The organism is Pseudomonas sp. LPB4.O (genome assembly GCF_038383825.1).
In the GTDB taxonomy this organism is placed as follows: domain Bacteria; phylum Pseudomonadota; class Gammaproteobacteria; order Pseudomonadales; family Pseudomonadaceae; genus Aquipseudomonas; species Aquipseudomonas putida.
On the sequence record NZ_CP151298.1, the window covers coordinates 3,762,909 to 3,820,057 of the forward strand.

At 61.3% G+C, this 57,149-nt stretch carries 50 protein-coding genes (2 of these 50 cut by a window edge); 32 read left to right on the forward strand and 18 right to left on the reverse strand.

Features of this window, described 5'->3' with window-relative positions:
- The 3 genes in view from MRBLPB4O_RS16935 to MRBLPB4O_RS16945 are tightly spaced (at most 42 nt apart) and all read left to right on the forward strand, a layout consistent with a single transcriptional unit that may run on beyond the window.
- A protein-coding gene (locus MRBLPB4O_RS16935) for an FAD-dependent oxidoreductase (protein WP_341795996.1) crosses the window boundary here: on the forward strand, positions 1-511 show its 3' end. It extends 1,223 nt beyond the left edge of the window; the window shows 511 of its 1,734 coding nt (coding positions 1,224-1,734); its start codon lies off the left edge, out of view; the stop codon is at positions 509-511.
- On the forward strand, positions 496-816 hold the full coding sequence (locus tag MRBLPB4O_RS16940) for an NIPSNAP family protein (RefSeq protein ID WP_016500295.1): 321 nt from the start codon (positions 496-498) through the stop codon (positions 814-816). Before MRBLPB4O_RS16935 ends, MRBLPB4O_RS16940 begins: the two co-directional genes overlap by 16 nt.
- Before the next feature lie 42 nt (positions 817-858).
- The gene (locus MRBLPB4O_RS16945; protein WP_341795997.1) at positions 859-2,541 is read left to right on the forward strand and encodes an FAD-dependent oxidoreductase; all 1,683 of its coding nucleotides are present in this window, start codon (positions 859-861) and stop codon (positions 2,539-2,541) included.
- A gap of 19 nt (positions 2,542-2,560) precedes the next feature.
- Here MRBLPB4O_RS16945 and tssM read toward each other — a convergent pair whose 3' ends face one another.
- The 3 genes from tssM to vasI are packed head-to-tail and all read right to left on the reverse strand — an operon-like array spanning position 2,561 to position 8,270.
- Positions 2,561-6,178, reverse strand: coding sequence for a type VI secretion system membrane subunit TssM (tssM, locus tag MRBLPB4O_RS16950; protein ID WP_341795998.1), 3,618 nt, complete (start codon positions 6,176-6,178; stop codon positions 2,561-2,563).
- A complete protein-coding gene (gene tssA, locus MRBLPB4O_RS16955) occupies positions 6,175-7,650 on the reverse strand; it encodes a type VI secretion system protein TssA (RefSeq protein ID WP_341795999.1) in 1,476 nt (491 codons plus the stop codon). Before tssA ends, tssM begins: the two co-directional genes overlap by 4 nt.
- Positions 7,638-8,270 carry a type VI secretion system-associated protein VasI gene (vasI, locus tag MRBLPB4O_RS16960; RefSeq protein WP_341796000.1) on the reverse strand — a complete coding sequence of 211 codons (633 nt, stop codon included), beginning with the start codon at positions 8,268-8,270 and terminating at the stop codon, positions 7,638-7,640. Before vasI ends, tssA begins: the two co-directional genes overlap by 13 nt.
- A 336-nt stretch (positions 8,271-8,606) precedes the next feature.
- Between vasI and tssB the strand changes: the two genes are divergently transcribed.
- The 15 genes from tssB to MRBLPB4O_RS17035 all read left to right on the forward strand — a co-directional run bounded on the left by tssB (position 8,607) and on the right by MRBLPB4O_RS17035 (position 26,300).
- Positions 8,607-9,110 (forward strand): type VI secretion system contractile sheath small subunit, encoded by a 504-nt coding sequence (tssB, locus tag MRBLPB4O_RS16965; protein WP_341796001.1) that lies wholly within the window; start codon positions 8,607-8,609, stop codon positions 9,108-9,110.
- Positions 9,111-9,126: 16 nt separating this feature from the next.
- On the forward strand, positions 9,127-10,617 hold the full coding sequence (tssC, locus tag MRBLPB4O_RS16970) for a type VI secretion system contractile sheath large subunit (RefSeq protein ID WP_341796002.1): 1,491 nt from the start codon (positions 9,127-9,129) through the stop codon (positions 10,615-10,617).
- The gene (gene tssE, locus MRBLPB4O_RS16975; RefSeq protein ID WP_341796003.1) at positions 10,614-11,024 is read left to right on the forward strand and encodes a type VI secretion system baseplate subunit TssE; all 411 of its coding nucleotides are present in this window, start codon (positions 10,614-10,616) and stop codon (positions 11,022-11,024) included. Before tssC ends, tssE begins: the two co-directional genes overlap by 4 nt.
- Before the next feature lie 3 nt (positions 11,025-11,027).
- Entirely contained in the window at positions 11,028-12,794 is a 1,767-nt protein-coding gene (gene tssF, locus MRBLPB4O_RS16980; RefSeq protein ID WP_341796004.1) for a type VI secretion system baseplate subunit TssF, read from the forward strand.
- On the forward strand, positions 12,758-13,774 hold the full coding sequence (gene tssG, locus MRBLPB4O_RS16985) for a type VI secretion system baseplate subunit TssG (protein WP_341796005.1): 1,017 nt from the start codon (positions 12,758-12,760) through the stop codon (positions 13,772-13,774). Before tssF ends, tssG begins: the two co-directional genes overlap by 37 nt.
- The gene (locus tag MRBLPB4O_RS16990) at positions 13,771-14,328 is read left to right on the forward strand and encodes an FHA domain-containing protein (protein ID WP_341796006.1); all 558 of its coding nucleotides are present in this window, start codon (positions 13,771-13,773) and stop codon (positions 14,326-14,328) included. Before tssG ends, MRBLPB4O_RS16990 begins: the two co-directional genes overlap by 4 nt.
- On the forward strand, positions 14,325-15,119 hold the full coding sequence (tssJ, locus tag MRBLPB4O_RS16995; protein ID WP_341796007.1) for a type VI secretion system lipoprotein TssJ: 795 nt from the start codon (positions 14,325-14,327) through the stop codon (positions 15,117-15,119). The genes MRBLPB4O_RS16990 and tssJ overlap by 4 nt, the downstream gene beginning before the upstream one ends.
- A 52-nt stretch (positions 15,120-15,171) precedes the next feature.
- Entirely contained in the window at positions 15,172-16,509 is a 1,338-nt protein-coding gene (tssK, locus tag MRBLPB4O_RS17000; RefSeq protein ID WP_341796008.1) for a type VI secretion system baseplate subunit TssK, read from the forward strand.
- Between the two features lies 1 nt (position 16,510).
- Positions 16,511-17,380 carry a type IVB secretion system protein IcmH/DotU gene (gene icmH, locus MRBLPB4O_RS17005; protein WP_341796009.1) on the forward strand — a complete coding sequence of 290 codons (870 nt, stop codon included), beginning with the start codon at positions 16,511-16,513 and terminating at the stop codon, positions 17,378-17,380.
- A 133-nt stretch (positions 17,381-17,513) separates the two neighbouring features.
- On the forward strand, positions 17,514-18,029 hold the full coding sequence (locus tag MRBLPB4O_RS17010; protein WP_341796010.1) for an Hcp family type VI secretion system effector: 516 nt from the start codon (positions 17,514-17,516) through the stop codon (positions 18,027-18,029).
- A 75-nt stretch (positions 18,030-18,104) separates the two neighbouring features.
- Positions 18,105-20,090 (forward strand): type VI secretion system tip protein TssI/VgrG, encoded by a 1,986-nt coding sequence (gene tssI / locus MRBLPB4O_RS17015; RefSeq protein WP_341796011.1) that lies wholly within the window; start codon positions 18,105-18,107, stop codon positions 20,088-20,090.
- Between the two features lie 48 nt (positions 20,091-20,138).
- Entirely contained in the window at positions 20,139-20,570 is a 432-nt protein-coding gene (locus tag MRBLPB4O_RS17020) for a DcrB-related protein (RefSeq protein WP_341796012.1), read from the forward strand.
- A gap of 53 nt (positions 20,571-20,623) precedes the next feature.
- Positions 20,624-25,240 carry an RHS repeat-associated core domain-containing protein gene (locus MRBLPB4O_RS17025; RefSeq protein WP_341796013.1) on the forward strand — a complete coding sequence of 1,539 codons (4,617 nt, stop codon included), beginning with the start codon at positions 20,624-20,626 and terminating at the stop codon, positions 25,238-25,240.
- Entirely contained in the window at positions 25,240-25,665 is a 426-nt protein-coding gene (locus MRBLPB4O_RS17030; protein ID WP_341796014.1) for an SMI1/KNR4 family protein, read from the forward strand. The genes MRBLPB4O_RS17025 and MRBLPB4O_RS17030 overlap by 1 nt, the downstream gene beginning before the upstream one ends.
- An 83-nt stretch (positions 25,666-25,748) precedes the next feature.
- Entirely contained in the window at positions 25,749-26,300 is a 552-nt protein-coding gene (locus MRBLPB4O_RS17035; RefSeq protein ID WP_341796015.1) for a hypothetical protein, read from the forward strand.
- 74 nt (positions 26,301-26,374) lie between these two features.
- On the opposite strand, the gene MRBLPB4O_RS17040 is transcribed toward MRBLPB4O_RS17035, so the two are convergent.
- On the reverse strand, positions 26,375-27,607 hold the full coding sequence (locus MRBLPB4O_RS17040) for an acyl-CoA dehydrogenase (protein ID WP_341796016.1): 1,233 nt from the start codon (positions 27,605-27,607) through the stop codon (positions 26,375-26,377).
- Positions 27,608-27,746: 139 nt separating this feature from the next.
- On the opposite strand from MRBLPB4O_RS17040, the gene MRBLPB4O_RS17045 reads away from it, so the two are divergent.
- A complete protein-coding gene (locus MRBLPB4O_RS17045) occupies positions 27,747-28,673 on the forward strand; it encodes a LysR family transcriptional regulator (protein ID WP_049274693.1) in 927 nt (308 codons plus the stop codon).
- Between the two features lie 194 nt (positions 28,674-28,867).
- A complete protein-coding gene (locus MRBLPB4O_RS17050) occupies positions 28,868-30,022 on the forward strand; it encodes an aminotransferase class V-fold PLP-dependent enzyme (RefSeq protein WP_341796017.1) in 1,155 nt (384 codons plus the stop codon).
- Between the two features lie 7 nt (positions 30,023-30,029).
- Here MRBLPB4O_RS17050 and MRBLPB4O_RS17055 read toward each other — a convergent pair whose 3' ends face one another.
- The 4 genes from MRBLPB4O_RS17055 to MRBLPB4O_RS17070 form a co-directional block, all read right to left on the reverse strand.
- Positions 30,030-30,467, reverse strand: coding sequence for an RES family NAD+ phosphorylase (locus MRBLPB4O_RS17055; protein WP_341796018.1), 438 nt, complete (start codon positions 30,465-30,467; stop codon positions 30,030-30,032).
- Entirely contained in the window at positions 30,464-30,913 is a 450-nt protein-coding gene (locus MRBLPB4O_RS17060; RefSeq protein ID WP_016487684.1) for an MbcA/ParS/Xre antitoxin family protein, read from the reverse strand. Before MRBLPB4O_RS17060 ends, MRBLPB4O_RS17055 begins: the two co-directional genes overlap by 4 nt.
- 105 nt (positions 30,914-31,018) lie before the next feature.
- Positions 31,019-31,795 carry an SDR family oxidoreductase gene (locus MRBLPB4O_RS17065; RefSeq protein ID WP_341796019.1) on the reverse strand — a complete coding sequence of 259 codons (777 nt, stop codon included), beginning with the start codon at positions 31,793-31,795 and terminating at the stop codon, positions 31,019-31,021.
- Positions 31,796-31,965: 170 nt separating this feature from the next.
- Positions 31,966-32,886: a LysR family transcriptional regulator gene (locus tag MRBLPB4O_RS17070; RefSeq protein ID WP_341796020.1), complete on the reverse strand. Its 921-nt coding sequence runs from the start codon at positions 32,884-32,886 to the stop codon at positions 31,966-31,968.
- Between the two features lie 313 nt (positions 32,887-33,199).
- Between MRBLPB4O_RS17070 and MRBLPB4O_RS17075 the strand changes: the two genes are divergently transcribed.
- Entirely contained in the window at positions 33,200-33,685 is a 486-nt protein-coding gene (locus MRBLPB4O_RS17075; protein ID WP_341796021.1) for a transposase, read from the forward strand.
- Between the two features lie 546 nt (positions 33,686-34,231).
- Here MRBLPB4O_RS17075 and MRBLPB4O_RS17080 read toward each other — a convergent pair.
- Both MRBLPB4O_RS17080 and MRBLPB4O_RS17085 read right to left on the reverse strand, forming a co-directional pair.
- Positions 34,232-34,954, reverse strand: a complete 723-nt coding sequence (locus MRBLPB4O_RS17080; RefSeq protein ID WP_341796022.1) for a hypothetical protein — start codon at positions 34,952-34,954, stop codon at positions 34,232-34,234.
- A 79-nt stretch (positions 34,955-35,033) separates the two neighbouring features.
- Complete coding sequence (locus MRBLPB4O_RS17085) at positions 35,034-35,333, reverse strand: DUF3077 domain-containing protein (RefSeq protein WP_341796023.1); 300 nt, start codon at positions 35,331-35,333, stop codon at positions 35,034-35,036.
- 198 nt (positions 35,334-35,531) lie between these two features.
- Between MRBLPB4O_RS17085 and MRBLPB4O_RS17090 the strand changes: the two genes are divergently transcribed.
- The 4 genes from MRBLPB4O_RS17090 (at position 35,532) to MRBLPB4O_RS17105 (ending at position 40,287) form a co-directional block, all read left to right on the forward strand.
- Positions 35,532-36,155 carry a glutathione S-transferase gene (locus MRBLPB4O_RS17090; RefSeq protein WP_341796024.1) on the forward strand — a complete coding sequence of 208 codons (624 nt, stop codon included), beginning with the start codon at positions 35,532-35,534 and terminating at the stop codon, positions 36,153-36,155.
- An 80-nt stretch (positions 36,156-36,235) separates the two neighbouring features.
- Positions 36,236-36,742 (forward strand): sigma-70 family RNA polymerase sigma factor, encoded by a 507-nt coding sequence (locus tag MRBLPB4O_RS17095; RefSeq protein ID WP_341796025.1) that lies wholly within the window; start codon positions 36,236-36,238, stop codon positions 36,740-36,742.
- Positions 36,739-37,707, forward strand: a complete 969-nt coding sequence (locus MRBLPB4O_RS17100) for a FecR family protein (RefSeq protein WP_341796026.1) — start codon at positions 36,739-36,741, stop codon at positions 37,705-37,707. The genes MRBLPB4O_RS17095 and MRBLPB4O_RS17100 overlap by 4 nt, the downstream gene beginning before the upstream one ends.
- Positions 37,708-37,803: 96 nt before the next feature.
- On the forward strand, positions 37,804-40,287 hold the full coding sequence (locus MRBLPB4O_RS17105; RefSeq protein WP_341796027.1) for a TonB-dependent siderophore receptor: 2,484 nt from the start codon (positions 37,804-37,806) through the stop codon (positions 40,285-40,287).
- Between the two features lie 151 nt (positions 40,288-40,438).
- Here the strand turns inward: MRBLPB4O_RS17105 and MRBLPB4O_RS17110 are convergent, their stop codons facing one another.
- The gene (locus tag MRBLPB4O_RS17110) at positions 40,439-41,614 is read right to left on the reverse strand and encodes an MFS transporter (RefSeq protein WP_341796028.1); all 1,176 of its coding nucleotides are present in this window, start codon (positions 41,612-41,614) and stop codon (positions 40,439-40,441) included.
- 94 nt (positions 41,615-41,708) lie between these two features.
- On the opposite strand from MRBLPB4O_RS17110, the gene MRBLPB4O_RS17115 reads away from it, so the two are divergent.
- The 3 genes from MRBLPB4O_RS17115 to MRBLPB4O_RS17125 all read left to right on the forward strand — a co-directional run bounded on the left by MRBLPB4O_RS17115 (position 41,709) and on the right by MRBLPB4O_RS17125 (position 44,367).
- Positions 41,709-42,620 (forward strand): LysR family transcriptional regulator, encoded by a 912-nt coding sequence (locus tag MRBLPB4O_RS17115; protein WP_341796029.1) that lies wholly within the window; start codon positions 41,709-41,711, stop codon positions 42,618-42,620.
- Between the two features lie 216 nt (positions 42,621-42,836).
- On the forward strand, positions 42,837-43,328 hold the full coding sequence (locus tag MRBLPB4O_RS17120; RefSeq protein WP_063426858.1) for a DUF1543 domain-containing protein: 492 nt from the start codon (positions 42,837-42,839) through the stop codon (positions 43,326-43,328).
- A gap of 61 nt (positions 43,329-43,389) precedes the next feature.
- The gene (locus MRBLPB4O_RS17125; RefSeq protein ID WP_341796030.1) at positions 43,390-44,367 is read left to right on the forward strand and encodes a D-2-hydroxyacid dehydrogenase family protein; all 978 of its coding nucleotides are present in this window, start codon (positions 43,390-43,392) and stop codon (positions 44,365-44,367) included.
- A gap of 174 nt (positions 44,368-44,541) precedes the next feature.
- Here the strand turns inward: MRBLPB4O_RS17125 and MRBLPB4O_RS17130 are convergent, their stop codons facing one another.
- Entirely contained in the window at positions 44,542-44,928 is a 387-nt protein-coding gene (locus MRBLPB4O_RS17130; RefSeq protein ID WP_341798902.1) for a hypothetical protein, read from the reverse strand.
- A gap of 498 nt (positions 44,929-45,426) precedes the next feature.
- The gene (locus MRBLPB4O_RS17135; protein WP_341796031.1) at positions 45,427-46,305 is read right to left on the reverse strand and encodes a WYL domain-containing protein; all 879 of its coding nucleotides are present in this window, start codon (positions 46,303-46,305) and stop codon (positions 45,427-45,429) included.
- Between the two features lie 357 nt (positions 46,306-46,662).
- Here MRBLPB4O_RS17135 and MRBLPB4O_RS17140 point away from each other — a divergent pair, with 357 nt between their 5' ends.
- Both MRBLPB4O_RS17140 and MRBLPB4O_RS17145 read left to right on the forward strand, forming a co-directional pair.
- Positions 46,663-46,908: a hypothetical protein gene (locus tag MRBLPB4O_RS17140; protein WP_016499054.1), complete on the forward strand. Its 246-nt coding sequence runs from the start codon at positions 46,663-46,665 to the stop codon at positions 46,906-46,908.
- A gap of 59 nt (positions 46,909-46,967) precedes the next feature.
- A complete protein-coding gene (locus MRBLPB4O_RS17145; protein WP_341796032.1) occupies positions 46,968-47,978 on the forward strand; it encodes a 5'-nucleotidase in 1,011 nt (336 codons plus the stop codon).
- On the opposite strand, the gene mhpT is transcribed toward MRBLPB4O_RS17145, so the two are convergent.
- Together mhpT and MRBLPB4O_RS17155 are read right to left on the reverse strand one after the other, a co-directional pair.
- On the reverse strand, positions 47,975-49,207 hold the full coding sequence (gene mhpT, locus MRBLPB4O_RS17150) for a 3-(3-hydroxy-phenyl)propionate transporter MhpT (protein WP_341796033.1): 1,233 nt from the start codon (positions 49,205-49,207) through the stop codon (positions 47,975-47,977). The two genes, MRBLPB4O_RS17145 and mhpT, sit on opposite strands and share 4 nt — an antisense overlap.
- A 33-nt stretch (positions 49,208-49,240) precedes the next feature.
- The gene (locus tag MRBLPB4O_RS17155; RefSeq protein ID WP_156859853.1) at positions 49,241-50,632 is read right to left on the reverse strand and encodes an alginate export family protein; all 1,392 of its coding nucleotides are present in this window, start codon (positions 50,630-50,632) and stop codon (positions 49,241-49,243) included.
- Between the two features lie 249 nt (positions 50,633-50,881).
- Between MRBLPB4O_RS17155 and MRBLPB4O_RS17160 the strand changes: the two genes are divergently transcribed.
- Together MRBLPB4O_RS17160 and MRBLPB4O_RS17165 are read left to right on the forward strand one after the other, a co-directional pair.
- The gene (locus MRBLPB4O_RS17160) at positions 50,882-52,564 is read left to right on the forward strand and encodes an arylsulfatase (protein WP_341796034.1); all 1,683 of its coding nucleotides are present in this window, start codon (positions 50,882-50,884) and stop codon (positions 52,562-52,564) included.
- A complete protein-coding gene (locus MRBLPB4O_RS17165; protein WP_341796035.1) occupies positions 52,561-53,586 on the forward strand; it encodes a formylglycine-generating enzyme family protein in 1,026 nt (341 codons plus the stop codon). The genes MRBLPB4O_RS17160 and MRBLPB4O_RS17165 overlap by 4 nt, the downstream gene beginning before the upstream one ends.
- Here the strand turns inward: MRBLPB4O_RS17165 and MRBLPB4O_RS17170 are convergent.
- The 3 genes in view from MRBLPB4O_RS17170 to MRBLPB4O_RS17180 are tightly spaced (at most 14 nt apart) and all read right to left on the reverse strand, a layout consistent with a single transcriptional unit that may run on beyond the window.
- Positions 53,567-55,297, reverse strand: a complete 1,731-nt coding sequence (locus MRBLPB4O_RS17170; protein WP_341796036.1) for an acyl-CoA dehydrogenase — start codon at positions 55,295-55,297, stop codon at positions 53,567-53,569. The genes MRBLPB4O_RS17165 and MRBLPB4O_RS17170 overlap by 20 nt on opposite strands.
- Positions 55,298-55,311: 14 nt before the next feature.
- Positions 55,312-56,553, reverse strand: coding sequence for a thiolase family protein (locus MRBLPB4O_RS17175; protein ID WP_341796037.1), 1,242 nt, complete (start codon positions 56,551-56,553; stop codon positions 55,312-55,314).
- On the reverse strand, positions 56,550-57,149 hold the 3' end of the coding sequence (locus tag MRBLPB4O_RS17180) for a feruloyl-CoA synthase (RefSeq protein WP_341796038.1). 1,284 nt of this gene lie beyond the right edge of the window; 600 of the gene's 1,884 nt are visible here — the last part of the coding sequence; the start codon falls outside the window, past its right edge; the stop codon is at positions 56,550-56,552. Before MRBLPB4O_RS17180 ends, MRBLPB4O_RS17175 begins: the two co-directional genes overlap by 4 nt.

A 57,149-nucleotide genomic window follows, 5' to 3' on the forward strand; every position in this document is an offset into this window, starting at 1 on the left:
CAACCAGGCGCTGATCGACGCCGGTTACCTGTATCAGGCGGCAACACCGCAAGCCTTGGCCAAGGCCATCGGAGTCGACCCGCAGGTATTCGTGCACACCCTGGAGCAATTCAACGCCGACGCCTGCAACGGCATCGACCGCGCGTTCGGCAAAGGCGGCAACAGCTACAACCGCTACATGGGCGACCCGCAGCACACCCCCAACCCATGCCTGGCGCCGCTTGCCAGCGGGCCGTACTACGCCATCCGTATCCACACCGGCGACCTCGGTTCGGCCTGCGGCCTGGTGACCGACGCCCAGGCCAACGTGCTGAACCGCGACGGCCAGCCAATTGCCGGCCTTTATGCGGTCGGCAACGACATGAACTCACTGATGAAAGGCACCTACCCCGGCCCCGGCATCACCCTGGGCCCCGCCCTAACCTTCGGCTGGCTCGCTGCCAACCACATCACCGCGCGCCTGCAGGCGCCGGCCACCCAAACGGAGACCCCGGCATGTACTACGAACTGAGAACCTACACCCTCGACCCTCTGAAAATGGCCGACTGGCTGGCCCTGTACCAAAGCCATGCGCTGGAAGTGCAAAGCGAGCACCTGGGTAACCTGGTGGGCTTTTTCACCAGCGAGTTCGGCGACGTCAACCAGGTGGTGCACATCTGGGGCTATGCCAGCCTCGACGAGCGCATCGCCCGCCGCGCCGCGATGGCAGCCGACCCGCGCTGGGCGGAATTCTCCCGACGCAACCGCGAACTGGCGGCAGTAGTACGCCTGCAATCGCGGCTGATGCGGCCCACCGGCTTTTCGCCGCTGCAGTAAACCGTAAGCCATCTCCTACCAACGCCTGAGCGGAACCCTTGCATGCAACCCCTCGAATGCGACGTACTCGTCATCGGTTCCGGTGCCTCTGGCCTGGCGGCCGCCGTTACCGCCGCGCATCACGGCCTGCACGTGATCGTTGCGGAAAAAGCCAGCCAGCTGGGCGGCACCAGCGCCTGGTCGGGGGGCTGGCTGTGGGTTCCGCGCAACCCGCTGGCCGTTGCCGAAGGCATCGTCGAAAACGACGATGCCCCAGAACGCTACCTGCGTGCGCAAACCCATACGCACGAGCTGGACCCACGCCAGCGTGCATTCCTGCGCCACGGCCCCGAAATGGTGGCGTTTTTCCAACAGCACACCGCTGTACAGTTTCAATCCGGTAGCCGCATGCCTGACATGCGCGAAGGTGACGGCAGCGCAAACGGCGGCCGTTCGCTGTGCGCACTGCCCTACGACGGCCGCCTGCTCGGGCCTTGGCTGCACAAGCTGCGCCCGCCGCTGGACATCGTCAGCCTGGCCGGCATGGGCATTGCCGGCGGCGCCGACATGGCCGCCTTTTTCAATGCCACACAATCGCCCAAGGCAGCGTTGCATGTAGGTAAACGCCTGCTGCGCCACGGGCGCGACCTGCTGCTGCACCGACGCGGCCAGCAACTGGTCAACGGCAACGCACTGGTGGCACGCCTGCTGCGCAGCGCCCTGGACCTGGGTGTGACGCTGCTGACCGACAAGCCGGCCAGCCGCCTGTTGGGGGAAGGCCGGGTCAGCGGCGCGCTGTTTGCCGATGGCCAGGCGATTCACGCACGCCGGGGTGTGGTGCTGGCCTGTGGCGGCTTCCCGCACGACCGCAAGCGCATCGCTCAATTGATGGCTCATGCGCCGGATGGCACCCGGCATTACTCTGCAGCGCCCAAAGAAAACAGCGGCGACGGCCTGCGCCTGGGTGAACAGGCCGGTGGCCTGGTAAGTACCAAGCTGGCGCAATCCGGTGCCTGGGCACCGGTTTCGCGGGTACCACGCAAAGATGGTACCTTCGGCCATTTCCCGCACCTGATCGACCGCGCCAAACCCGGCTTCATCGCCGTGCGCCGCGATGGCCGGCGCTTCGTCAACGAAGCCGATTGCTACCATGACTTCATGAACGCACTGTTCGCTGCCACGCCGCAAGGCGAGCCACCTGAAGCCTGGCTGATCTGCGACCACGCCGCGCAACGCCGCTACGGCATCGGCTGGGCCAAGCCGTTTCCCTTCTCCACCCGCTTTTACCAACGCTGTGGCTACCTGCACAGCGGCGCTACGCTGGCACAGTTGGCGAAGCGCTGCGGGATCGATGCCGCGCAGTTGCAGCGCACTGTGGACGGTTTCAACCACTCTGCGGCACAGGGTGAAGACCCGACCTTCCAGCGCGGCGCATCGGCCTACAACAGGGCCCAGGGTGAACCGCAGCAGGCACCCAACCCGTCGCTTCGGCCGTTGCTGGAGGGGCCGTTTTATGCGGTTAAACTGCTGCCAGGCAGCCTTGGCACCTTCGCTGGCCTGGGCACCGACGCCTCGGCCCGGGTGCTGGACCACGCGGGGCAGCCGGTACCCGGGCTGTTTGCAGTGGGTAACGACATGCACAGCGTGATGGGCGGGTATTACCCGAGTGGTGGTATTACCCTTGGGCCGGGGATGACCTTTGGGTATCTGGCCGGTAGAGCGTTAAGTGGCCTGCGTTCACAGTGAACACCGCAAGGGCTGATTTTCATAAAGGCTGCCCATGCGCCTGCTCTACCTGAACCACCTTGGGCGGCTGTTGCAACAACCCTCGCGGCAACCGGAAGCTTTTGAACGGTTGCTGGGTGATGGGATTGAAGGCTTTTTCAGCATTTAGTCGATAGCGCATCACGCCATCACCGGTCCGGAAGCTCAGGTCTACGCTGGTTGGCGTCCGCCCATTGAGTGAGCCGCGGCTGAGCAAGCGGAACATCGACCATGGCCCGCGGTACTCCAGGCTGCTGCTGTTACCGTTCTGCCTCAGCAAGGTCAGGTTGCTGCGCACCTGCTGCCCCAAAGTATTGGGCCAGACGATCCCGGTGATCTGGCTCGGCCCATGAGTGTAGGCGATCAATTGGCCATCCAGGTCCAGCAGGCTGGTACGCTGGTTCGCACTGAGCCCCAACGGCTCGATGCTGAACTGCACGCTCAGGTTGCCGCGCTGATCGAAGAAGGTTTCGCGGATGCGATCTGCCTGCTCCAGTTGTTCGATCACGTCGCTGCGAATCAACGAGCGCCCTTGCTGGCCGGCCTGCAGGGCTTCAAGGTTGTCCTTCAGGAAGACCTTCAGGTACTGGTCGTTGAACTGCTGCAGCCGCCCCTTGGGCCCGAAGAACGCCTCAAAGTCGTCCAGGGAGGCGTCAGGTGCTCTCACTACGAAGGGATACCGCCCTGCCAGGCGCTGCTGGAAGAAGCTGTACACCTCGGCATCCCAACGCCGCTCCAGCTCGCGCAGGGCTTCGACGTTGAGCACTTGTGCCGTTTGATCGGCCAATTTCCTGACCTGGTGGTTGATCGGCTCTGGCAAGCCGGTAGAGACTCGCTGCAAGGTACCAATTGGATCCTGACCCGTCATCGAGAAGCGTTGATGCACAGCCTGGAGTGCAGCTTTGCCTCTATCGGGGCTGTCCTGCACCGCCTTGGCGTAATCATGAACGGCGGTAATGGCTCCAAGGGTTTCGTCGTAGTAGCTGGGCTTCTCACCGGTTGCTCGCAGCATGGCGCTCAGCCCAACAAATGCGCGCTGGATGGCCCAGGCCTGTTGTTGCTCGGGCGTGCTGGCTGGCGGTGCTAGCGCTTCAGCATCTTCAAGTGTCTCAACGCCCACGGCTGGTGACAGCAAAGTGTTGTCCTTTACGGTATCCAGCAACCGATGCAGGGGTGCCGCTGGCCCGGTGAATTGCTGCAGAATTGCCACCCCATGGTCCAGATCGCGGAAGTCAGTCACCGAAATTGCGTTCAAGGCGCGCCGCCAACTGTCGATGAAATCCGCGCTGTACAAATTGCGCAGCCGCTCGCTCAACGCCTCACGATCAGCGTCAGAGTAATCGAGCTGGCCGCGCTCACCCAGCGCCCACTGGTCGATCATCGCCATGTCAGCAAACCGCTGGCTGCGCGGTTCGAAGTACTCCTTGAAACCTTTAGCGGTGAGCATCGGTGCCAGCACGACATCATCGCCTTTCCTGGAACTGCCAGCTGACTGATACACCACATCAAAGGCCGGCCCCACCTGATTACGCAGGTCCAGGCCGGTGTGCAACTGTTCCTCAGCCTGCTGTTTGAGGCCCGCATAGACCCGCTCGGCAAGCGGGACCCTGCGCAAACTCTGCTGCACCTCGGCGATGCGCTGACGATACTGGGGCAGATCGGCATCGGCATAGGCCAGTGCATACTTCAAGTGCCGCATCAGGTCGCGTTGCAATTGCCCTTGGCCTGGGAATTTTTGCTGCCACTGGCGAGCCATCCAGTCCTCGACCCAGTCGGGCCGTCGGTTCTGGCGGTCCTCCAGCATCCGGTAAACCCTGAGGGCAGCCATTTGTTGCTCACTGCCAGGCTGTGCCGCGGCCATGGCATCGATTACCCCACTGGCCAAGGCTGGCAGGAAACGCTTGGATAGCAGGCTAAGGTAAGCCTCATCCACGCGTGGACCGATGGCACGTCCTTGATACAGACCTAAATCAGCTACACCCGGCCACGCTGCACGATAGTCGCCAAACACAGCCACCGCGTCGCGGATCTGGTCCAGTGGCTCCAATAGGTTGCGCCCGGTCGGGTCCAGTCGCTGGTCGATCTCGTGATGACTGTATTCCCTGCTCTTGGCGAGCACGTTGGCGGCCTTGGCGCCATTGATATCGAAGTAGCGTTGCCAACTGGCGATGCCAACCCACAAAGCCAGGACGCCTACACCAGAGCCTATCCAGAGCAGCTGGCGCTTGTTGCGCGCCACTTTGACGTTGTCCCCAGCGAGTCCAGATTCCGGATAGATGACGCGCCTAAACGCGTGCTGGATGAAATAGACCAGAGCCTTGCCCTGCGCCTTGCCTTCAAGCAGTGGGAGCTTCGTCTTGTAGGGCTGTGCCGCCTCCCGAACAAAGGCGTTGAGCATGTCGCCCTGCTGCACCACCGAAGACCAATACACGCCACGCACCAAAGCAGGCGTTGTGTAGCGGTCGCTGGCAAGTGTTTCTTTGAGGAAGCCCAATAGTATTGGGCGCAAACCGATCAACTGGGCATGCAATGAGAACAAGCGGGCTCGCAGCAGCGCACCGTCCAGTGCATCCAGTCGTTCTACCATCTGTTCGAACAACTCGCTGATCATCTGACCGTACTGTTCACCATATTCGTCTAGCCAAGCGTCAAACGTACCGATCGCATCCAGTTTGAACGTGAAGCCCAGCATCTTTTCCCGCGAAGCGGCGGGAAGTCCGGCGTAAAGCTGGTCAAAACCATCCAGCAGATCGAACTTGCTCAGAACCACATAAAGCGGCAATCGCGAGCCCAACTGACTGCTCACCTCGTACAGCCGCGTGCGCAACACATGCGCCAATGCAACGCGTTGTTCGGACGTGCCGTGCACTAACGCAGGCAAGTCGATCACCAATACCAAGCCGTTAAGGGCTCGCCGACTGCGGTTGCGCACCAGCCAACCCAGTAAGTGCTGCCACAACCTGGCCGGTGTAGCGGGTGGTACCTCCGGTGCGTCTGCTTCCTCGGCTGGCGGCATTGAGCACGAATCTTGGCGGATGAAGGCGCCTGGTGGATCGATGATCACCGCGTCGTTGCTGACCCACCAACCAATCGGGTACGCCAGCGCTTGCGCCTGTCGGCCGCGCTTCTGTGCCTTGTCGATGCGAGTCAGCGAGAAATCTTGTTCGGTACGGTCAATGAAGCTGGTCTTACCAGCACGCTGATCACCCACCACCAGATACCAGGGCAATCGGTACAATGCGCGTCGGCCGCCAGCGTTATGCAAAAACAGCGAAAGCCCCTGGTCCAACGCCTGCTCTTGCGCTTGAACGTACGGCAATACCCGGTCCAGCTCGACGGCTGCGGCCTGATTGCGCTCTGCCTGCAGACGGCGATTGCGCTTGCGCAACACCACGAGCCAACACAGTAGCGACACCACCACGAGTACCAGACTGGCCAGCCCTCGATGGGCCATGCTTGCCAACGGCTGCTGTTCACGCCACGTCCATTGCGGGCCGAGCCACCAGATGGCCACCAGTATCAATGCAGCACCCAGCCCGAGCAGCAGCGGCATGGCCAGACCAATACGAGTCACCAGGGGCAAGCCCCAACGTTTGAGGTGCTTCCATAGTTGATTCATCGTGACTTCCGTTCCTTGTTCCGATCAGCCTCTATCTGCGGTACCGCATACTGCTGAAGACGTTGAAATACCTCTGGCTCCCAGGCACTGGCGGTGGTTTCCTGCATCGTTCTAGCTACACCTGCGCACAAGTCCCGCGCCAGCCAAGACACGCCCCGAGCGGCCAACAGGTCTGCGGCGATGACAGTGGTATGGCAACGCTCACGGGGCGCGTGGAGATCCGCCTGCATCCCCTGTAGCCTGAGCAAGACGGGTTCCACGCCGCCTGCTTCCAGCTGGCTTACCAATTCTTCACGCAGGCTGGCAAACTCATAGTCGGCCGCTTGTTGGCCAGATGCGCCATGTGCCCCCTTGAGCCATGCCAGGCATTGATCATCGACAAACACCTTGCCGTCGCTGAAGCACAGTTGCTGCAATGCCGGCATGCGTTGCACGAACCGCGCGGTCGCGGCGCGAATGGCCTCTGCCACTTCGCCCATTGCCAGCCGGCTGGCAGCGGTTGCCGCCAGGAAGCTGCCGCGTATCCAGTAAGGGCAAGCGGTTACACTCTTTTCGATACGCAGGAGCAATGCCGCGTCAATCCCGGTGCCTGCAATGGCCTCTTCATAATCCCCGGCGATATCCTGTGGCACGGCCATCAGCTCTGTGCGGTTGCCTTGCTTGGTTTGAGGTGCTGCCTGGATGTGGGCCCACAAGCCGAATCGACGTAGCTGGTAGCCCGTCGGGTCGTAAGGGTCCTGCTGATTGATCAGTTCGGCCATGGTCAGCACGGCCTGGCGTGATTCGCGCTCGTTGCCCAGCGATACGCGGGGCATTGGTGTAGCGATGACCTCAGCCAGCGGCGCAGGCTTGCTCGCCGAAGAGGCCGTGGCTAAGGATGAGGTTGTAGTCGGCTCGCCCACACCGTTGGCAAGCCCTGTGTATTTAGCAAGCAGGCGCTCAAGTTCACCCAAAAACGCTTCATCCAATTGCGCTGCAGCTTGCTGCCGTTGCAACCGTTGCAAGGCCTCCTGCGCCGACACCGCATGAGCGGGGGTGTACGTGAATCGGTCCAGCCGTGGCAGCGCTTCGGTCAAACGATTGAGTATCAGCGCAACCAACTTGCGTTTACCCAGAAAGCCTTTAGGACCAGGTTTCGGATACGAGCTTTCCCAATACTGTTCGATTAGGCCAGCGAGCATCTCCAGGGTAAAAACCCAACGCTCCCAGCATCGGCTGCGCAGCCAGGCGGCACTCAGATGCGCGGCGATGCGCAAATGCTTGCACTGCTGGCCCAGATACTGCTGGGACGCTTCCTCGATGTAGGCCCAGTCGATTGAGGGCTCCTGCAGCCCGCCCAGCTTGACCATTTCCTGATCAATGGCCTGGTAGGTTTCGTTCTCTACATCGAACAACCCGGCAGGACTCTGAGCGTCGATGGGAGCAAGCAACCGGGCAGTTTCCTGCGGGTTGACTTCTGCTACCAGCGACATGCTTTGCGCGCCTCATCGATGAGTGGGTCCAGCCCCTGAGCGTCAAAGACCAGACCGTGAACGGCCGGGTTGTCACTCTCGACGTGAATACGATGGGCCTTTATCAGTTTTTTGATCTGCTCGATGCCCGGCAAGCCCCTGCCGGCGTCAAGCACCTGACCGTTCTCCATCACCTGCCAAGGGGTAGGAGCAGTTGAGCCACGTTCCCCCTTCAATTGCACGATCACGCGACCGGTATCGATGGGTTGTGCGGCAACCAATTGCAGCCTGGAAATGTTTTGCAAACAGCTGATCACCAGATAGGAATGCTGTGCGGCCGAAGCAATCGCAGGCGCCGATATCATCAGCCCATCATCTTCAGCCCTGAGGCGAAACATCAGGTCCTCTGGCGACCGCCCCGCCTCATTGGTCAACACACGACGCAACGTAGTCGAGTCCTGCTCCGGTGCGGACCATTGCACAGGCACAAGATGAGCAGGAGTTCCGGCTGATCTATCGAAACATGCCAAACGCTCCAGATTAGAAACGATGTGCCGACAATCCTGATAGGAATACGCAGGCATCGATAGAAAGTTCAATACCAGCACTAGACTTAGCCCATAAGCTTTTTTACCAGTCATCGCAAGAAAATTCTCTCTCAATAACACGCACGCCCCATTTATCCGACGAGCGCAAGAACTCCGATTACTTTGAGCGCCCAAAACTGACAAGAGCCTAGCCCATAAAAAACAGGTGATACAAACAAATATTTTTTAACATTTTCGTGCTCGACCAAGCGCTACCACCGAGCGCATGGTTTTTAAAGGACTCATGAAGTCCGACCCAGCTTGTTTATAAAAACCAGTCAGATTTGTTTAAACGAAACGTCAATATCAGTGAAATTTCCTACAAGTCACTTAAGACACACTTAAAGAACTTCCACGGAAAATTCCTACATACCAAGGAGAGTTTCTGCGATGGCGAAAACCATGGGATCGGTTGCACCTAAAGAACGTATCAACATCAAGTACGTACCCGCCACGGGCGATGAACAGGCCGAAGTAGAGCTACCGCATAAGATGCTGGTGCTTGGTGATTTCGGGCTGGAAGACACCCGTGCCCTGGAAGACCGTTCGGTGATGCGCATCGATAAACACACCTTCAACAATGTGTTGAACGATGCCGGTGTCAGCCTGGCTATGTCCGTACCCTCTGCGCTCAACACAGCCCCGGACGCGGAGCTGGCGGTCAACCTGCAGTTCAAGGCCATCAACGATTTCGGGCCAGACAGCATCGCCCGCCAAGTACCGGAGCTGAACAAGCTGCTGGAGCTTCGCGAAGCATTGGTCGCCCTTAAAGGCCCCTTGGGCAACGTGCCCACGTTCCGCAAGCAACTGCAGCATCTGCTGAATGACGAGCAAGCGCGCAAACAACTGGCCCAAGAACTGAACCTCGTGCTCGAAGCGCCGAAAGAAGACTGAGACAACGGAGCGTCCCATGCCAAAGCAAAACAATACGACCGTCACGGTTGAATCGACAACGGAGATACTGAGCAACGCCACCCTGCTCGATCAGATCATGGCAGAAACCAGGTTGGTGCCCACTCAAGAGGGCTATCAAGTCGCTCGCCAAGGTGTATCTGCCTTTATTGCCGAAATCCTTAAAAGCCATGACCCAGATCAACTGATCAACAAACATCGCGTCGATCAAATGATTGCTGAGCTGGATCGAGTCCTCAGCAAACAGATGGATGCCATTCTGCATCAGCCTGAGTTTCAGCAACTTGAGTCAGCCTGGCGCAGCCTCAAACTTCTGGTCGACCGTACGGACTTTCGCGAGAACATCAAGCTTGAAGTGCTGCATGTCAGCAAGGAAGACTTGCTTGATGACTTCGAGAACGCGGCCGATATCACGTGCAGCGGAATGTATAAACACGTTTACACCGCAGGTTACGGCCAGTTTGGTGGCGAGCCAGTTGCGGCCATGGTCGGCAATTACAGCTTCGGCCCCTCTTCCCCCGATATCAAACTATTGAGCTACATGGCCTCTGTCGGTGCCATGTCGCATGCCCCATTCCTCGCCGCACCCTCCCCTGAGTTCTTCAACCTCAGCAGCTTTGAAGAGCTGCCCAACCTGAAGGAGATCAAGGACATCTTCGCCGGCCCACGGCATGCCAAGTGGCGCGCGTTTCGTGAAAGTGAGGATGCCCGCCATGTTGGGCTGACCGGACCGCGCTTCATGCTCCGCTCTGCCTATCATCCGCAAGACAATCCTGCCAAGAGCTATCACTACCGCGAGGAGATCGACGGGCGGCACGATAATTACCTGTGGGGCAGCTCAGCCTTCCTGCTGGCCAGCTGCATCAACGACAGCTTTGCCCGCTACCGCTGGTGCCCCAACATCATCGGCCCGCAATCGGGTGGTGCCGTCGAAGGCCTGCCGGTGCACCTGTACGAATCGCTGGGTCAGCTGCAGGCCAAGATTCCTACCGAAGTACTGATTTCCGACCGCAAGGAATTCGAGCTGGCCGAAGAGGGCTTTATCGCCCTGACCATGCGCAAGGACAGCGACAACGCCGCGTTCTTCTCAGCCAACTCGGTGCAGAAGCCGAAAAATTTCCCCAAGACACCCGAAGGCCTGCAAGCACAGACCAACTACAAGCTCGGCACCCAACTGCCCTACCTGTTCATCGTCAATCGCCTGGCCCACTACATCAAGGTGTTGCAGCGCGAGCAGATCGGCAGCTGGAAGGAGCGACGGGACCTTGAATCCGAACTCAACAAATGGATCAAGCAATACGTCGCCGACCAGGAGAACCCGACTGCAGATGTGCGCAGCCGTCGCCCGCTGCGTGCTGCAAATGTCGAGGTTTCGGACGTCGCAGGTGATCCGGGCTGGTACCAGGTGTCGCTCGCCGTGCGCCCGCACTTCAAGTACATGGGAGCGAATTTCGAAATCTCCCTGGTTGGTCGGCTTGATACCCAATGAGTGGCTTTTTCGATGGTTTGGTGACGAACCAGTTCGCAAGCCGGGTGCCGTCCGGGCAAGAGAACGCTACCCAGAAGTTCGCCGCCATCAAGCGCCACCTCGAAACGCTGCTCAACGCTCGCCAGGGTTGCTCACAGAGCAGCCCTGAGCTGGGCCTGCGCGACTTCAACGGGCACGACGTAAGCAGTGGCGACCTCCTGAAGCAAGTGAGCGCAGACATCCGCCGCACCATTCAGCGCTTTGAGCCACGTGTCCACGTGCGAACGCTCAAGGCAGTGCCCGATTGTCATGCCCCGTTGGAGCTGCATTTCAGGCTGGACTGCCACGTGCAGGTCAACAACCACACGGAGCAGCTGCAACTGGAGCTGCTGGTCAACGGCCATAACCGCCACACCCGCGTGAGGTGACCCATGTCACTAAAGGATCGATTCAGCGAAGAGTTGCGTTATCTCCATGAACTGGGGAACGACTTCGCTCAGGACAACCCACAACTTGCCCGGCTGCTCGGCAAGGGTGGTAGCGACCCGGATGTCCAACGCCTGATGGAAGCCTTTGCCTTCCTAACGGCTAAGCTGCGGTTGAAGCTGGAGGACGACCTGCCGGAGCTGACGCACCCGATGCTGCAGCTGCTGTGGCCCAATTACCTGCGGCCTCTGCCGAGCGCCACGATCATCCAGTTCACCCCGCGCAAGCAAGCGCTCAGCCAGTCGCAGCGCATTCCCAAGGGCTCGCGGTTGTTCTCCAACCCTGTGGATGGTGTGCCCTGCGAGTTTCGGACCTGCACGGCGGTGGACATCCATCCGTTCGAGATCGACGCAGTGAGTGCTACCCAGACACTCGACAGTTCAGTGGTTCGGCTCGACCTGAGAACCTTGGTCGAGCGGCCATTGAACACCTTGGGCTGTGCCAGTCTCGATTTTCATTTGAGCGGTGATACTCAAACTGCCCGCACCCTTTATCTGTGGATTGCGCAATACCTCAAACATGTCGAAGTGACGGTGAATGGCGAGGTCCGCCGGCTGACGGCCAGCAGCATCGTCCTCCCAGGCTTCAGCCCGGTTGAAGCCTTGCTGCCTTACCCACAGAATGTCTTCGACGGCTACCGGATTCTGCAGGAATACTTCATATTTCCCGAGCGTTTCCACTTCTTCAGCGTAGCCGGGCTGAAGAAAGTCTGGCCCGATCAGACGACTCAGCAGGTCAGCCTCGAATTTCACTTCACCCGACAGTTACCTGATTCGCTACGTGTCGGCAGAGCAGACTTCAGCCTGTTCTGCACCCCTGCGGTGAACCTGTTCAGTCACAGCGCCGAGCCTATCGACCTGTCCAACCAGTCCGGCCAGGCTGAGCTCACTCCCCGAGGTGAGGCGCGACACGCCTATGAAATCTTCAGTGTCGATCAGGTCATCAGCACCCGCACGACAACAGATGGCAGTACCGGTGAACACCTGCGAACCTTCCGACCCTTCGAGTCGTTCGCCCATGAGATCGAGCATGTGCAAGGGCGCACAGCGCTGTACTACCGCTACACGCTTGAAGAATCCCTGCGCGACGATAGCGTCACCCACCGCATCGCATTTGTCCGCGCAGACGCCAACGCCTACATCGGCGAGCTGGAAACTGCCTCCATCGACCTGACCTGCACCAACCGCGACCTGCCGCGGGCGTTGGCTATCGATGACATCAATGTGATTTCCGAGGTCACGCCGCCCCTGGCTACCTACACCAACATCTGTGCTCCAACCCGCCCCTATCGGCCGGTACTGGACGGCCAGTTGCAGTGGGCCCTGATCTCCAACATGTCGTTGAACTACCTGTCGCTGCTCTCTGCCGAGCCGCTTAAAGCGGTCATCAATGCCTATGACTTCGCCGCCCTGCATGACATCCAGCAAACCCGTATCACCCGCAAGCGCCTCGACGGCATCCGGCATGTTCAAACAGAACCCCTCGATTGGCTGATCAAGGGGCAGCCCATTCGCGGCCTGCGCACGCGGCTGAAGCTGGACCAAAGCGCATTCCTCTGCGAAGGCGACCTGTATCTGTTCGGTTGCGTGCTGGCCCACTTCTTCGCCCTGTACGCCAGCATCAATTCCTTCCACCAACTGGAAGTGATCAACACCACCAACAACGAGCACTACACATGGCCAATCCAGACCGGCAAACAACCGCTGATCTAGCCGACAAGCTGCTCGCCGAGGCGCACCAGTACAACTTCTATCAATTGCTGGAGCGCCTGCACGGCTTGCACGGGGATGACCTGGAACCGCGTTGGCCCGACCCCGCCATCCGACGGCGCGTGCGGCTTGCCAGCGACCCGCGGCTGACCTTTCCTGTGTCCGACGTGTACAAGGCCGAACGCATGCGTGAAGCGGAGGACCGCTATCACGTGTGCACCACCTTCATGGGCCTGCACGGCACTGACTCGCCCTTGCCAACCTATTACCTGGAAGAAGTGTCGTACGAGCATGCCCACGGCATTGGTATACGACCGGCGTTCTTCGACTTCTTCAATCACTACTTGCTCAGCCTGTTGCACCGCATCTGGCGCAAGTACCGCTATTACATCCGCTTTCAGCCAGGCGCGACCGATGGCTTCTCGCAGTACATTTTCGCCCTGCTCGGATTGAATGACAAACAACTGCGCGGCGACACGCCGCTGCCTTGGAGCCGGTTGCTCAGTTTCGCCGGGGTCATCGCCAGCCGCAGCCGTGCGCCGGGCACTGTCGCCGGCATCATCGCCCACTGTTTCGACTTGAAACAGGTGCACATCCGAGAGTTCGAAACCCGCTCGGTTCTCACCACGGCCAAGCAGCTGGTAAGCCTTGGCCGCAGCAACGGCGAGCTTGGCAGCTCGTTCATGGTCGGCAGCCGCACGCGAACCCGCAGCAGCAAGTTCACCATCGTGATCAGCGAACTCGATCAGGAACAGTTGCGTGACTTGTTGCCCAGTGGCCTCAATTTCAATCGCTTGCGTGCACTGATCGATTTCCTGTTGCGAGACGGACTGGCCTATGACCTGGAGCTGCGTCTGAAGCAGAACGCGCTATCGCCCTTCTGCCTGCACCGTAGCCAGGGCGCCTACCTGGGCTGGACCAGCTTTGTCGATGACCGCCACGGCCAGATCAGCCCCGTCGTGCGGTTCCGGGGGCGCTCATGAGCACATTGATCTTGAGCATCACCAACCTTGATCAGTTGCAACACAACGTCACTGCCCGACATCGATTCGATTGCACAGGCGGCACCCTCGGCAGCGCCGGGGCCACCTGGCGGATCAACGATCGTGAGCAGACCGTTGCGCCGGTTCACTGCGAGATTCGCTGGATGGAGGGCAGCTTCTGCGTCATTGACCGCAGTCAGCGTACCTACCTGAACGACAGCCACGACAGCTTGGGATCGCTCGCCCCCAGGCGACTGCAGGACGGTGACCAACTGCGCATTGGCGCCTATCGACTACAGGTTCAACTTTCGCAGGCCGATGCACGTTCTCTGGAGGACTTGTTCAGTCCTGAACAGCGAACCCTTGATCACTGGCTACTGGAAGCGCCAGCCAACGCTTGGCGCCCCATTTCAGGCGCCAAGCACGTTGTCACAGACATCTGCTCGGCCTTCGCGCCAGGTATCGGCAACGATCCCTTGGCGGCACTGGACACAGTGACAGGGGCAGCCCAAAAGAGCCCGTTGGAACACCTGATTGCAGGAGAACGTCCATGACGCGACATTCATTAGTGGCCGGTCTGCTGATTGCACTGTTCGGGATTTCGGGTTGCAACTCCCTGAACAAAATCGGCCAAGTGGTCATGGATCCCTCGATACCCGTCGGAGCGCCCAAGGATCACCCTACCCAAGTGGCGTTCAGCATCAATGCCAGCCCAACACTCAATGGCAATCCGAACAGCGTTGTGATGGCGCCCGAGTTGGAGCCCGTCATCGAGCCCAACCCCTATGCCGTTAGCCTGAGCGCAGGTGATCCCTACGTGCTGACTGAAAAAGTCGGGGCTTTGTTCGAATACCTTCAGGAACACTTTCCAGCGATGTCGCCCGTAGATATGCCAGTGGAAGACGGCGAGGAGCCTGCGCGCTCCCCCCTGGAGGAAAATGCCCCCGGCAGCTACGACGATCCGACCGTTGCCCTGACCTTGCCGCGCACCACCACCCTGGCTGCCGAGCCCGTCGCCACGCCCATGGCCATCAAGATTCTGCAACTGCGCGACGATTCACTGCTGCGCAACAGTGTTTATGAGCTGCTGGACAAGGACCCTGCCGAGGCGCTGCGAAGCACCTACATCCGCGATGATGACTACTTGCTGCGCCCCGGCCAGTTCAAGTTCATCCCTTTTGTGCCCATCGAACCCGAAACGCGCTTCGTCGCGGTGATCGCCGACTACCGCAACCAGGAAAACGCTACCTGGAGCCAGGTGCTGCGCATTCCGCCCCGCGGCCACCAGATCATTCTATCGGTGTTGCTCAACGACACGCAGGTTCTGCTCAAGGAGGAGGACTGATGGCGCCTCTAACCCTGCCCTTATCGCTTACTCACGCTGACATGGAGCGCTCATGAGTTCACGTAATCCCGTCTTGTGGCCTGAAGGCCTATTCGTCAAACCGCAGCATTTTCAGCAGGCTGCCCGTGCCGCCGAAGCAGCGTTGCATCAGCGCCTTTGCACCCTGAACGCTGCCTTCTATGGCTTCAGCGAACTACAGTTGAACGACGAGTACCTGAGCCTGGGCAAGATCGCCATCACCCGCGCGCGCGGCATCATGCCGGACGGCACGGTGTTCGATATCCCTGCTGACCTGCCGCCACCTCCACCGTTGGAAGTCGAGGACGACGGCGCCAAAGACAGCGAGATCTTTCTGTGCCTGCCACTGCGTACCGAAGGTGGCCGCGAGGTGAGCTGGCCCGACAATGCCGCCAACTTCCGCTACCGCGCACAGGCAGAGGAAATCAAGGACACGCACAGCGCCGACGGCGACCTGGTGCAGGTTGACCTGGCAGTGCCAAACCTGCAGCTCAAACGCAAGACTGACGATAGTAGCGCTTACACACGGCTGGCTCTGGCACGCATATTGGAACGCCGCCCGGATGGGAGTCTACAACTGGATGAGGGCTTCTATCCCACCAGCGTTTCAGTACGTGCCGTACCCGCGCTGCAACGCTTCCTGGAGGAAATCACCAACTCCCTGCGCGAGCGGGCGCGCAACCTCGCCGCCCGTATTGGTGCCTCAGGGCAATCCGGCATCGCGGACATCCGCGACTTCAACCTGCTGCAAGCCATGAACCGCTGGTGGCCATGCTTCCAGCATCTGGCCAGGCAGGGTCAGACCCACCCTGAGCAACTGTACCTGTGCATGAGCCAGGCCTGTGGCGAGTTCGTCACCTTCACCGACGAGACCCGCCTGCCGCAGGAATATCCCGCCTATCACCACACCGCGCTACGCACGTCGTTCAAGCCCTTGGAAGACACCCTTCGCCGGGCACTGAGCACGGTACTGCAACCTCGGGCGGTTTCGCTGCCATTGGAGACGCTGGAGTTTGGGGTGATGACCACCACACTGGAAGATCGTCGCCTGATCGACCAAGCCGATTTCATCCTGGCCGTGCGCGCCAATTTGCCACCGCAAACGTTGCGCCAGATGTTTGTGCAAAAGGCCAAAGTCGTTTCGCTGGAATCGTTGAACGAGGTCGTGCCGCTGCAACTGCCCGGTATTCCACTGGTGCCGCTGCCCGTGGCGCCGCGGGATCTGCCTTTCCATGCGGGCTTCACCTACTTCGAACTAGACCGCCGCGACCCGACCTGGGCGGCCATGAAGGCCTCCAATGGCTTCGGTATTCATGTCGCAGGCGAGTTCCCTGGACTTGAACTGCAGTTCTGGGCGATCAGGAGTGAATGACATGGTAGATAACAAAACCTTCCCCACTGATGCTGCACAGATTGAAAGCAAAAAACTGCAGACGATGATTGAGGAGTCCTTGTCCGGCGACTCACCCGCACCCGCAGAAGCTGGAGATTCCGATCAGAAAACCAAGTCAGAGCCTGTTTATGCAGGCTACGCAGCTGACCCGGACTTCCAACTGCGCGGCGGTTACGAAAACCTGATGCTGGATGCCGCTGCCCCGCTGTTCGGCCTGGTGATACGTCTGCGCACCCTGGATGCGTTGCCCAATATCAAGGACGTACACCAGCAAGTACGCAACCAGATCGACAATATTCGCGAGGAGATACGCCAGCACGGCTACGAACCCACTCAGTTGCTGGCGTACTCCTACGGCCTGTGCCTCTTCATCGATGAAGCAGTCATGGACAGGCCCTGGGGCAAGGCCAGTTGCTGGAGTCAGGAACCCCTGCTCAGCATCTTCCACGACGAAACCTGGGGTGGGGAGAAAATCTTCACTGTGCTCTCGCGCCTGATGCAGGAGCCCGAGCGCTACCAGGACGTGATCGAGTTCATGTACTTCGCGCTGTGCCTGGGCCTGAAGGGCAAGTACGCCATCGCGCCGAAAGGCGAAGAGTCACTGAATGGGCTTATTCACCAACTTCACGGGATCATCCGCGAATTGCGCGGCCCCGTGCCGGAGTCGGTCGGCGATCCCTATACCAACGTGGCCCCCCGCAATTTCCGCATGAACCGGCAATGGCCGTGGTGGAGCCCGCTGGCTATCTCCGCACTGGTCATGGCGGTGGCCTACGGGATCTACAGCTATCGCTTGCACCTGATCACAACCGAAGTGCTGGAGTCGCTGAACGGCATTTTGCAGCAGTAGCCAACCGTGACAAAGCACCACTGAATTCAACGAATTAGCGAGGTTTTTGCCTCGCTGACAAGCCCATCGCTTCCGATGGCCACGCCACCCGTGGTGCGCGTGCTTTACCCACATGGACGCAGGAGTAACTGCCATGCCAACACCCGCTTACATCAAGATCGAAGGCCAGACCCAAGGCAACATCACCGCAGGCGCCTTCACCCCAGAATCCGTCGGCAACGTTTACCAGGAAGGCCATGAAGATGAAATTCTGGTGCAGGAAATCAAGCACCAGGTCACCGTCCCCGCCGACCCGCAAAGCGGTCAACCGACCGGGCAACGGCAACACAAGCCCTTCATTTTCACCAGCTCGCTGAACAAGGCCACGCCACTGATGTACCAAGCGCTGGTCAATGGCGAAAAGCTGCCAACGGTTGAAGTCAGCTGGTACCGCACCTCGCAAGAGGGCAAGCAGCAGCACTTCTTCACCACCAAGCTGGAAGACGCCATCATCGTCGATATCAACACCGTGCTACCCCACGCTCAGAATGCGGAGAACGCGAACTACACCCAGCTGGTGGAGGTGGCGATGACGTATCGCAAGATCACCTGGAAACACGTAGAGGCGGGTACCGAAGGCTCTGACGACTGGCGCAAACCGATCGCCTGATCTCACTCAAATGCCCCAGGCAGGCGTGCTCTGCCTGGGCTTTTCAAATATTCAGACGGCGGACAAGGATCTTGTATGCCTAGCCAATCTGACTTGCGTTACAGCTTCCAGCCGCTGGTTGGCGAAGCTGAATTCGAAGTGGTGTCGTTCGAACTCCGAGAAGGGATCAGCACACCTTTCGAACTGGAGCTGAAGTTGATCAGCTTCGAAAACGATATCGATTTCGGCCACCTGCTCGACAAACCCGTGCTCTTCACCATCTGGGAAGCGGAACGCCCGGTGCGTTACGTGCACGGTCTGGTCAGTCGTTTCAGCCAGGCGGAAAGTGGCTTCTACCGCACCTACTATGACGCGCTGATCGAGCCACAGCTGGCCCGCGCCAACCTGCGTTCGAACTGGCGCATCTTCCAGCACAAGACCGTGCCGCAAATTCTTGAGCTGATGCTCCAGCGCCAAGGTATCAACCAGTACGAACTGCGCGCCAGCATGGACCATCAGGTCCGCGAGTTCTGCGTTCAGGCCGGCGAGACGGACCTGGCGTTCATCGCCCGCCTGGCGGCTGAAGAAGGCTTCGTCTACCGCTTCGCGCACAGTGAAAAGCTGCATAAGCTGATCATCACCGATCGGCTGCAGTCCTTCGGCCTGATCAGCCATGGTGCCATCAAGGCCGAAGATGAAGACGAAGGCTTCTACGATGACAACGAGCCTGTAGGCCCTGACAGCGTGCTGTACCACGCCGACAGCGGCGGCGATCAAGCCACGCCTTGCCTTCGCCGCTTGCGCTACAGCGAGCAGGTGCGTACTGCCCGCCAAGTGCAGCGCGACTACACCTTTACCAACCCTGCCTACCGCCAGGAGCACAGAGCCGCCGGCCCCTTCCTGGACCATCAGTCCAAAGAGTACGAATACTTCGATTACCCAGGCCGCTATAAACGCGATGCCGTGGGCAAGCCGTTCACTGAAAACCGCATCACAGCGCTGCGCCATGATGTACGTATTGCCGAGGTCCAGGGCGATGACGTGCGCCTACAGCCGGGTCTTAGCTTCACCCTGACCGGCCATCCGCGTAAAGACCTCAATGCGCACTGGCGGGTGAACACGGTCATCCATAAAGGCACCCAGTTCACCAGCCTGCAGGAAGAAGCCGCCGACGTCGATGCAAGCACGCACTACGAGCAGACCGCCGTGCTGGTCCCCGGTCGGACCGAATGGCGCCCTGCGCCATTGGAAAAACCGCGAATCGACGGCCCACACATGGCCACCGTCGTCGGCCCACCGGGCGAAGAGATCTATTGCGATGAATGGGGCCGGGTAAAAGTCAGTTTCCCCTGGGACCGCGAAAGCCAGAACAACGAGTTCAGTTCCTGCTGGCTGCGCGTATCTCAAAGCTGGGCCGGTGGCAGCTGGGGCTCGATGGCCATCCCGCGCATCGGCCAGGACGTGATCATCCAGTACGTCAATGGTGACCCCGACCAGCCGATGATCACCGGGCGCACCTACTGCGGTGACCAACTGCCGCCCTACGACCTGCCCGATCACAAAACGCGCATGACCATCAAGAGCCAGACCCACAAGGGCGATGGATTTAACGAGCTGCGGTTCGAGGATGAGTTGGGCAAGGAGGAGGTGTTCGTTCACGCCCAGAAAGATCAGAACACCTTGGTCAATAACAACCAGTCCCTCTCCGTGGGCGTCGATCGTACACACCAGATTGGCCAGGACGAATCGGTCGCCATCGGCCGCAACCGACTGCGCGCCGTAAAAGCCAACGACACCTTGAAAGTAGGTGGCGGCAAGAACGACCTCATCGCGGGCGACTACGAAGTCGAAGCAGGCAACACCCTGCGCCTCAAGTGCGGCAAGACCCTGATCGAGATGCAGGCCAATGGCACGCTCAACATCACCTGCGAGACCTTCAACCTTACTGGCCAGCAGAGCGGCCAGATCAACACACCTGCTGCGAAGCTCGACCTCAATCCTGAAGGCGGAGCCGCGGCTATCACCGCGAATGGCCGCGACAGCGGTGCACTCAAGGCCGATGTAGATGGGCACTTTGAGTAGCGAATCACACGTACTGGCACCTGATTAGTTCCTGAAAGGACTCCCACAATGACTGAATACCTGACTCACGACCTGATCCTTGACCTAGGTGAGGAACTACCCGAAGACCTGACGCTGAACATGCTGCGCTTTCGTGCCCGAGACACCACATTGGTGATGGCTCGTAGCCCCGTCGCCAATGACAAGACGTTGGACGACGCCGTCGAAGACCAACTGCGAATACTGCGTGAAAAGTCCAAGGCAATAATCATCACGCCTGCAAAGATCGCGCATTTGGGTGCTGATGATCATCCGGTTGAAGCCCGCGAGATGGCCATTGAATTCCTGGTGGGCGCCAGGACTCACTTCCAGCTCCAAGTAGCCTGCCTGATTCCAAGTCAGCATCGCCTACTGGTACTCAATTACAGCAAGCCAGGCCCACTGAGCACCGATGACATCAAGCACTGGCGCGCAATTAAGCAAAAGCTTCGATTCAACTAAGGCCCTAGCCTGGGCAAAACAACACCTTCCCCATCGCTTGGAGTTACCCACCCATGGCGCAGATCGTTCACGCCGCCCGCATGGGCGACGAAATACTGCATCCCTCCCTCTGGGCTGAAATAATCAGCGCGGTCGCCGAGGCCGCTATTTATGCCGCAGCCACTGCAGCCGCAGCGACCGCCATAAGTTTTGCCGTTTTCGGCACTGTCGCCACTGCCGGCACAGGAGGTATCGTCATCGGTATTGTCGTGGGGGCGGCGATCGGTGCGTTGAGCACTCTCTCCGTTGATGACAACCAATCTATCGGCGATGCCATCTCCAGTTTTTGCGACAATCTAGGTAACAGCGTGCAAGGACCCACGCCCTTCGGAAAGATCGAAAGCGGATCAGATAAGGTATTCATCAACAGTAAGCCTGCTGCACGGGCCGCTGGAATAACTGGGCCACCTGGCGGAGGAGCAGCCGATGGCGGGCAGGTAGAACCCTCAATTCTGGAGAACGTGGGTTCCATGGCCATGGCAGCGGTGCCCTACCTAGTCCCGTTTGTGGGACTAGGCATGGCGATCCGCGATATCTTCCAGCCACCCGTCACCACACCAAAGGACGCTGGCGCGCAAGACAAAAGCAAGGATCAGATCTCATGCAGCCGCCATCCGCCCATGCCCGAAACCTATATCGCGCAAGGGTCAGACAAAGTATTCATCCAAGGTCAACCTGCTGCGCGCTCAGGTGACAAGACCACCTGTGATGCCACGATTGATGTGAATGAAAACGTCTCACCGAATGTGCGCATTGGTGGAGGCACAGCGACAGTACGGGATATTCGCAATGGCAAGAGCAAGATTGCGATGTTCACGGGAATCATTGCGGGGATACTCATCTCCCGAAGGTTTGGGCGCACCAAAGGATGCACAGTAGGGAATCCGGTTGCCGTTGCGACGGGGAGCAAGCTGCAGGAGGGCCCGGAGGACATCGATTTCAGCCTCCCAGGTTTGCTGGGCATCCAATGGGCGCGGCGCTACGACAGCAAAGACATGCGTGCTGAAGGCCTATTCGGGATGGGCTGGAGTATTCCCTATGAGGTGGAGTTAGCTCGCGTTCCACATCCACAAGGCGGAGAGCTATGGATCTACATCGACAACGCCGGTAACCGACTGGAACTGGGACGCATCAGTGCCGGTGACGCTTTCGTCAGTGTAGTGGACGGCTTGGCCTTCTTTCAGCTGGAGGACGGTCAGACCGTTGTCGAAGATATCAATGAAGGGCTTTATCGGGTCTTCGATACCGACCCGCTGAACCCGAAACGCTCACGGCTGATCAGGCTCGGCGACCGCAACCTCAATTGCATAGACCTGCTGTACGACGAACAAGGGCGCCTGAAAGCCCTCTATGACAACTACGGCCAAACGGTCGTGCAGCTTCATTATGACGCCAGGCATTCCCGACGGGTCAGAGACATATCGCGGGTGTTCCTGAAGGGCGGCGGAACACCGACTGTAGAACACAGCGAACTGCTGGTTAGCTATCGCTACACCGACAGCGGGCAACTGCACGAGGTACTGGATGCGACGGAGCAACGGGTCCGCCGCTTCACTTACACCCCCGAGGGCTATCTCAATAGCCATCAACTGGCTAGCGGTGCTGTCCGTGAATACGAATGGGCTCGCTTCGACACTCCCTCAAAGCGCCCTACTCCCAAGCGCTTAGACGGTACGCCCTACCGCTTGCCACCGCTGCTGGAACCCCAACCCGATCACGAGTGGCGGGTGATTCGCCACTGGGGCAGCGATGGAGAAGAGTACCGGTTCGAGTACAACCTGGAAGACGGCGAAACCCTCGTCACGGACAACCTCAACCGTCGTGATCACTACTACTGGGGCCCACTGTACGAGGTCTACAAACACATCGACCCTGTGGGCAACTGCTGGCAGGCGGAAGTTATCGCGGGGCAGCTAATCAAGCGCATCGACCCACAAGGAGGCGAATGGCGCTACAGCTATGATGATATCGGTCGCCTGATCGAAACCCGCGACCCCCTCGGCCGCAGCGAACACATCAAATACTTGCGACATTGGGCATTGCCGGTCCAGGTCACCGATACAGGCGGGCGGACTCGGCAATACGGCTATGACAACCACGGCAACCTGCTTTGGCAGCAGGACCCGCTGGGCCGCAAAACACACTATCAGTACAACCCGGAAGGCCGCGTTACCCAGGTCACCGATGCCCTCGAAAAGAACAAGTACCTGAGCTGGAACACCTGCGGTCAGTTGCTCAGCTACCGCGACTGCAGCAATGCCCAGACGCTATATCACTACGACGCCCATGGCCGCTTGCGCGAAAGCATCAACGCCCGGGGCGAACATACCCACTTTCGCTATGACGCACGTGGTTATCTGGTAGAAAGCGAACGCCCGGACGGTCGCATCGATCGCTATGAAATTGACGTCGCTGGTCAACTGACGCGCTACATCGACCCTGCGCAAAAAAGCCTGCAGTTCCGCTACAACCGCAGCGGCCGGTTAGTCGAGCGTACGGACGCCATGGGTTACAGCGTCAAGTTCCGCTACGACGCCTATGGTCGGTTACTGCAACTCACCAACGAGAATGGCGAGTCATACCGCTTCGGTTGGGATGAACTGGACCGGCTGGTCGCGCAACAGGACCTGGATGGCAGTGGCCGCCTCTATGCCTACAACGTGCTGGATGAGGTCACTGGCCTTACCCATGTGCCCTCGCCTGACGAACAGCCGCCATTGTCCGACAACGCTCCGCCGACACGCACGACCGCCATCCGCCATGACTTCGAGCGCGACGCAATCGGCCGTCTTCTCAGCAAGCGCACTGAAGATGGCACCACCGACTACCGCTACGACGCTGCCGACAATCTGCTGTCCATCACCTTCACGGACAACAAAGGAGAACAACAGCAACTCGACTACACCTACGACGCCAACGGGCAATTGCTCAGCGAAACCAACAGCGCGGGCTTGCTGCAGTATCGCTATGACGAGCTGGGCAACCTGCAGACGCTGGTCCTGCCCGACCAGCGTGAGCTCAACCACCTTTACTACGGCAGCGGACACCTGCACCAGATCAACCTCAACGGCCGGGTCATCAGTGATTTCGAGCGCGATGCGGTGCATGACGAAGTCCTGCGCACTCAAGGCAAGCTGGTCACGCGCACGCACTACGACAACAGCGGTCGCCTGGCCGGCAAGGCCATCCATTACCGCGACGCCCCTGTTGAAGTGCTGCCGCTGCTGGACAAGGCCTATCGCTACGATGCCAGCGACAACCTGGTTGCCGAGGTACTGACCCAGACCCAGCGCCGTGGCATGACCAACGCTGCCAACGATGAGAGCGCGCATCTCGAACGGATCATCGGGTGCTTCAATGACCTGCCACACACCGGCAAGAGCTACTCGGGACGCAACCGTTACGGCTACGACCTCAACGAGCAACTGCAAACCGTCCAACAGTCGCGCCCCCACTGGCAAGCCACGCAGGTCGAGGATTTCAAGTATGACAAGGCCGGTAACCTGTTCGACGGGCCCAAGCTCAATGGCCTGATCAAGCACAACCGGGTGTTGGTGTATCAGGACAAGCGCTACCGCTATGACCGCTTTGGGCGGTTGTGCGAGAAGCGTATCGGCAGCAACTGGGTGCAGTATTTCGAGTATGACGCCGAGCAGCGGCTGGTTTGCGTGGAGCAGTACCGCAGTGGGGAGCGCGAGCGTGTGGTGTTTGCCTATGACCCGTTGGGGAGGCGGATCAGCAAGGAGGTCTATCAGAAGGATTACCCAGAGCCGCGTAGGCGAGTGCTGTTTCACTGGCAAGGTTTGCGCCTGCTCGAAGAGGTGCAGAGCGGGCTGGCGAGCTTGCATGTGTATGCCAATCTTGATAGCTATCACCCGCTGGCGCGGATCGACGGCAGACCGGGTGGCGAGGCAATTCACTATTTTCACACCAACTTGGCAGGCCTGCCAGAGCAGTTGACTGACGCTGATGGCAATGCAATCTGGCGCAGCGACTACCAGGGATGGGGCAAAACGCGCAACGAGTGGCACGGCAGTCGACAACCGCGAGAGCAAAACTTACGATATCAAGGGCAATACTATGATCGTGAAATTGATGCACACTACAACACAACAAGATTCTTTGACTTTGATATCGGACATTTCAATCAGCCAGACCCAATCGGACTGAATGGAGGTCTGAACTTATATAGCTTCGCCCCAAATTCAAACACTTGGATTGACCCACTAGGGTTGACACCTGTTACATTTACAGATAGCAGGGGATTGAGCCTTGAAGTACAGGGTTACAACAGCCTTAGCCACTTAACTGACTCCCAACTAAATAAAATATTATTCCTTAACGGTCCCAATTCTAAACTTTATGGATTAAGCCCGAAGGACAAGCATGGAAATGTGATAGATTTACATCACTACAAACAGCGTACAGAAGGCCCTATAATTGCAATGCCCCAAAAACATCACATCAAAAACTCTAAGGAACTACACCCACACGGCAATAAAAAAGGACACGGAATCAGTAATCGAGCAGAATTTAATTTCTGGAAAAGAGAGTTTTGGGCGAATCAAGCCTTTAACGAGTTGCAAAAAAGAATCGATGCGAAATCATCCTCACCAACCAGGTGCCCATAATGGACAACATCCTTCGGAAAAGAATTGAAAATTTGGTTGAGAACGATAATGATCTCCGCGGACGACCGGCAACCGACAACGAAATAAAAGACGCAGAAATAAATTTAAATGTCAAATTTGACACGCAGTACATTGATTTTATAAAAATTTTTGGCGGCGCATTTTGCGGCATTGCAATTCACGCCTTCGATAACGGTGATATGATAGGTGACGAAACAGTAATAGAGTTAACTCAGCGGTTTCGTAAATACACCCCAAATCTTTCTAGTGAGCTCATAAGCTCATATGTAATATCGGACGACGGCGCAGGTAACCCAATATTGATCAGCCGAAACGGCCATATATTGATCTATTTTCACGACAGTGGAGAAACGGAAGTTCTGCACACCACATTCAACGACTTACTAAACCAAGCATTACCATAGAGATAACGTTACAAGCATGCGGGTCACCGTATTAGGTCTGCCCGGAGGTGAGGATCATTTGCGACGAGTGGGGCCGAATCAGGGTGTCAGCTGCCCTTGGGCCCTACCCCAACACCAGCGGCAGGGCTAGCAGCCGCCTCTATGCCTGCAACGTACTGGATGAGGTCACTCGTCTTACCCATGTGCCCTCGCCTGACGAACAGCCGCCACTGTCCGACAACGCTCCGCCGACACGCACGACCGCCATCCGCCATGACTTCGAGCGCGACGCAATCGGCCGCCTTCTCTGCAAGCGCACCGAAGATGGCACCACCGACTACGGCTACGACGCGGCCGACAACCTGCTGTCCATCACCTGCACGGACGACAAAGGAGAACAACAGCAACTCGACTACACCTACGACGCCAACGGGCAATTTCTCAGCGATACCAACAGCGCTGGCTTGCTGCAGTATCGCTATGACGAGCTGGGCAACCTGCAGACGCTGGTCCTGCCCGACCAGCGCGAACTCAACCACCTGTACTACGGCAGCGGGCACCTGCACCAGATCAACCTCAACGGCCGGGTCATCAGCGATTTCGAGCACGATGAGGTCCTGCGCACCCAAGGCCAGCTGATCACGCGCACCCGCTAAAAAAAAACACAGGCGACTGACGGGAAAGCCTGAAAAAGCATTAGGCAGATGCAGGCTGGCAAGAATCAGCTCATCTATGACCGCCCGCTACGCAACAGCTCCACCGGCACATACTTACCAATTTCATATTTGCCAATCGCCGCCCGGTGCACTTCATCCGGCCCGTCGGCCAGGCGCAGGGTGCGCTGCATGGCGTACATGTAGGCCAGCGGAAAATCGCCGCTCACCCCTGCCCCGCCATGCATCTGGATCGCCCGGTCGATCACCTTCAACGCCACGTTTGGCGCCACCACCTTGATCTGCGCGATTTCGCTGCGGGCCACCTTGTTGCCGACGGTGTCCATCATGTACGCCGCCTTCAACGTCAACAGCCGCGCCATGTCGATTTCCATGCGTGAGTCGGCGATCTTGTCGACGTTGCCACCCAGCCGTGCCAGGGGCCGACCAAAAGCAGTACGCTCCACCGAGCGCTTGCACATCAGCTCCAGCGCACGCTCGGCCATGCCGATCGAGCGCATGCAGTGGTGGATACGGCCTGGGCCAAGGCGCCCTTGGGCAATCTCGAAGCCGCGCCCCTCGCCGAGCAGCACATTTTCATAAGGCACCCGTACGTTCTCGAAAAGCACCTCGGCGTGGCCATGAGGGGCATCGTCATAGCCGAACACCGGTAACGGGCGGACGATCTTCACGCCCGGCGCATCGGTGGGCACCAGCACCATCGAATGCTGCTGGTGGCGTGGGCCTTCAGGGTCGGACAGGCCCATGAAGATCATGACCTTGCAACGCGGGTCGCAGGCGCCGGAGGTCCACCATTTGCGGCCATTGATAACCCATTCGTCGCCGTCACGCACGGCAGTGGCGGCCATATTGGTCGCGTCCGAGGAGGCAACGTCCGGCTCGGTCATGGCAAACGCCGAGCGGATCTCACCGCGCAACAAAGGCTCCAGCCACTGGCGTTTCTGCGCTTCACTGCCATAACGCACCAGCACTTCCATGTTGCCGGTGTCCGGCGCAGAGCAGTTGAACGGCTCTGGTCCGAGCAAGGAACGGCCCATGATTTCCGCCAGCGGGGCGTATTCCAGGTTGCTCAGGCCGGCGCCGTATTCCGATTCGGGCAAGAACAGGTTCCACAGCCCTTCGGCGCGGGCCTTGGCCTTGAGTTCTTCCATGATTGCCGTGGGCTGCCAGCGGTCGCCCTCGGCAACCTGGCGCTCGAACACGGCTTCGGCGGGGTACACGTAGGCGTCCATGAACGCAGTAACGCGCTCGCGCAGTGCCTGGACCTTGGGCGAATAGGCGAAATCCATCGGGGCTACCTTCACGGTTCGGAGTACATGCGCAGAGCCTAGAGCAGCGCGGCCCCATCCACCTAGTCTATTTTCCGCGTGTATAAACATTCATAACCGATATATGATCGGCCAATAATTCCAACAAAGAGCGGCGCCCATGAACCTCAGCAAGGTCGACCTCAACCTGTTCATCGTGTTCGATGCGATCTACACCGAAGCCAACCTGACCCGCGCCGGTCAGATTGTCGGCATTACCCAGCCTGCAGTGTCCAACGCCCTTTCGCGGCTGCGCGAAACCTTCAACGACCCGCTGTTCGTGCGCACCGCACAAGGTATGGTGCCCACGCCGATGGCGCAGAACATCATCGGCCCGGTGCGCAACGCCCTGGCACTGTTGCGTACGTCGGTGCAGGAAAGCCGCATCTTCAACCCGCAACAGGCCAACAAAACCTTCCGCATCAGCATGACCGACCTGACCGAGGCGGTCATCCTGCCGCCGCTGTTCCAGCGCCTGCGCCGCCTGGCGCCGGCGGTGCTGATCGAAAGCTTCCTGTGCAAGCGCCGCGAGACCACCAAGGAACTCGCCGCGGGCCGCCTGGACTTCGCCATCGACGCCCCCCTGAACACCGACCCGCAGGTGCGCCACGTCAAGCTGATGCAAGACCGCTATGTGTGCGCCCTGCGCCAGGGCCACCCACTCGCTGACAGCAAACTGACCCTCGACAGCTACCTGGGCATGACCCATATCCATATTTCCAGCCGCCGTAATGGCCTGGGTTACGTCGACCTGGCGCTGGGCAAGATGGGTGTTCAGCGCAAGGTCGCCCTGCGTTCGCAGCACTACCTGATGGCCTCGCAGGTGTTGCAGCAGACCGACATGGCGATGACCGTTCCCGAGCGTTTCGCCCGTCGCCATCAGTTGCGTTACCAGCCACTGCCAGTGGAGGTGCCCGCACTGGAAACGCACCTGTACTGGCATGAAAGCACTGATCAGGACCCGGCCAACCGCTGGATGCGCGAGCAGATCACCGAATTGTGCGAACGCGTGGTAGCCGAGGAAGAGAAAGCCCTGCAGCCCGCCTGAAGCTGCCTACGAGGGGCGGCCCATCAGCCTCGCCCCTCCCGAAGAAAGATATTCTACCAACGGTTCGAAATAGAGAAATTTTTCTCACACCCATTGAGAAAAAAGCGGCGGGAAGCGAAAAATATCTCAGCCATGGCGGATACGCTTACCCCAACTATCGCCGATTTCACGGCGACAGACATGGACCCGCCCCAATGCCCAGCGCCCCACTTTATTTCGATTACGCCGCCACCACCCCCGTCGACGATCGGGTCATCGAAACCATGCTTGCCTGCCTTGGCAGCGAGGCCAACTTCGGCAACCCGGCGTCCAGTGGCCACGCCTACGGCCAGGCGGCTCGACAGGCCGTGGAGCAAGCCCGCCAGCACGTGGCCGAGCGCGTCGGCGCGCAAGCCGACAACTTGGTCTGGACGTCGGGCGCTACCGAATCCAACAACCTGGCACTCAAAGGCATTGCCCAAGGCTTCGACCAGCCTGGGCACCTGATCACTAGCCAACTGGAGCACAAAGCCGTGCTCGACACGGTGGCCGAACTGGAGCGCCAAGGCTGGGCCGTGACCCGCCTGACGCCGGATGCCGCCGGCCTGATCCCGCCTGCAAGCGTGCAGGCAGCGTTGCGCGCCGATACCCGCCTGGTATCGTTGATGGCGGTCAACAACGAGCTGGGCACGGTTACCGATTTTGCCGCCATCGGCCAACAGGTGCGTGCCCACGGTGCCCTGCTGCACGTGGATGCCGCACAGGCCGTAGGCAAGCTCGCCATCGACCTGAACGCGATGGCCGTGGACCTGATGTCGTTCTCGGCGCACAAGGTTTACGGGCCAAAAGGGATCGGCGCGCTGTATGTCGGGCCACGCGCCCGTACGCTGATGCGTGCGCAGATGCACGGCGGCGGCCATGAGCAGGGCCTGCGTTCCGGCACCCTGGCAACCCATCAGATCGCCGGCATGGGCAGCGCCTTTGCCCTGGCCGGCCAACCAGGTGACAGCGAGCACCAGCGCCTTGAGCAATTGGCCACGCGCCTGCGCGAGGGCCTGCTGGCTTTACCCGGCGTGACCCTCAACGGCAGCCCCAGCCAACGCATCCCCCACACCCTGAACCTGTGCATCGACAACAAGGGCTTCAACAGCGCGGCACTGGCCAGCGAGCTGGCCTTGTCGACCACCTCGGCCTGTAACTCGGCGAGCAACGCCGCCTCGCATGTACTGCTGGCACTGGGGCTGGACGAACGTCAGGCACGCAACAGTGTGCGCTTGAGCATCGGCCGATTCACCACCGAGGCGCAAGTGGACCAGGCGCTGGCAGTGTTTGGTCGAGTGCTGACGACGGCGTCGGCTGCACTGTGGTGAACACACGCTAGAACAAGCGGCTGTCCGGGGTAAAATCCTCGACCTGGATTTTCGCGCGCTGCGCCTGTGGGTGCCGTGGGTTGAACAGGTAGTTGATGGTGCTGGGCATGATCGCGCTCGGCACCGGCAGCAACAATGCCGAGCAGTCATCCAGAAAGCGATTGCCCAGCGCCCGGGTCAACTCAGGCTGAGCGGACCAGCCGGGCTCCAAGGCCGGCAGCTGCGCCTGTGAAACCGTGTCGGGCAATTCGATGCGGATCAGGCGCATGGTGGTAGGAAAATCCTCGGGGTCGATCTCCAGGTGCACCAGCACCTCGAGCATGGCCCCGGAAGGGCTGGTGGCGGCATACACTACCGGCCGGCCCGCCTGGTGCCAGCGGCCGCTTACACGCAAGCCCCCTGTGCCGCTCAAATCTGCATAAGCGCTGATACGCCACAGAATCACAGGCCAAAGCCCTCGGCAATCTGCAGCAACATCTCTTCGACCTGAGTGGTGCCTTGCTGGGTGGTGAGCATCTGCATCGGCGTCAGCCCGGAGAAGCGTTCCTTGGGCTTGGACAGCCAGCGCTTGGCCTTGTCCGCTTCGCCGAACACGGCTTCGGCCATGGCGGTGATGTGGGCCGAGCGGAACAGCCGATCACTCTCTTCCACGGTCAGCGGCTGGTCACGCTCGATACGGGTTTTGAGGGTGCGCAGGGGAATGATCTGGTCCCGCTCCACCGGCGTGAATACACCGCGCTCAGTCAGCTTCACCAGCCAGGTGGCAGCAAAACCATGGGTGATGCGGGTGTGGATTTCGAAGTCACTGGCAAGTTCGGGTATTTCCAGCAGCGCCTGCAGGCGCGCCCGGTACTCGTGGTAACCGTTGTCGCGAAGCACTTCGGCAAGCATGGCATACTCCTGTTTCGGCGTTTGCCGACAAGTATGCGGTATTCACCGGATCATTGCCAGTTTGCCTGGCCACCTTGGTTGTGGGGGCACTGCGCCCCCACACCTTTAGAAGGTACCCGGATACGCCCCGCCATCGATCAGCAGGCTCTGCCCGGTGATATAACCGGCATGCGCACTGCACAGGAACGCACAGTACGCGCCAAACTCCCCGGCATCGCCAAAGCGCGCCGCCGGGATGGCCTTGCGCCTGGCCTGGGCAGTCGCTTGCACATCGCCACCCGCCGCCTGCAAAGTCTTTTGCAAACGCGCCGTGTCGAACGCCCCAGGCAGCAGGTTGTTCAGTGTCACATTGCTGCCCGCCAGGCGCTGCTGCCGGGCCAGGCCGGCAATGAAACCGGTCAGGCCACTGCGGGCGCCGTTGGACAAACCAAGAATGTCGATCGGCGCCTTCACCGCGCCAGAAGTGATATTCACTACCCGGCCAAAACCGCGCTCGGCCATGCCGTCGAGCACCGCCTTGATCAGCTCGATGGGGGTGAGCATGTTGGCGTCCAGCGCCTTCAGCCAGTCGTCACGCCCCCAGTCACGGAAGTCCCCCGGTGGCGGGCCACCGGCGTTGTTGACCAGGATGTCGACCTGTGGGCAGGCCCCCAACAGCGCCTGACGCACCTGGGCATCGGCCACATCGCCGGCCACGGTACGCACCTCGATGCCTGGGCAGGCCGCCCGCAACTCGCTGGCGGTCTGCTCCAGGGTGGCTTGGGTGCGGGCATTGATGACCAGGTTCACGCCTTCTTTGCCAAGCGCCTCGGCGCAGCCTTTGCCCAGGCCTTGGCTGGCCGCGCAGACGATGGCCCAGCGGCCGGTAATGCCTAGATCCATTGGGTTGCTCCTTGATGAAATGGGGTTACAGGGGTACTGGCAGGCCGTGCCGGGGGTAATCTAGAGCACAGGCAGGGGCGCCGATAATGAAAAGAGCTGATCCACCAATAACCATCGCTTATCCCCACCAGCCCGCCAGCAATGGGCTGGAGGGCGAGCGCCGTCAAACTTCAATTGGGAGTCAATTCCTCTACCAGCAACCGCGCAGCTGGCGATAGCGGCGCCGCCACACGGTGCACGATGCCGAACGGCTCGCTCAACGCCCGTAGCTGCACCGCCAGCGACACCAGCAACCCGCGCTGCTCGGCAAAGGCCGCCACGGCACTGGGAATGACCGCGACCAGCGTCGGGTCATCCTCCAGCAGCATGAACGTCGCGAAGGTGGAGAAGGTTTCCAGCGGGTAGCGGGGCACCTCCACCCCTGCCTCGCTCAACTCGCGCTCCAGCGCCTGGCGCATGGGCATGTTCGCCGGGTAGACCACCCAGCGGTAATGGCTCAAGTCGCTGATCGCCAGTGCCGCTGCCCTGGCAAGCGGATGCTGGGGGTGCGCGACCACCACCAAAGGCTCCTGGGCGAGTTCGACAAAGGTATAGTCCGCCGCGTTGCGGCCCAGCCCCGGCCGGCAGATGGCCAGGTCCAGGCGCCCCTCGTCCAGCTGGGCGAGCAGGTTGGCGCTGGTATTCTCGGCAATTTCCACCGCCAGCTGCGGCTGCTTGCGGCGCAAGCGCCCCAAGGCCCTGACCAGTGTCGGCATGGCCCCCATGATGCTGCCCACCGCCAGACGCCCACCCTGACCTTGGACGATGCCTAGCACCTCTTCGCGCAAATGCCCCAGGTCGCTGTGGATCAGCCGCGCATAGCGCACCACGCAACGGCCCACGTCGTTGGCTACCAGGCCGCTGGGCAGGCGCTGGAACAATGGTACCCCCAGCACTTCCTCCACCTCGCGCAACGCCTTGGTGGCCCCGGGCTGGGAAATGGCCATGGCTTCGGCCGCCTTGTGCAGCGAACCACAGCGATCCAGCTCGATCAGCAGGCGCAACTGACGCAGGCGCAGGCGAGAAAAAATGGAATCCAGGGAAGGGATCATCAGGCAGGCTCGACATGGGTCTTGTAATGCCGAGCACTATAGAGCGTCGTCAACGGGGGGGCATTGAGTTTTAAGCAAATGACCCTTGATCGCAGAACACGCATGCCACATTTCGCTGTAGGAGCAGCCTTGTGCTGCGAAGAGGCCGGTTCAGGCGATGCATTAGTGTCGCTCGTACTGGCCTCTTCGCAGCACAAGGCTGCTCCTACAGACAAGCGTAACGCTGTAAAACGGGGTAATGATCTGCCACCACCGAAAGCGGCTCCTGCCTCTATGGTTGGTGCTCACAACGAATGGATGCGAGGTGCACAACATGGATCGAGCCGAAGCAAATCTCTTGCGGCGGGGGCGTTTTTCCGAACCTGGCAGGTTGTACTTGCTAACCACTGTTACCCACCAGCGCAGGCCGTTATTCCACGATCTGCGAGCGGCACGCCTGGTCATCAGGGAGTTGAGGCACTCGGACTTCCTCGGCGACTGCCGCTCACTTGCCTGGGTGTTGATGCCTGATCACTTGCATTGGCTGATAGAGTTGCATGCCATCACTTTGAGCAGCCTGATGCGGCAGTTCAAATCCCGCTCAGGCACAGCATTGTGCAAAGCGGGCATTTGCCCAGGCCAGGCCTGGCAGCGTGGCTATCATGACCGGGCGCTGCGCATGGAGGACGATACACGCAAGGTGGCCCGGTACATTGTTGCCAACCCTTTGCGGGCAGGTCTGGCAACACAGATTGGCGATTATCCCCACTGGGACGCAGTGTGGCTCACAGACGCTGACAGCTTGCACAACTCCTTGTAGGAGCTGCCTTGTGCTGCGAAGAAGCCGGTTCAGGCGATGCATCAGTGTCGCTCGTACCGGCCTCTTCGCAGCACAAGGCTGCTGCTCCTACAGACAAGCGTATCGCCGTGAAACGGGGTAATGATCTGCCAACACCGAAAGCGGCTCCAGCCTCTATGCGTGGATTGGCGATTATCCCCACTGGGACGCAGTGTGGCTCACAGACGCTGACAGCCTGCACAACTCCTTGTAGGAGCTGCCTTGTGCTGCGAAGAAGCCGGTTCAGGCGATGCATCAGTGTCGCTCGTACTAGCCTCTTCGCAGCACAAGGCTGCTCCTACAGACAAGCGTATCGCCGTGAAACGGGGTAATGATCTGCCAACACCGAAAGCGGCTCCAGCCTCTATGCGTGGATTGGCGTTTATCCCCACTGGGACGCAGTGTGGCTCACAGACGCTGACAGCCTGCACAACTCCTTGTGCTGCGAAGAGGCCGGTTCAGGCGATGCATCAGTGTCGCTCGTACCGGCCTCTTCGCAGCACAAGGCTGCTCCTGCAGGTGAGGCGTTTACCGCGGTCTACGCCGTGCCAGGCAGGCATAACCCAGGCCCAGCACGCTGACCGCCAGTACGCCCAGCAACACCATCAACTCGCGGCTGTAGCGGGCCACGGTGGCTGGAAAACCGATGACCTCGTGGTACACCTGCACATTGGCCACTCCGTCGGCGTGGCTGATGCTGACCCCGCCCTGGCGAATCTGCAAATAGTCTGCATCGAAATAGACCCAGACCTTGCACGTGCCACCCGGCTCGATGGCCGGGATGTCCACCTGCGCGGTAGCGGTCTCCAGCAGGGTGTCGTTGCCGGCAGCATCACGCACCTGCACCAGGCCCTTGGCTGGCAGACGGATCTTTACCTCCCGTACCGGCGCGTCACCACTGTTGCGCAGTTCGATAAGCAAGCCGGTACGGTGATCGACCAGGCCGGCCTCGAAGGGCTTGGCGAACAACTGCGCATAGGGTGCCTGGGCCATCTCAATCAGGCGTTCGACCTGATCGTGGCTTAGACCGCCCTGGCCGATACTGTTGATACGCCCCTGCAACTGCTCATACTTGAGTTGCTCGCTGGCTTTGCTTATGCGCTCGCTGAACTGGGTGGGATAGGTGAGGTAGGCATAGGTCAGTGACGCCTCCAGGCGCGGGCTGCTCCTGAGCAACACGTAGGCGGTCAAAAGCACCATCAGGCCTAAAAGCACGGCTACGAGGAGTTTCCCCACCTTGTCCCAGCTCAATGCAAACTTCCTTCTGTGGTGATACAGACGATTCAAACCGCCCAAGGGTGCCAAGTTAAAGGCCCCCAGGCAAGCTTGACTAGGGTTCGCGCTCACCTTCACGCGCCTGACGCACCTGCTGCAGCTGGCCATCGATCAGTGCCTTGGCCATGCCGGCCAGATAGAACGTGGCCTGCATCATCACCTTGCGGTCGGCTGGCCTGTCGATGGCCTTGCGGGTAATTTCAGTGATGCAGCCCATGATGCCCGAGGCCTCCATCAGTGCGGTCCTCATTGGCAGCTGCGGTTTCATCTGCACCAGTTCGGCATCGGCGTTGCCAAACCGGCTCGCTGCAGGCACGACATTGATCTTGCTGCTTTTCGGGGTGTCGTTGTCCATGTCCATTCCTCGGGGTTATGAGCATCCCCAGCCTAGGACGCCACCTCCCCCATCACAATGACCAGCAGGATGGAAAGAACCACTTTCGGAAATGGACTACACGAACCCCATGAAATGGGCGCTCTGCCACCGATCAGCCCCTTGACCGGCACCTGCCAGTGTCGGACGATCAACCTCCCCCACACCAGGACGAACACCATGCTACGGATACTGGGCAGAGCTTCTTCCATCAATGTGCGAAAAGTCCTGTGGGCCTGCGCCGAATTCGAGGTCGCATTCGAGCGCGAAGACTGGGGCGCTGGCTTCAAGGCCACTGACAGCGCGGAGTTCCTGGCATTGAACCCCAACGCCATGATCCCGGTGATCCAGGATGGCGACTTCACCTTGTGGGAGTCCAACAGCATCATCCGCTACCTGGCCAACCGCTACGGTGCCACCGCGTTCTACCCCGACGATGCCCAGGCGCGGGCCAGGATCGACCAGTGGATCGACTGGCAGGCCTCGGACCTGAACCGCTCGTGGAGCTACGCATTCATGTCACTGGTCAGGCACTCCCCCTCCCACCAGGACCCGCAAGCACTGGCCGCCGGTTGCGCCGAATGGTCGCGCTACATGCATATCCTCGACCGCCAACTGGCCAGCACCGGTGCCTACGTAGCCGGCAGCCAGTTCACCCTGGCCGATATCCCTATCGGCCTCTCGGTCAATCGCTGGTTCGAAACGCCGTTCGAGCACCCGCACCTGCCAGCGGTGCGCGATTATTACGAACGCCTGAGCGAACGCCCGGCCTATCACCTGCACGGCCGTAACGGTACGCCGTAACGTACAACACTGGTTTCACTGCCGGGCATTGGGTAATAATGCGAGTCATTACCATTAGTGCGCGAACACGGAAGAGTGGCATGCCCGGCAGCAGACACCCCATCGAGCATCTTTACGTCGAGCACCACGGCTGGCTGCAAGGCTGGCTGCGCCATCGGCTGAACAGTGCAGCGGATGCTGCCGACCTTGCCCACGACACCTTTGTCCGGGTACTGCAAAGGCGCCAGGCAAAGGCGCTGTTGGAGCCACGTGCCTATTTGCGCACGATCGCCCGCGGGCTGGTCATCGACCTGTGGCGCCATCGCGACATCGAGCGGGCCTGGCTGGAGACGCTGGCGCAGCTGCCCGAGGCCCAAGTGCCATCACCGGAGACCAGTGCCCTGGCCATCGAGGCACTGGTGGCCATCGACCGGCTGCTTGACGCGCTGCCCGCACGCACACGCACCATCTTCCTGCTGGCACAACTGGATGGCATGCCCTGCCCGCGCATTGCCGAACAGCTGGGGGTGTCGCTGTCCACCGTGGAACGAGACCTCAGCAAAGCCTTGCGCCATTGCTATCAGCTTGTCTTCGAAAGCACGCCATGAGCACCAGCACACTGCCGGCGCTACCCGGCGCAACAGTAGACCAGGCCATCGAATGGTCGATCCGTCTCACCTACAACCGGCCCGACCCTGCTACCCGGGCGGCCTTCCAGGCCTGGCTGGCGGATGACGAAACCCACCGGCTGGCCTGGGCGCGCATGCAGAGCCTGAGCGGGCACTTTGCCGGTGTGCCGAGCGGGCTGGCGCGCCAGGCGCTGGAAAAACTGCCTGAAGCCCGCCTGCAACGGCGCCAGGTGCTGAAACTGCTGGCGCTGTTCGCGGCAGTCGGCACCACCGCCTGGGGGAGCCGCGAAACCGCGCCTTGGCAGCGGCTGATGGCCGACTACAGCACCCGTGTCGGCGAACATCAGCGCTGGACCCTGGCTGATGGTAGCCAGTTGGAGCTAAATACCGACAGCGCCGTACGTGTGTATTTCGATGCCCGGCACCGGCGCATCGAACTGCTGCGCGGCGAGCTGTACCTGGTCAGTGGTGCCGACAGTGCCAGCCTGCAACAGCGCCCATTGCAGGTCACCACCACCTTTGCCACGTTCACCGCCCACGGCAGCCGCTGCAACATACGTCAGTACGCCGACGCCTGCCGCCTGGGCGTTGCCGAAGGCACCGTGAACATACAGCCACGCTCGGGTACCGATGCCGTTGCCCAACCCGGAGAAACCTGGCGGGTAACCCGTGACAACGCGCTGCGCCTGCCCGGCAACGCCGAAGACGCCGCCGCCTGGCGCGACGGCCTGCTGACCGCGAGGGCGATGCCGCTGGCCGAACTGCTTGACGAGCTCGGCCGTTATCGCAACGGCTACCTTGGCTGCGACCCACAGGTTGCGAAACGTACTATCAGCGGTAATTTCAACCTCACCGACACCGACGCCACCCTGGCCTTCATCGCCCAGACCCACGGCTTGCGCGTACAGGCAATGACGCGTTACTGGGTGCGCCTGAGCGCCTGAAACAACCCGGCAAAAAAAGTGCTCGCCGGGTGAAGGGGTTTGCAATCTCGCCCGGCATACACAGCAGAACACTCAAATTGCCAACGAGAACCCCACGTGACCCGACCCGCCCCCTTGCGCCTCGCCATCCGCCAAGCCCTGTTCTGCACCAGCCTTGGCCTGGCTACGCTGCCCTTGGCCCATGCCACCGACAGCGCCAGCACCGCCACCCGCTACGACCTGGCCATCCCGGCCGGTTCGCTGGATGCAGCCCTGATTGCCCTCAGCCGCAGCACCGGCCTGAACATTGCCTTTACCCCGGGTGACCTGGCCGGCAAATACAGCGCCGGGCTGCGCGGCAGTTTCAGCAGCCAACAAGCCCTGCAGCAGTTACTGGTCGGCAGCGGCCTGCAAGCCATGCCGCAGGACAGCGGCTACCGCCTGATCCCGGCCAGCGAACCGCTGCCATTGGGTGCTGTGGCACTGGACCCGACCAACGTGACCGGCACTGCCAACCTCGGCGAGCAGACCGAGAACACCGGTTCCTACACCACAGGCGCCATCAGCACAGGCGGCAAGACACCACGCAGCCTGCGCGAAACCCCGCAGTCGGTGAGTGTTATGACCCACCAGCGCATGGATGACCAGCACCTCACCAGCCTGACCCAGGTGCTGGACCAGACCACCGGCATCACCGTGGTCGGCGGCAACGACACGAAAAACCAGATTTACTCGCGTGGCTTCGTCATCCGCAGTATCCAGACCGACGGCGGCGCACCGATGCTGCGCAACGAAGCCTTCGACACCCTGCCCGACATGACCGCGTACGACCACGTCGAGGTTTTACGTGGCTCCGATGGTTTGTTCGGCGGCACTGGCGACCCGGGCGGCAGCATCAACCTGGTGCGCAAGCGCGCCTTGCCGTTCAACCAGCTGAGCATCAGCCAGTCGGCCGGCAGCTGGGACAACTACCGCTCCGAAGTCGACCTGACTGGCCCGCTGGGGTTCGACGGTGCACTTCGCGGCCGCGTGGCGATGTCGTTCGAGGACAAGAAATACTTCTACGACAATGCCGACAGCGAGAAGCACGTGATCTTCGGCACCCTGGAGGCAGACCTGAGCCCGGCCACCCTGGTGAGCATCGGCGGCACCTATGAATGGCGAGACATGGACGGTTACTGGGACCGGGGCCTGGTGCGCTACAAGGACGGCACCGAAATCGGCACCTCGCGCAGCCGCTCGCTGGCCGCCGACTGGTCCGCGAACAACTACAAGCGCACCGAGTACTTCGCCAAGGTCGAGCACGCGCTGGACGACAATTGGAAGCTCAAGGCCAGCTACACCAAAAGCAAGTTCGATTCGACCCAGGACATTGGCGAAGTGAGCGCCGCCGTCGACCCGAACACCAACCAGACCACTTTCAAGCGTTTCATCCGCGGTTACAACAACCAGCAGGACTTGTTCGATGCCAACCTGTCCGGCACCTTCGAAGCCTTTGGCCTGACCCACGAACTGCTGGTCGGCGCCGACTATGAAGAAGTGATGCGCAGCTACTCCGACGACAGCGACCTGTCGCAAGTAAGCGACATCAACGTGCCCTTCGACATCACCACAGGTGACGCCGGCGCCATGCCCAAGCCGCGCACACCCCCCAGCTACTACTACAATCCCGACTGGAACCAGCGCAAATCCGGTGCATATGCCACCTTCAAGGCGCAGCTTGCCGAGCCACTGCACCTGACCTTGGGCGCACGCTACTCCGACTACCGTGACAACACCCGCACCGTGGTCCCGGTCTTCAACAATGCCGACACCCGGGTCAAGGAAAGCAACCGCGGCGTCATCACCCCGTTTGGCGCGCTGGTGCTCGACCTGAACCGGCAGTGGTCGCTGTACACCAGCTATGCCGAGATCTTCCAGCCGCAAACCGCCTTCAAGTCCCCCAGCAGCCAGCCACTGGAGCCGATCGAGGGCGAAACCTACGAGTTCGGTACCAAAGGCGAGTTGCTCGATGGGCGCCTCAACCTGTCCAGCGCGCTTTACTACACCAAGCGTCTGAACGAAGCGGTGAGCACGGGCCAAGGTTTCTACAGCGCCTCTGGCGAGGTGATCAGCAAGGGTATCGACAGCGAGATTTCCGGTGAGCTGGCCCCCGGTTGGCAAGCCATGGCCGGCTACACCTTCAACATCAACAGGCAACGTGTTGCCGGCAATGCCGCCAACAACGGCACGCCGATGAGCACGCAAACACCCAAGCACCTGTTCAAGTTCTTTACCACCTACCAGCTGCCCGGCGAGTTCGAGCGCTGGAAGGTCGGCCTGGGTGCCACCATCCAGAGCGACAGCTACAAGAGTGGCTTCATCCAGCGCCGCCTGCCCGACGGTGGGCTCAGCCAGCAAGACCCGTATGCGTTCCGCCAGGCCGGTTATGCGGTGTGGAACGGCTTGGTCGAGTACCGCATCGATGAACACTGGACGGCCACGCTGAATGGCAACAACCTCTTCGACAAGACCTACTACCAGACCGTGGATGCCAGCGACACCGGCAACTGGTACGGCGCGCCGCGCAACTACATGCTGACCTTGCGCGGCAAGTTCTGAGGTGTGTCGAGGGGTTCCACCTGCAAGATCCCGGGGCTGCTTTGCAGCCCTATCGCGACACAAGGCCGCTCCCACAACAGATCGCATTCCCCTGTAGGAGCGGCCTTGTGCCGCGATAGGGGCGCACAGCGCCCCCGGCGATCTCGGCTTGTTACACCACAACCTGCCCCGCCGCTGCCACCACCCGCCCACGCCAGGCAAACAGCAACACCATCACCAACCCCAGCGCCGCCATCGCCGCGCCCGCCAGGGAAATCGCCGGGTAGCCCAAACCTGCGTTGATCACTGCGCCACCCAGCGCCGCGCCAATCGCATTGCCCAGGTTGAATGCACCAATGTTCACCGCCGATGCCAGGTTGGGCGCATCCTTGGCTGCCTCCATCACCCGCATCTGCAGTGGCGGCACCAGTGCAAAGCTGGCCGCGCCCCAGACCAGGATCGCCAAGGCCGTCGGCAGTGGCCAGTCCAGCACCAGCGGGAACACCAGCAGCACGCCAATCAACAACGCCAACGACAAGATCAGCGTGCGGTCGATCGAGCGGTCTGCCGCCTTGCCGCCCCACACGTTGCCCAAGGTCAGGCCCACACCGAACAACACCAGCATGGCTGTCACGAAGGTGGTGGACGCCGCCGCCTCGCTCCGCAGGATCGGCGCAATGTAGGTGAACACCGTAAACATCGCACTGGAACCCACCACCGTCAGCAGCAACGCCGCCAGTACGGGGCCGCGGCCCAGCACCCGGATTTCGGCCATGGCCCCGTCACCTTTGGGCGACGGCACATTGGGCAGCGCGTACCAGAGCGTGGTCATCGCCACCAGGCCAAGCCCGGCAATACCCCAGAATGCCGTGCGCCAACCCAGCATTTCACCAAACCAGGTCGCCAGCGGCACGCCGCCAATCGTGGCCAGGGTCAAGCCCATGAACATTGCCGCCACCGCCCCGGCGCGCTTCTCCGGCGGTACCACGCTGGCCGCGACAATCGAGCCGATGCCAAAGAAGGCACCGTGGTTGAGCGAGGTGACCACACGGGCCACCAGCAGGCTGGTGTAATCGCTGGCCAGGGCCGACATCAGGTTACCCAGTGTGAAAATGGCCATCAGCCCGATCAGCAAATAACGCCGCGGGATCTTCACCGTGGCCAGGGTCATCAGCGGTGCGCCGATCAGCACGCCAATGGCATAGGCACTGACCAGCAGCCCGGCAGCGGGGATGGAGACGCCAAGGTCAGTGGCGATACTGGGCAACATGCCCATGGGGGCGAACTCGGTGACACCGATGCCAAAGGCACCGATGGCAAGTGCGACGAGAGGTGGATTGATACGCATGGCAAGCTCCTTATCTATGCCGCAAATGCTACGATCCATTTCAAAAGCGCACTAGACTGCTTTTTTGCCAACCACCTTTGCGCACGAGGCACAAATGGACTTCAGTGGAAGATCCGGCGAGATGGAGATATTTGCCAGGGTGGCGCAAGAAGGCAGCCTGTCGGCCGCCGCGCGGGCACTGAACCTGACGCCTTCTGCGGTCAGCCGCATCATCGCCCGCACCGAACAGCGCCTGGGCACCCGCCTGCTGCTACGCACCACCCGGGCGATCACCCTCACCCCCGAGGGTGAGGCGTACCTGCGCGGTGCACGGCGGGTGCTGGCCGACATGCTCGAAGTGGAAGAAGCCATCACCGACCAGGGCGTGCCGCGCGGGCGCTTGCGGGTAAGCGCTGCGCTGGGCCATGCCCGGCTGACCGTGGTACCGCTGCTGGCGGCCTTCAGCGCACGTTACCCGCAAGTGCTGGTTGACCTTACCCTCAGTGACGAAGTGGCCGACATTCTCGGCGGCCAGGCCGACGTGGCATTGCGTTTCGGGCACCTGCCGGACAGTTCATTGAGCGCCCGCGCCATTGGTGAAACCGGCCAGGTGGTGGTTGCCTCGCCCGAGTACCTGCAACGCTGCGGCACCCCGCTTGAGCCTGAAGACCTGGCCCGGCATAACTGCCTGCGCTTCAACTTCCGCCGTGCCGCGCCCGACTGGCCGTTTCGCCGCGACGGGCAGGCATTCTCGTTGAAGGTGACGGGCAATATCGAATGCAGCAGCGGCGAAGCCTTGGCGCAACTGGCCAGGATCGGTGCCGGCGTGGCGCGCATCGGTACCTTCACGGTGGTCGACGACCTGGCCAGCGGACGGCTGGTGCCATTGCTGGAGGCGTACAACCCTGACGACCGCGAGCCGATCCATGCGGTGTTCGTCGGTGGCCAGGCGATGCCGGCGCGGGTGCGGGTGTTTGTGGATTTTCTGGTAGAGCACCTGTCTGACGGCCTGCGCAATCCCTTGTAATCGGTGGACTCGTCCCCGGCGAGGCATCACAGCGCCACGGTGGCATTCTAAGAATCCAACGGCAGCGCGGGCGAGACGGGCGAAGCCAGTGCCATCCACCGCGCGGCCTGCTTCGCGGGCATGCCCGCTCCCACAATGCTCAGGCATCGCTTCATCGAACTGGCTGTGGTTGGGTACAATGCACACTTTCTCTCAATACCACGCAAAGGACCGCCCATGCTTTACGTCGTCATGCTCGGAGGCCGCCACCCCGGCGCCAAGATCGAAGTCCACGACGTGGTATTCGCCCAGGCCGACACCTTCGAACAGGCTTACCCGCAGCTGCGCCAGGCCTGGTTCGGTAGCGCGAAAGGCTTGCACATCGATTCGTGGCTGGAAGTGCACGGCGTGGACGGCCAACGGATCGAACTGCGCCCGGACGCCCCCGCCCGCGGCGCACTGCATCTGTACTTCATCAACCTCGGCGGTTACGAACGCGATGTGTTCGGCGAGGCGCACCGCTACCTTCTGGTTGCCGCCCACAACAAGACCGAAGCCAAGGCCCTCGGCAAGCAGCGCATGCAGGCACACTGGCTGAAGCCGCACACCGACGCTTTGCTCGATGTCGACGACTGCCTGGCAATCGACCAAGTGGGCGGGCAGTTCGTGCACCTGGTCGAAGGGGCGCATGAGCCGGTGGTGGTGCGCAGCGACTACATCCTGATCTGACGTTGATGCGCGCAGTTGGGTTATCTTCGACGCTTCACTGTACCGCCAGGGCCAGACCACCATGCGCATTGTCATTCCCGACGACTACCAGGATGTGATCCGCACGCTCGACTGCTTCGGCAAGCTGAGCGGGCACGCTGTCAGCGTGCTTCATGAGCGCCAGCCGGCCACGCTGGAGCAACTTGCAGCACGCTTTGCCGATGCCGACGCACTGGTACTCACCCGCGAACGTACCCGCATCGACGCCGCCTTGCTCGACCGCCTGCCCAACCTCAAGCTGATCAGCCAGACCGGCAAGGTGTCCAGCCACCTGGACCTGGCTGCCTGCACCGCACGCGGCATTGCGGTGACCGAGGGGCGCGGCTCGCCGGTGGCGCCTGCAGAACTTGCCTGGGCGCTGATCCTCAATGCCCGCCGGCAACTGGTGCCGGCCATCGATGCTTTGCGCCAAGGCCAATGGCAGGTCAATCTGGGCCAGGCGCTGGCCGGCCAGCTGCTGGGTATTTGGGGCTACGGCAAGATCGGCCAGCGTCTGGCGCGTTATGCCCAGGCGTTCGACATGCCTGTGCTGGTGTGGGGCAGCGACAGCAGCCGCGCCGCAGCCCAAGCCGATGGCCATCGCGCTGCTGCCTCGCGTGAGGCATTCTTTGCCGAAGCGGATATTGTCAGCCTGAACCTGCGCCTGTCCGACCAGACACGCCACGGGGTGACCTTCGACGACCTGTCCAACATGAAGCCCGACGCCTTGCTGGTGAACGTCAGCCGCGCAGAACTGATTGCCCCAGGGGCATTGCTACAGGCACTGGATGCTGGGCGGCCGGGTTTCGCGGCGGTGGATGTGTATGAGGAGGAGCCGCTGCTCGACCCGGCCCATCCGCTGCTGCGCCACCCACGCGTACTCAGTACGCCGCACCTGGGGTACGTGGAGAAGAACGGCTACGAGCTGTACTTTGGCGATGCTTTCGACAACGTGGTGGCGTTTTTCGAAGGAAAGCCAAAGAACGTTGCCAACCCTGAGGCCCTGGCAGCTCGACGCTGAGCCCTGCGGGAGCCACTGCCGTGTTCAAAATGTCAGAGTTCGCGCGATCACTGTGGGCGCGGGCATGCCTGCGAACACCGGCGAAGCCGATGCCATCCACCGCGCTGGATTCTTCGCGGGCACGCAGGCTGCCAAAGGCACCGTGCAGGCCTGAAGTTTGCCTTTAAGTTGCGTTCAACCGAACAGGTTCAGCCCCAGCGCAAACACAGCCACCGCCAACGCCACCAGCGGCACTGCATTGCGCTCCAGATACACCGCCCAGCCCGTCCCGCACACCTGCTGCAATTGCAGCTCGCATTCACGCTGGCGCTCCACCAGGCTGGCCAAATGCGTCTCGACGCTATCCACGCGCTGAGCCTGGGTGCTGGTCGCCAGCGCAAGCCTCTTCAAAGCCGTCGTCACCGTGGTAGACAGCGCTTCCCGTGCCAGGTTGCTGGCGGCCAGCTGCTCCTGGTACTGCTCAAGGCTCTTGCGGATTACCCCTTCCTTTTGCACGCGGGCCAAGGTACTTGCCACCAGCTTGCGGTTCTGCACCTCGGCACTGGCCTGCAGCGCGGCCATTTCGATTTCATGCTGGCCTTGCACACTTGCCAGACGCTCCACCTCTTGCCTGCACAAGGCATGACCATCGGCCAGCGCCAGCAGTTCGTCGAGCTGTTGCCTGAGTTCGCGCAACACTCTCAGTGGACCCTGCAGGTCGCCATCCGGGGTCGCGACGTCTGCGTTCAAACGTTCTATTTCGCCCGCCAACGCATCGTTGAGGCCACGCAGTACCTTGTTATCGGAAGTAGCGTCCAGATTGCCAAGGGCGGTCTCGATCACCCTGTCCACAATCGGCTTTGCGAGCGGGGTCAGAATGCCGTGTTCGTATAGCTGGTTCATCAATTCCTATCCGGATACAGCTGTAAGGGGCGGAAAGCTATCAAATTGGCATCACTGGATCCACTGATGAACGAGAGATTTGAGTGGTTGATCAGGTAACGGGGAGGTCTGCAATGCGTGGCCGCGTGCAGTACAGGCACCTGCCCTGCGGCCCCGTTACGTGCCGTTGCCCAAGCTTCAATCAAGGTTCAGCCAAGGCTTCAGTTCGGCCCGGTTCGCCAGCACCAGCTGCTGCGCTTCGGGCCTTGCATCATGCATGTTGGGGTTCACCCCGAAGCGCTTCACCACATACTTGACCAATGCCTGGGAGCTGCCCACCACCAACTGCCCGTCGGTCATGCCGTAGTCCACCTCGATGATGGCCCGCTGCGCGGGTGTCAGGCGTTCGTCCGGCTTGAAGATCACATCGACCGGTGTGTTCCATTCCACGTCCTGTTCGATACCATTCTCGGTCTGCTCTTCGTGCACATCTGGCACACCACGGAAACGGCTGAGTACAAAGTCGCGGTACATGCGGTTCTTTTCGCAATAGGCCCGCACATGCCAGCGCATGCCGGTGTACACCAGCGTATGCGGGGCGATGATGCGTCCCTCGAGTTCGGGGGTGTTGAACGACACGTAGTCGATGTCCAGGCGGCGCTTTTCGCGGCAGGCCTTGAGCAACGGCCGCAGGACCTCGGGTTTGACCGAGCGGTCGGGCACCTTCAGCACTTCGGTGTGGGCATAGGCCAAGGCCAGGCCTTCGATATGTGGGGCGCGTTCGTTGTTCTGGTTGAGCAGGTCGAGGTAGGCGCTGGCGCTGTCGTCGATGAACAGCGGCTTGAACTGTCGGGTCGGGACATAGCCTTTGATCTGCTTGTCGTAGACCAGGTTTTTCGACGCGTAGTCATTGATGTAGGTGTTGATGTCCTTCGACGCCTGCTGGCGGCTGATGCCGAAACTCTGGATCAGGTGATTGGTGGTCAGCCGACCTTCCCACCAGACCACCGTCTCGATCAACCGGTAGCGCAAGGCCAGGTCCCAGCGGGTTTGCTCCATGCGTTGCGTGCGTTTCATGTCGGCTCCTGTAGGGTGGCAGCAAGCACCTTGATAGATGACGTGTCGCCTGATCATACATATCCATCCGTTTGCACATCAAGCCTGACAGATATGTAAAGTAAACAGGCATATGCTGACAGAATCGTTCATCGCCGCTGTGATACAGCGCGATTGCAGCCAAGGGCTTGTCTAGCGCAGCGTCGCCGGCACCCATGATATCAAATGGCCTTCAACACTCATCCTACCCTGCCCGCAAGCAGCCCGCCGGATATGCACCATTGCTTTACCTGTACAAGTCTCCATTATCGACATGTAGCCTTTATGGACATATCGTTTCGCTTACCGGCAAACTGCCACTACCCAAGGAAGCGTCACATGGAAGCTATCGAAATCTCTCTGCTGGGCGTCTGCGGTATCACCCTGCTGCTGGTGTGTCTGCAGCACGCTCGCCAAGGCGAGATGTGGGACCTGCTGCAAGGGGACCGCGAGCTGGAGCGCTCCGCTCGCATCCATAAGCAGGAAAACCGCGAGCTGCAGTCCGCGCTGCGTGCAGAGCGCGAGCATGTGAGCCAGTTGCAGCGCCAGGTTCAGGTGCTGCTCGGACTGGTGCCGGAGGCCTGAGGGCTTTCGTCACCGCGCAGGCGTACACTTGCCATCAGCACAGGCTCAGGAGTTGCTCAATGCCCTACCCCATCGAACAGAAACTGGTCATTGGCGTTGCCTCAAGTGCGCTGTTCGACCTCACGGTCTCGGACGACATCTACAAGACCCAAGGCGTCGAGGCGTACCGCCATCACCAGCAGCAGAACCTGGACGAGCCATTCCCCAAAGGCGTGGCGTTCCCGTTCATTCGCCGCTTCCTGAGTATCAACCAGGCCTTCCCCGAGCAACTGCCGGTAGAGGTGGTGCTGCTCTCGCGCAACTCCCCGGAAACCGGCCTGCGGGTGTTTCGTTCGATCAACCATTATCAGTTGGACATCACCCGCGCGGCGTTCATGTCGGGCCGCTCGCCCTACGAGTACATCCCGGCATTCAACGCCTCGCTGTTCCTCAGTGCCAATGAGGAAGACGTGCAGAAAGCCATCGACGCCAACTACCCGGCCGGGCGGGTGCTGCCGACGCGCATCTACGATGACGAGATCGACACCGAATTGCGCGTAGCCTTCGACTTCGATGGCGTGATTGCCGACGACGAGGCGGAGAGCGTGTACAAGCGCAACGACAACCTGGATGACTTTCAGGAGCACGAGCGTGTACACAAGGGCATTCCGCATTCGCCAGGGCCGCTGGCGGACCTGTACCGCAAGCTTTCGCTGATACGCATGCTGGAGGACCGCAAGCTGGCCGAGAACCCGGACTACAAGCGGATCTTGCGCATTGCAATTGTCACGGCGCGCAATGCGCCTTCACATGAGCGGGTGGTGACGACGTTGAAGGACTGGGGCGTATCGCCGGACGAGTGCTTCTTTCTCGGCGGCATGGAGAAGCCCAGGGTGTTGTCGATTCTGAAGCCGCATGTGTTCTTCGACGACCAGCGCAGCCACTTGCAGTCGCCGGCGGGGGATTTGCCGATGGTGCATGTGCCGTTCGGGGTGGCGAACAGGGGGCGTTCAACGACGCTCTCCCCGCTCGACACGCCTGTGCAGGAGCAGGACGACACCGGCGTTGCCGGTGCCATCCAGCCTGTCTAGCGAGCAACTTCCTCGACCGGGGCATTGGTGGTCGGGCGGCTACGCTGCCCCAGCAACGCACGCGCCGCCAATGCCGCCACCACCAAGCCAGGGGACGCCGCCAGCAGCAGGCCACCTACTCCCGCACCCGCCGCCAGGATCTGCCCTGCGGCCAACGGGCCGGCCATCGAGCCCAGGCGCCCTACCGCCACAGAAGCCCCCACGCCGGTCGCGCGCACCTGGGTCGCATACAACGTCGGCGCAAGCGCATACAGCACCAACTGCCCACCAATGGCGCAATAGCCCGCAGTAAACCCGGCCAGCAACATCAGGCCAAAAGTGCTCGACAACCCCAAGCCCGCCAGCGAGACAAGCATGCCGGCATAAGCGATGAACACGGCCCGCCCGGCGAAGCCCCGGTCCATCATTCGCCCGGTGAGGAACGAACCTGCAGCGCCGCCCAGGTTGAACAGAATCTGTACCGCGCCCGCCTGTGGCCGGCTGTAGCCTTGCCCAATCAACAGAGACGGCAACCAGTTGAGCAGCATGTACAGCACAGTAAGCGTGAAGAAGCACGCCACCCACAGCAACAAGGTGCGGCTTGCCTGGCCCGGCCCGAACAATTGGCCCAGCATGCCGTTGCCGGCTGCGCTGGCCGCGGGCTGGGCACGGAACGCCTGGGACTCCTTCAGCCATACCATCAGCACGAAGGCAATCGCGATGGGGGCGATACCACCCACGTAGAACACCGTCCGCCAGCCTTCGCCCAGCCCGGCCATGCCGATGACCGACGCGATCGCCCCGCCCAGGGGCACGCCGCAGTAAGTCAGGCTCACCGCCGTGCTGCGCAGGCGCTCTGGTGCGGCCTCGCTGGCCAGGGCAATCAGGATCGGCAAGGCGGCCCCCAACCCCAACCCGGTCATCAGGCGTGCGATCAGCAGCGTGGTGTACGTATCAGCGTGGGCGGTACCCAGGGAGAAGCCGCCGAACAACAGTACTGCCACGATCAGGATGGCCTTGCGGCCCAGCCGGTCGGCCAGCCAGCCCCCAATAAACGCACCGGGCAGCAGCCCCAGCAGCCCGGCACTGAACACCCAGCCAAGCATGGCCGGGGTCAGCGCGAATTCCTTGGCCATGTGCGGCGCTGCTACCCCGGTGGCCTGAAGGTCCAGCCCCTCCAGCAGCGCCACCAGAAAACACAGGCCGATCGTAAGTACCGGCTTGCTTGAAGATGAGGATGAATGACTCATGTGTGGCCCCTTTTGTTGTTATGGGTCGGGAAGTCAAAGCCTGAACGTGGCACGCAAGGAAACGAACGACGAGTCTTCGCCGCCGGCTTCCTTGATGGCAGCACCGACGTCGTAGTACTTCATGTCGAGATCCAGTGTGAGGTTGGGTGTCGCCAGCCATCGGGTGTTGGCACGGTAGATGGTGCCCACATGCCGACCGGTGCCACGGGTGTTGGCCAGCAGGCTCATGCCAGGCATGTACACGCCATCTTCTTCGCGCTGCTTCCACACCTCGAGCACACCTTGTTCGAAGCGCACCGTGCGCCAGGGCGAGAAGCCGAACGTGGGCCCGACCACGATCACGTTGCTCAAGGTGGTCAGGCTGGCCTCACCGTAAACGCCGTTACGCGGGAACAGCGGGTCGAAGGTGCCGACCTTGCCGTCGCCCAGGTCACTGTCACCGCTGGCGGCGTCGACACGCATGCCCAGGCGTGGCTGCCAAGGGTGGTCGAAGGTGTAGCCGCTGTCGCTCGACACCGCCCAGGCACGGATCGAAGCGCCGCCCAGGTGGCCACCCTGCCCGGCCAGGTTCCAGCTCCAGTCCAAGGCCTGATAGCGGCCGAACAGGCGGGTGCCGTAGGTGTAGCGTTGCTCATCCCCCGTCTCGCCAGCCAGGCTGCGGTCGTCGGTTTCGAGGCCGAACGCAAACAGGTCCATGTTCCACACGGCCGTCAGCGGCAAGGTGCCGTACAGGCCGTAGAACTTCACCGCATTGTTGCTGCCGTCGTCCCAACTGTCTTCGCCTGTTTTCAGCGGCCTGACAGCGAAGGCATCGAGCTTGCGCCCGTCCTTGAGGTTGAGGCTGGCACGCACGCCATCGAAGCTCAGGCGCAGGTTAGGGACATCCCGGTAGGTGACGAACACCTGGTCACCAAAGGCCATCTCCTGGCGCCCGACCCGCGTGGTATAGCGCCCTGCGGCAAAGTCGTGGTTGAAGTCGATGAATGCCTGGCGGATTTCATTCCGGCCTTCGTCATTGGGTGAGTACAGGTCTTTGCCGAACGCCCGGGTGTTCTCTACCTGCACGAAGGTACGCAGGGCATCATCGAACAGGTGCAGGTCGGCATGGGCTTGCAACCGTTGCAACAGATAGGAATCGTCTTTCAGGCCACGCAAGCCGAAGAAGGGCTGGTTCAGCGCATCGGCGCGGTAACGCGCCTCGGCCCCCAGTTGCAGCCAGGCCGACTCGGACAAGCGATGGTAGCGCAGCCCGTCGAACGGGTCGCTGGCCTTGGCGGGGTCATCCAGAAAACGGTAGTCCTCGACCCAGCGCGGAGCGCCGGGCCGGCCTGGCCGGCTGTCTTCAAGCGGGCTGGCCGCTTGCACGTACTGGCACAGCGAAAGCAGCACAACGGGCACCAACGCCCGGTTCAACGGCCTCGTCATCAGAATTTCCCTTTACTTGTTTTTATAAAATTGGATAACTCTGTTAACGATTATTTTTGTTAATCATATTGCCGTCAATAGCCAATCGACGCCCGCAAGAGGCACGCGCCATTCTGCGTTCGCTGATCGAACACAAATGCGCACAAGGGCTGCGACAAGGCGCCATTGGTGGCTAGTATTTGTCCTGCGCGGCTTCTGACCCGCCGTCTTACGTGCAAAAACCCTCATTAAAACAACAAGAGCATCTACATGAACTGCCTCAAACCCCTTGCCGCCCTCGGCCTGCTCATGCTCGGCGCCAGCCAGGTCATGGCTGCGCAAACAGTTAAGCAACCAAACATTCTGCTGATCGTCGCCGATGACCTCGGCTTTTCCGACCTGTCCGCCCTGGGCAGCGAGATCCAGACCCCGCACCTGGACAAGCTGCTGGCCGACGGCCGCCTGATGCTGGACTTTCATGCCGCGCCCAGTTGCTCCCCCACCCGGGCAATGCTGATGTCGGGCAATGACCCGCACATTGCCGGGCTGGGCATGATGGCCGAAGCACGCAAGCGCCTGCCGGCCGGCGCCGAAGTGCGTGCGGGCTACGAAGGCGTGCTCGGTGCCAACGTCGCCACCCTGGCCGAACTGCTGCACGATGCCGGGTACCGCACCTACATCTCCGGCAAATGGCACCTGGGCATGCAGCCCGCGCAGCAGCCGCAAAACCGCGGCTTCGACCAGGCCTACGTGCTGCTGGAAGGGGGCGCTGCGCACTTCAAGCAAGCCAACATGGACTTGCAGTCGAACTACAGCGCAACGTTCCAGCACAACGGCAAACCCGTCGAACTGCCCGACAACTTCTACTCCAGCACCTGGTTCACAGACCGCCTGATTTCCGCCATCGACGAAGGCAAGGCCAGCCAGAAACCCTTCTTCGCCTTCGCCGCCTACACCGCGCCACACTGGCCCTTGCAGGCGCCTGAAAAATACCTTGCGCAGTACCGCGGCCGCTACGATCAGGGCTACGAGGCCATTGCCCACGAACGCCTGGAGCGCCAGCGCAAGGCCGGCCTGGTGCCGGCGGACTTCCCGCGGCAAGCGCAACTGGAGGGTGTGCCGAGCTGGGCGTCACTGACCGTTGAGCAGCAACGCCAGTCAGCGCGCACCATGGAGGTGTACGCGGCCATGGTCGCCGCACTGGATGCCGAAGTCGGTCGGCTGGTAGATCACCTGCGCAAGGCCGGCGAGCTGGATAACACGCTGATCCTGTTCATGTCCGACAACGGGCCGGAAAACGCTACCCGCGTCGACCCGAACTGGATCAGGCAGCATTTCGACAACAACCTGGACAACTACGGCAAACGTGACTCGTTCCTGATGATCGGCGCGGCCTGGGCCCAAGTCAGCGCCCTGCCCAGCCGCCGCTACAAGATGACTACCTACCAGGGCGGCATCCGCGTGCCCGCCTTTGTCTATTACCCGGCGACGATCAAGCCCGGGCGCAGCGAAGAACTGGCCAGTGTCAGGGACATCATGCCAACCCTGCTGCAACTGGCGGGTGCCCCCATGCCCGGCATCAAGTACCGGGAACGCGATATCGTGCCGCCGCAAGGCACGTCGGCGTTGGGCTACCTGCAGGGTCAGGACACGCGAATTCACGCCGAGGACGAAGCCCTGGGCTGGGAAATCAACGGCAGCGCCTCGCTGCGCAAAGGCCCGATGAAACTGCTGTGGGATGCCACCGATGGCAAGCCAGCCTGGCACCTGTACGACCTGGGCAAAGACCCCGGTGAGCACCACGACATCGCTGCCGATCACCCCGAGCAGGTCGCCAGCATGCTGCGCGACTGGAAAGCGTATGCGCAGCGCAGCAATATCGCTATCGACGCTGATGGCCGCCCTGCAAGCCCTGCCAAACCGGCCACCCCGGCCGTGGCCAGCAAGCCATGATTGCCCGAGTAGCCAGCTGCGCACTGGTGGCCGCCGGCCTGCTCGCCTTGGGCTACAGCGCCTGGCCAGAAGCCCCGGCGCCGGTGCTGCTGTGCAACGGCTACAGTGGCCTGCCCGCAGCGCGCCAGGGCGCCTGGCGTGACGGCATGGTGCGCCTGCCAGGCGGCATGTTCAGCTTTGGCTCGGACCGTTTCTACGACGAAGAAGGCCCGCCACAGGCGGCAAGCGTGTCGGGCTTCCGGATCGATGTGCATCCGGTCACCAACGCCCAGTTTGCACGTTTCGTAGCCGCTACCGGTTACCTCACCCATGCCGAACGGGGCATCCGCTTCAAGGACGACCCTACCCTCCCCGAGCACCTGCGCGTGCCTGGCGCAATGGTGTTCCAGCAAGGGCCGGATGTACTCAACCCGGGCTGGCAGTTCGTGCCGGGGGCCAGTTGGCGGCACCCTCAGGGCCTTGGCAGCAGCGTGGCGGGGCTGGAAAACCACCCGGTGGTGCAGGTGGCGCTTGAGGATGCCCAGGCGTATGCACACTGGGCCGGGCGCACGCTACCCACCGAGGCCCAGCTGGAATACGCCATGCGCGGTGGCTTGCAGGATGCCGACTTCAGCTGGGGCAAAACGGAACTGCCCAAAGGCCGGATCATGGCCAATACCTGGCAGGGCCAGTTTCCTTATCACAACGCGGCAGCCGACGGTTTCACCGGCACCTCACCGGTGGGTTGCTTCCCGGCCAACCGCTTTGGCCTGTTCGATGCAGGGGGAAATGTGTGGGAACTGACCCGAACGGGCTATCGTCCTGGCCACGACCCACAGCGTGACGCCGCCCTCGACCCGCCAGGCCCCACCCTGGACCAAAGCTTCGACCCCGCCGAACCTGGGGTGAAAGTGGCCGTGATCAAGGGCGGCTCGCACCTGTGCTCGGCAGACCGGTGCATGCGCTACCGGCCCTCGGCGCGGCAACCGCAGCCGGTGTTCATGGCGACCTCGCACGTGGGGTTCAGAACGGTTCGTGAATAAACGGCAAAGGTGATGCGGCCGCTTCAATGGCCGCCACCTGCCGGTCGAAATCGGGCAGCAGGTAGTCGAAGAAGTAACGGGCACTTTCCTGCTTTTCCAGGCGCTGCGGCGCGTCTACAGGCAGCGCCTGAATGCAGCGGCACGTGCGGGCCCAGGCATAGGCCTGCAAGGCTGTGCCGCACAGTTGCAGGAAGTCGCCCGCAGCCCGGTACGGGTACTCGGGGTCATCTGCTGCGCTGAGCTGCACCTTGGCAAGCACCCCTTCCAGTGTGTCGCAAACCCTGCGCAGCGCATCACCCTCCTCGCCGACGCCAGTTTCCTGCCGCAACTCGACCAGCAGCAGCGCAAAGCCTTCGCCCCCATCACCCAGCACCTTCCGCAGCAGCAAGTCGTTGGCCTGCACTTCATTGGTGCCTTCGTAGATCATCGCAATGCGGCTGTCGCGCAGCGTTTGCTCGATGGCGAACTCGCAGGTGTAGCCATAGCCGCCGAACACCTGCAGCGCCTTGCTGGCCAGGTTGAAACCGAGGTCGGTGAACACGGCCTTGATGATGGGCGTCAACAGCGCTGCCAGCTTCGAGGCCTTGGCCCGTTGTGCGAGGTCAGCTGATGCATCGGCAATATCCAGCCAGTGGGCTGCCCAGTAGCCCAGGGCCCGCATGCCTTCGGTGCGCACACGCAGCTCCAGCAAGATGCGGCGCATGGCAGGGTGCAGGTGAATGGGGTCGGCAGCGCCCTTGGGCTGCCCCGGTGCATTCATCTGCCGGCGCTCCAACGCGTACTCCCTGGCGTACTGCCAAGCCGCCTGCGCATGCGCCAGCCCCTGCAGGCCGACATGCAGCCTGGCCGAGTTCATCATCACGAACATCGCGGCCAGGCCTCCGTGCGCCTGCCCCACCAGCCAGCCGCTGGCCCCTTCGAAATGCAGCGCGCAGGTCGCGCTGCCGCGAATGCCCAGCTTGTGCTCAAGGCCATCGCAGTGCACGGCATTGCGCTGGCCATCGTCCAGCCATTTGGGCACCAGCAGCAGCGACAAACCACGGCTGCCCGCCGGCGCGTCCGTTAGCCGCGCCAGCACCAGATGCACGATGTCGTGTGTCAGGTCGTGGTCGCCGCCAGAAATGAACAACTTGTTGCCGGTAACGGCGTAGCGGCCGTCGCCCATGGGTTCGGCGCGACAACGCAGCAAGCCGAGGTCACTGCCGGCCTGAGGCTCGGTCAGGCACATGGTCGGCAGGGTCTCGCCGCTGACGATGCCCGGCAGATAGCGCGCCTGCAGTTCGTCAGACGCATGGGCTTTCAGGCACAGGTAGGCGCCATGGGCGATGCCGGTGTACATGGCCCAGGCGTGATTGCTGGCGAACAGCATCTCCTGCAAGGCAGCGTCCAGCACCATCGGCAGCCCTTGCCCGCCGAGTTCAGGGGCACAGGCCAGCGCCGGCCAGCCACCCTCGACATAGGCACGATAGGCCGCCGCAAAACCCTCCGGCGTGCGTACATTACCGCCGTCCAGGCGGCAGCCTTGGCGATCGCCCGGTGCATTCAGCGGGGCCAGCACCTGTTCACTGAACCGGGCGGCCTCTTCCAGCACCTGAGTGGCCAGGTCGAGATCCATATCTGCATAGGGAGGCATTGCCTGCCAGGCCTGCTCGGCCCGCAGCCAGTGTTGCAGCACAAATTGCATATCCGCCAATGGCGCCTTCCAGGGCATGGGCTACCTCGCGTTCAAGCCGTGAATTGTGGGTTTTCGATCAGCAGCGCCATGCCTTGGCCACCGCCGATGCAGGCGGCGGCGATCCCGTAGCGCAGGCCGTCCCGGCGCAGTTGCCGAGCCAGGGTGTGCACCAGCCGCAGGCCGGTGGCGGCCAAGGGGTGGCCCAGGGCGATGGCACCACCATGAACGTTGAGCTTTTCCACATCGAGCCGCAGCGCCCGGGCCACGGCCAGCACCTGGGCAGCCTGGGCCTCGTTGATTTCGAAACGGTCGATCTGCTCCAGGCGCAGGCCGCTGCGCTCCAGCAGCAACGCGATGGCCGGGGCAGGTCCAATGCCCATGGTGTGCGGTGATACGCCAACGGCCGTAGCCATCAGCAAGCGCGCCAACGGCAGCCGGGTACAGGCTGAGTAGCGCCCCACCACAGCTGCGGCAGCGCCATCAACTACTGCACAACTGTTGCCCGCCGTTTGTACGCCGTCACGGTGCACGGCACGCAGCCGGGCCAACGCTGCAGCATCAGTCGTCCGTGGGTGGCTGTCCCGGCTGATTTCGCTTACGCCACGGGGCAGCTCGATCCCGCGTGGCAAGCACCCTTCAACGTCGAATGTCTCAGCCGTAACACCGACAATTTCCTCATCGAACCAGCCCTGCTGCTGGGCGCGCAAAGCGCGCTGGTGGCTGCGCAAGGCCCAGGCATCCACGCATTCACGGTGCAGGCCGTACTCACGCGCCAGGTTGTCGGCAGTACCGATCATATCCACGCCGGCAGCGGGGTCGTACAGCGCTTCCCAGAGGAAGTCCTTGAAGCCGACCGGCGCACCCAGCCGAAAGCCGTTTCGGTGTTCGTAGGCCGCAATCGGGTTGCGCGACATCGACTCGGCGCCCACGCACAGCACCTGCTGCGCGCCACTGCGCAGCTGCTCGCCGGCCTGGCGCAACAGTTCAAGGCCGGTGCCGCAGATACGTTGCACCGCCAGCGCCGGGACGGCCTGCGGCACGCCGCAGTACAAGCCCACATGGCGCGGCAGGAAGTAGGCATCGAAACTGGCCTGGGCCATGCTGCCGGCGAGCACGCTGTCCACCGCCTGCGGGGCGATACCTGCCCGAGCCAGCACCGCACGCCCGGCCTTGATCCCCAGGTCGATGGGCGACACAGCGGACAGTGCGCCGCCCAGGTCTACCCAGGGGGTGCGCACCATGTCCACAATGGCTGCGTCATCGAACGCTGTACACAGGCCGGCACTGCTCATGACCGACCCTGTGCGTGCAGTTGAGTCAGACCTTCACCGCGGTACAGCGCGTCTACCTGCGCGGCCCGCCGCTGCAGCACCGCACGCTGGTTGATCGAACCCTTGTCGGTGATTTCGCCCGCGTCGATCGACGGCGGCTCTTCGAGCAGCGCCAGCCACTCGATGCGGCTGGCGTTGCCCTGGGCGTCACGGTTCAGGCGCGCAAGCCAGGCGGCAAACCAGTTGCGTACCGTTTCGCTGCCCAGCACCTCTGCATCACTGGCATCGGCCGCCAGGCCAGCAAGTGCCCGGCACTCGGGCAAACGCGGGAACACCAGCACCCCAAGGCACTCGCGGTCCGGCGCGGTTACCACGATGTCCTGCACATAGGGCGAGCCTTCCAGCACCGCTCGGTTACGCAGCGGGCCGACACTGACGAATACCCCGGACGACAGCTTGAAGTCCTCGGCGATACGGCCATCGAACATCAGGCCCTGCTCGGGCTGCTGCAGGTCGGCCAGCTTCAGCGCATCGCCCGAGCAGTAGAAGCCCTCCTCGTCAAAGGCCTCGGCGGTTTGCTGCGGCGAACGCCAGTACCCCGGCATGATGTGCGGGCC

What these genes read in the sequence shown, in the direction of transcription:
- MRBLPB4O_RS16940 (WP_016500295.1), top strand. Translation starts at nt 496, where the DNA reads ATGTACTACGAACTGAGAACCTACACCCTCGACCCTCTGAAAATGGCC.
- MRBLPB4O_RS16945 (WP_341795997.1), top strand. Translation starts at nt 859, where the DNA reads ATGCAACCCCTCGAATGCGACGTACTCGTCATCGGTTCCGGTGCCTCT.
- tssM (WP_341795998.1), bottom strand. Translation starts at nt 6,178, where the DNA reads ATGAATCAACTATGGAAGCACCTCAAACGTTGGGGCTTGCCCCTGGTG.
- tssA (WP_341795999.1), bottom strand. Translation starts at nt 7,650, where the DNA reads ATGTCGCTGGTAGCAGAAGTCAACCCGCAGGAAACTGCCCGGTTGCTT.
- vasI (WP_341796000.1), bottom strand. Translation starts at nt 8,270, where the DNA reads ATGACTGGTAAAAAAGCTTATGGGCTAAGTCTAGTGCTGGTATTGAAC.
- tssB (WP_341796001.1), top strand. Translation starts at nt 8,607, where the DNA reads ATGGCGAAAACCATGGGATCGGTTGCACCTAAAGAACGTATCAACATC.
- tssC (WP_341796002.1), top strand. Translation starts at nt 9,127, where the DNA reads ATGCCAAAGCAAAACAATACGACCGTCACGGTTGAATCGACAACGGAG.
- tssE (WP_341796003.1), top strand. Translation starts at nt 10,614, where the DNA reads ATGAGTGGCTTTTTCGATGGTTTGGTGACGAACCAGTTCGCAAGCCGG.
- tssF (WP_341796004.1), top strand. Translation starts at nt 11,028, where the DNA reads ATGTCACTAAAGGATCGATTCAGCGAAGAGTTGCGTTATCTCCATGAA.
- tssG (WP_341796005.1), top strand. Translation starts at nt 12,758, where the DNA reads ATGGCCAATCCAGACCGGCAAACAACCGCTGATCTAGCCGACAAGCTG.
- MRBLPB4O_RS16990 (WP_341796006.1), top strand. Translation starts at nt 13,771, where the DNA reads ATGAGCACATTGATCTTGAGCATCACCAACCTTGATCAGTTGCAACAC.
- tssJ (WP_341796007.1), top strand. Translation starts at nt 14,325, where the DNA reads ATGACGCGACATTCATTAGTGGCCGGTCTGCTGATTGCACTGTTCGGG.
- tssK (WP_341796008.1), top strand. Translation starts at nt 15,172, where the DNA reads ATGAGTTCACGTAATCCCGTCTTGTGGCCTGAAGGCCTATTCGTCAAA.
- icmH (WP_341796009.1), top strand. Translation starts at nt 16,511, where the DNA reads ATGGTAGATAACAAAACCTTCCCCACTGATGCTGCACAGATTGAAAGC.
- MRBLPB4O_RS17010 (WP_341796010.1), top strand. Translation starts at nt 17,514, where the DNA reads ATGCCAACACCCGCTTACATCAAGATCGAAGGCCAGACCCAAGGCAAC.
- tssI (WP_341796011.1), top strand. Translation starts at nt 18,105, where the DNA reads ATGCCTAGCCAATCTGACTTGCGTTACAGCTTCCAGCCGCTGGTTGGC.
- MRBLPB4O_RS17020 (WP_341796012.1), top strand. Translation starts at nt 20,139, where the DNA reads ATGACTGAATACCTGACTCACGACCTGATCCTTGACCTAGGTGAGGAA.
- MRBLPB4O_RS17025 (WP_341796013.1), top strand. Translation starts at nt 20,624, where the DNA reads ATGGCGCAGATCGTTCACGCCGCCCGCATGGGCGACGAAATACTGCAT.
- MRBLPB4O_RS17030 (WP_341796014.1), top strand. Translation starts at nt 25,240, where the DNA reads ATGGACAACATCCTTCGGAAAAGAATTGAAAATTTGGTTGAGAACGAT.
- MRBLPB4O_RS17040 (WP_341796016.1), bottom strand. Translation starts at nt 27,607, where the DNA reads ATGGATTTCGCCTATTCGCCCAAGGTCCAGGCACTGCGCGAGCGCGTT.
- MRBLPB4O_RS17045 (WP_049274693.1), top strand. Translation starts at nt 27,747, where the DNA reads ATGAACCTCAGCAAGGTCGACCTCAACCTGTTCATCGTGTTCGATGCG.
- MRBLPB4O_RS17050 (WP_341796017.1), top strand. Translation starts at nt 28,868, where the DNA reads ATGCCCAGCGCCCCACTTTATTTCGATTACGCCGCCACCACCCCCGTC.
- MRBLPB4O_RS17060 (WP_016487684.1), bottom strand. Translation starts at nt 30,913, where the DNA reads ATGCTTGCCGAAGTGCTTCGCGACAACGGTTACCACGAGTACCGGGCG.
- MRBLPB4O_RS17065 (WP_341796019.1), bottom strand. Translation starts at nt 31,795, where the DNA reads ATGGATCTAGGCATTACCGGCCGCTGGGCCATCGTCTGCGCGGCCAGC.
- MRBLPB4O_RS17070 (WP_341796020.1), bottom strand. Translation starts at nt 32,886, where the DNA reads ATGATCCCTTCCCTGGATTCCATTTTTTCTCGCCTGCGCCTGCGTCAG.
- MRBLPB4O_RS17075 (WP_341796021.1), top strand. Translation starts at nt 33,200, where the DNA reads ATGGATCGAGCCGAAGCAAATCTCTTGCGGCGGGGGCGTTTTTCCGAA.
- MRBLPB4O_RS17085 (WP_341796023.1), bottom strand. Translation starts at nt 35,333, where the DNA reads ATGGACAACGACACCCCGAAAAGCAGCAAGATCAATGTCGTGCCTGCA.
- MRBLPB4O_RS17090 (WP_341796024.1), top strand. Translation starts at nt 35,532, where the DNA reads ATGCTACGGATACTGGGCAGAGCTTCTTCCATCAATGTGCGAAAAGTC.
- MRBLPB4O_RS17095 (WP_341796025.1), top strand. Translation starts at nt 36,236, where the DNA reads ATGCCCGGCAGCAGACACCCCATCGAGCATCTTTACGTCGAGCACCAC.
- MRBLPB4O_RS17100 (WP_341796026.1), top strand. Translation starts at nt 36,739, where the DNA reads ATGAGCACCAGCACACTGCCGGCGCTACCCGGCGCAACAGTAGACCAG.
- MRBLPB4O_RS17110 (WP_341796028.1), bottom strand. Translation starts at nt 41,614, where the DNA reads ATGCGTATCAATCCACCTCTCGTCGCACTTGCCATCGGTGCCTTTGGC.
- MRBLPB4O_RS17115 (WP_341796029.1), top strand. Translation starts at nt 41,709, where the DNA reads ATGGACTTCAGTGGAAGATCCGGCGAGATGGAGATATTTGCCAGGGTG.
- MRBLPB4O_RS17120 (WP_063426858.1), top strand. Translation starts at nt 42,837, where the DNA reads ATGCTTTACGTCGTCATGCTCGGAGGCCGCCACCCCGGCGCCAAGATC.
- MRBLPB4O_RS17125 (WP_341796030.1), top strand. Translation starts at nt 43,390, where the DNA reads ATGCGCATTGTCATTCCCGACGACTACCAGGATGTGATCCGCACGCTC.
- MRBLPB4O_RS17130 (WP_341798902.1), bottom strand. Translation starts at nt 44,928, where the DNA reads ATGGCCGCGCTGCAGGCCAGTGCCGAGGTGCAGAACCGCAAGCTGGTG.
- MRBLPB4O_RS17135 (WP_341796031.1), bottom strand. Translation starts at nt 46,305, where the DNA reads ATGAAACGCACGCAACGCATGGAGCAAACCCGCTGGGACCTGGCCTTG.
- MRBLPB4O_RS17140 (WP_016499054.1), top strand. Translation starts at nt 46,663, where the DNA reads ATGGAAGCTATCGAAATCTCTCTGCTGGGCGTCTGCGGTATCACCCTG.
- MRBLPB4O_RS17145 (WP_341796032.1), top strand. Translation starts at nt 46,968, where the DNA reads ATGCCCTACCCCATCGAACAGAAACTGGTCATTGGCGTTGCCTCAAGT.
- mhpT (WP_341796033.1), bottom strand. Translation starts at nt 49,207, where the DNA reads ATGAGTCATTCATCCTCATCTTCAAGCAAGCCGGTACTTACGATCGGC.
- MRBLPB4O_RS17155 (WP_156859853.1), bottom strand. Translation starts at nt 50,632, where the DNA reads ATGACGAGGCCGTTGAACCGGGCGTTGGTGCCCGTTGTGCTGCTTTCG.
- MRBLPB4O_RS17160 (WP_341796034.1), top strand. Translation starts at nt 50,882, where the DNA reads ATGAACTGCCTCAAACCCCTTGCCGCCCTCGGCCTGCTCATGCTCGGC.
- MRBLPB4O_RS17165 (WP_341796035.1), top strand. Translation starts at nt 52,561, where the DNA reads ATGATTGCCCGAGTAGCCAGCTGCGCACTGGTGGCCGCCGGCCTGCTC.
- MRBLPB4O_RS17170 (WP_341796036.1), bottom strand. Translation starts at nt 55,297, where the DNA reads ATGCCCTGGAAGGCGCCATTGGCGGATATGCAATTTGTGCTGCAACAC.
- MRBLPB4O_RS17175 (WP_341796037.1), bottom strand. Translation starts at nt 56,553, where the DNA reads ATGAGCAGTGCCGGCCTGTGTACAGCGTTCGATGACGCAGCCATTGTG.